Origin of the sequence: Mesorhizobium sp. M1423 (assembly GCF_040317575.1) — a bacterium.
Taxonomy (GTDB): Bacteria; Pseudomonadota; Alphaproteobacteria; order Rhizobiales; family Rhizobiaceae; genus Mesorhizobium.
Genome location: NZ_JAMYKU010000034.1, coordinates 1 through 54352 on the forward strand (window position 1 = coordinate 1; position 54352 = coordinate 54352).

A 54352-nucleotide genomic window follows, 5' to 3' on the forward strand; every position below is an offset into this window, starting at 1 on the left:
CGGTGCGTGGCGTTGGGCGCGCGTGGATCAGGCACCGCGCCAAAGTAGCTCTCAAGGCAGGAAATGGCAGTCGCTCCTTCGCTCACCTGCCTCTCCAAAGAATCCTTTCTCAGCCTAAACTCAACCCCAAAATCGCCATATGCGATTCCCCTGCCTTGAGGGGGAGATGCCAAGTTTTTGCAAAGCCGGCAGGCCAGAGGGGGTCGCCACGCGTGGAGCGCCAGCCTCCATCTGCCGCAGCAGGCCGAGCCCCGTCGGACCAACCCCCTCTGCCCTGCCGTGCATCTCCCCCTCAAGGGGAGAGATTGGCAGCATCAGCGTCGTGCGCTTACCGTCAGCTCCGGCTTCTGGCTGATGGTCTGCAACACGACGCAGTAGCGCTCGGTCAACTTGATCAGCGCATCGATGCGCTCCTGCGGCTCGTCGGTGTCGAGGCCGAATGTCAGCCGGATGGCGCGGAAGCCAACCGGCGCATCCCTCGCCACGCCAAGCGTGCCGCGAAAGTCGAGATCGCCTTCGGCTTCCACCGTGGCGGCCCCAAGCTTGAATTCCAGCGCCGTGACCACCGCCTTCAGCGTGACGCCGGCGCAAGCCACCAGCGCCTCCAGCAGCATGTCGCCGGAGCAGAGTTCAAGCCCGGTGCCGCCGGTCGCCGGATGCAGCCCGGCAATGGCGATCGCCCTGCCTGTCTCGACCTTGCAGGCGATCGATTGGTCGTCGATCGAGCCTTTGGCGCGGAGAGTAATCAGCGCGCGCGAGGCGTCGTCGCGATAGGCCTCCTTCAGCGGCGCCTGCATGGCCTTCAATGCGATCGCGTCCATTTCATTTCGCTCCCATAGTTGCCTGGCTTCGCTGCTTAACGGCGGTGTCGGCTGCCCCAAACGCAAGTCCCCGCTGGCGTAGCGCTTGGCAGGGTTTCGCCCGTATAGCCTGACGATACGGGGAGCATCCAACGCCTTCACACCCTCTCTCGCAACACATTCGTAAGGCCGCCGGACATATGGCCGATAACGCCATCCTGGAAACCCGCGAAAGGGCTTCGCCGGCAGCCTGTTCACCGGGGCTGCCGGTCTGCTGTTTCGATGCACGACGCCTCGATCAAGCTGACACTATGGTGTCAGGACGGGGCAGCGTAGGCTGGTGAAATGACGGAATCGCTGGACATGTCAGGCACAGTGGAAAGCGCCCGCGAACGTACCCTTGGCATCATCCTGGTCTCGGCGTCGGCGGCCGTCTTCGGCCTCACCGGCGTGCTGACCAAATCGATCCATTCCGACCCGCTGACCATCACCTGCTGGCGCGGCTTCGTCGGCTCGATCCTGATCAGCCTCTATGTGCTATGGCGCCGCCAGCGCTCCGGCGGTCGCGACAGCCTGCGGCTCGGCTGGCGCGGCTGGCTGCTGGCGATCGAGGGGGCGCTCGCCAGCATCGCCTTCATCTCGGCGTTCAAGTTCACCTTTGTCGCCAATGTCGCCATCATCTATGCCACCGCCCCCTTCGTCACCGCGCTGCTGGCCCTCCTGTTGGTCCGCGAACCGTTCCGGCTGCAGACGCTTGCTGCCGCTGCCGTGTCACTATGCGGGGTGGCGATCATGGTCTGGTCGGGCTTCGGCACCGGCCATCTGTTCGGCGACGGGCTGGCGCTGCTGATGACGATCGGCAGCGCCCTCTACATGATCATGGTGCGCACCTTCCGCGATACGCCGGTGGTGTGGGCGGGTGCGGTGTCGGCATTCCTTTTGTTCGTGCTCGGCTGGTTCGTCACCGATCCGCTGGCCGTCTCGGCCAGGGACGCATTGCTTCTAGCCACCTTCGGCTCCTCGTTCGCGCTTGCCTCGATCCTGTGGACGGAGGGCGCCCGGCTCATTCCGGCGGCCGAGTCCGGACTGCTGGGTTCGGCCGAAGTGCCATTCGCGATCCTGTTCGCCTTCCTGTTCCTGGCGGAGATCCCGCCGGCGGCCAGCATGGTCGGCGGCGCAATCGTGCTTTGCGCGGTGTTCGCTCACGCCGGCCGTGACTGGCTGATGGCCAGGCAGCGCGCAGCGGATGCATGACCAAAATCCTCGCCACGCCCGAGGGCGAGTTGGAGGTCCGATCACGCGAAATCCGTGCCTGAAAATAAATTTGAAAAGTCATGGAACCATCATCGGGCTCAGGCATTATAGCTGCGACGGGCCATCCCCAAGTCCCCCCAAACCCCTCGGCCCGTCCTACTCAGAAGCCGACCGCAAGGTCGGCTTTTTCTTTGCTGACTCAACTGGCCGAGCCCAGGTTGCCGCTGAACAACGCGGCCAGATCCTGCGCCGGCCGGTCGGCATCCTCACGCAAGCGGATGGCGAATTCGGCGACCGGCACCGGCGGCAGATCAAGATCGCGCGGCGCCTCGACGATGCCGGAATGAGCGAAGCGCGCCGTCCTCAACGTCAAAGCGATGCCAGCGTGTACCGCCGTACGCAGGCCGGCAAGGCTGGCACTGCCGGCAGCAATGCGATAGCGGCGGCCGGCCGCATCCAGTGCACTGGTCGCTGCATCGCGAAACCCGCAATGGGGATCGAGCAGCGCCAAGGGCAATTCCTCTTGGCGGGTGGCCAAGCCGTTTTGTGAGCAAAGCCAGATCATTGGCTCTTTGAGCACGCCGACTTCGTCCCGCGTCGGCGCCTGTCGCATGGCAATGGCCAGATCAAGGGTGCCGGCTTGCAAAGCCTGCGCCAGTTCGGCGGAGCGGCCGACGCGCAATTCGATCCTGACGCGCGGATGGCTGACAGCGAAGGCCCTGAGAAGCTGCGGCAAGCCGCTGTCGGCGAAATCCTGCGTCGTGCCGATGGCGACGCGCCCATCGGCATGCGCCCCTTTGAGGGCCAGCCACGCCTCGCGGTGCGCAGCAAGAATGCGCCGCGCGTGGCCGACCAGATCCTCGCCCGCCGGCGTCAGGCCACGCCCTCGCCCCTGCGGCACCAGCAGCGGTTCGCCGACTACATCCTCCAGCCGCTGCATCTGCGCGGTCACCGCCGACGGCGAGCGGCCGACGATCGACGCAGCCTGCGCCAGCGAGCCGCTATCGACGAAAGCGAGGAAAGTTTTGAGGAGGTCGGGATCGAGCGCCTGCATAGTTCGACAATATCAAAGTATTTATCAAAAACAATTCGATTTTTCTGACGCAAGGACGATGGCATGATTTTCTCGACGGCGAAGAGACGCCGCTTGAAACCGAGGAGAAGAAACATGCCGATCATCAATGTCAGCGTTACCGGCAAGCCCGATGCCGCTTTGTCCGCCGCTATTGCCAAGGAGGTGACCGAACTGACGGCCACGCATCTGCGCAAGGACGCGACGATCACAGCTGTCGCGATTTCCTATCTCGACCCCGAGCACTGGTTCGCCGGCGGCAAGTCGCTGGCCCAGCACGGCGCCAACACGGCTTGGCTCGACATCAAGGTCGTCGACGGCACCAACACCAAGCTCGAACTGGAGGCCTATCTCCAGGCAATCTTTGCCGCATTCGGCCGGCTGCTAGGCAAGATCCATGAGGAAAGCTATGCCCTCGTGCACGAAGTGCCAGCGGCCGCGTATGGCTTTGGCGGCAAGACGCAGGAATTCCGCTTCATAAGCGGGAGGATGAAGGCGGCGTAGCTGCGATTTGTGGAGAAGGCAGCCGAGCCCACTGATAGCAGGAGAGACGGAAAAATGAAGCCGCATTGACGTTGATCCAACTTCGGCTAGGTTCTCACCCGAAGCGGCCACTGAAGAGCCGCGACGTGAGATTGTTGGGAGATGCGGCGATGATCCTGACACTGGCGCTGCTTGCGGGTCTTGTCACGGCCTGGCTGCTGATCGGCGTGGTGGAGAAGTTCCGCCTCGGCCTGCGCTTGAGCCAGGCGCTGCTCTACGTGCCGTTCAAGCTCGCCTACCGCATCAACGACGAGCGCATCAAGATTGCCCGCAAGTCGGCGGCCCCGATCATCTACGTCGTCTGGCATCAGTCGCGCCTCGAGCCGGCGCTGATGCTGTCGCTGCTGCCGGAGGACACGCTGCACATCCTCGACCCGGCTTCGGCCAGATCGCCTTGGCTGGAACCATGGCGCGAGCTTGGCCGCACCATCGCCTTCAACGCCGAGCATGTCTTCGTCAGCCGCAGACTGGTGCGGGTGCTGAAGGGCAAGGGCCGGCTCGCCGTTTACCTGCCGAATGCGGTCGAGCCCGACGTCAAGTCGTTTCGGTTGTTCCGCGCCATCACCCGTATCGCCATGCAGGCCGACGCTCGCATCGTGCCGATCTTCGTTGCCGGCGCGCGCAGCCTGCCGGCGTCGCTGACGCCGGATGACAAGGCGCCGCGCCACTGGTTCCCGCAGCTGTCGATCAGCGCGCTGGAGCCGATGACCATCGCCGAGCTGGTGGCGCGGAACCCCAATCAGGCCTCCAATACCAATGCGCTGTTCGATCGCTTCGCCGAGGCCAGGCTTTTTGGCAGTGATCTCGACCGAGGGCTGTTCCTTGCCATGCGTGACGCCGCCGACCGTGTCGGCGCTTCGCACCCAATTATCGAAGACATCATCGGCGGTGCGCTGAGCTACCGGAAAATGTTTATCGGTGCCAGGGTTTTGGGCCGCCGCTTCGAGGCAATGACAGCGCCGAGCGAAGCGGTTGGGCTGCTCCTGCCCAACGCCAATGGCCTCGTGCTGGCGTTCGTCGGTGTTTTGTCGACTGGGCGAGTGGCAGCAATGATCAACTATACCGCCGGCCCAGCGAGCGTCACCGCCGCCATCCGCACGGCGGTGATCCGCACCGTGGTCTCCTCACGCGCCTTTGTCGAAAAGGCCAACCTCGCCGACATAGTCGAGGCGGTGGAAAAGGGCGGAGCGAAACTGCTGTGGCTGGAGGATGTTCGCGCAAGCGTGACCGTGCTGGACAAGCTCGCTGCCGCCTTGCTGTGGCGATGGCCGTTGCAGCGCCAGGATGCAGCCAAGCCGGCGGTGATCCTGTTCACCTCCGGCTCGGAAGGCACACCCAAGGCAGTTGTGCTGTCGCACCGGAACCTTCTTGCCAATGCCATGCAGGCCGAAGCCCGCATCACCATCTCGCCGGTCGACATCCTGCTCAACGTGCTGCCGGTGTTCCACTCGTTCGGCCTGACCGGTGGCACCATCTTGCCGCTGGTCACCGGCGTAAAACTGTTCCTCTACCCCTCACCGCTCCACTACAAGCTTATTCCGGAGGTGGCGCGCAAGGTCCGGCCAACGGTGATGTTCGGCACCGACACGTTCCTCGCCAACTATGCCCGCACCGCCAAGGACGGCGATTTTTCCAGCCTGCGCTTTGTCGTCGCCGGTGCCGAGGCGGTGAAGCCGGAGACGCGCCGGGTTTATCGCGAACGCTTCCAGGCCGAGATCATCGAAGGTTTTGGCTTGACCGAGGCCGCACCGGTGGTTGCCGTCAACACCGCCATCCACGGTCGCGACGGCACGGTCGGGCGGCTGCTGCCGGCCATGCGCATGAAACTCGAACCGGTCGAAGGCATTAGCGACGCCGGCCGGCTGTGGCTCGACGGGCCGAACCTGATGATGGGCTACATGACCGCCGATCGGCCGGGCGAGCTACAGCCGCTCGAAGGCTGGCACGACACCGGCGATATCGTCTCGGTCGATCGCGAAGGCTTCATCACCATTCGCGGCCGCGCCAAGCGCTTCGCCAAGATCGCCGGCGAGATGGTATCGCTTGGTGCGGTCGAGATGCTGGTGCAGTCGCTGTGGCCGGAAGAGCATCACGCCGTGGTGGCGGTGCCGGACAGACGGCGCGGCGAGCGCCTCGTCCTGGTCACCACCGCCGACAGTGCCAATCCCGACGAATTGCGCGAATTCGGCAAGAAGGCCGGGGCGGCCGAACTGATGGTACCGAACGACATCGTCAAGGTCGAGGAAATCCCGGTGCTGGGCTCGGGCAAGACCGACTATGTCTCGACAAGAAAGCTGGCGCTCGAGAGGCTGGGACTGAGCGCTGCCGCCTGAGGTTTTCCAGACCTTTCCAAAACTCTAGAGGACCACTACCGATAACAGCAGAATGACGCCGACGGCCATCATCAGCAGGCCCGGCCAATTCTGTGACAAGCCGAGAAAACGGAGCCCGCGCCGCCGCGGCTCCAGAGTCGGACCTGGTGTTGCGAGATTGGGCCTCGGGCTATCCGGCGCGGTGGAGACAGCGGCCGGCTCACTGAGCCGCCCGCGCATGATGGCTGCAACCGCCATATATACGAGGCCGGCGACAGTCAGTAATGCGCCAATGAGGATGACAGCCATTTCTCGTATTCCGATGATTCTGGGCCCGATGCGGCAGCTTGCGCGACGTTGACGATCACGAGCAGTCGCTCAAACGGACCTACCGACACAAACGGTCAGGCGCCCAGCAAGTTCCGAAAACGTGGTTTTGAAGGGCGTTCCACAGCGCCGCGTGCGAAATTGGCACCAAATCTGTCAGCCGATGTCCGAGGACGGCACCTTCTCGCCTTCGCGCTTGGCGCGTCTGGAATAGGCGCGCACGCTGAATGGCAAAAACAGCAAATAGCCGGCAACCGAAGCCGTCAGCGTATACCAGGGATAGGTCATCAAAAGCAGGACGTAGAGGACGACTGCGAGGATGATCGGCAGCACTCTGTCGCCCGGTATCCTGACGCTCTTGCCGGAATAGACGGGCAGTCGGCTGACCAGCAGGAACGCCACCAATATTGTAAAGCCGGTGGCAATGAAGGCCGCCAGGCGGCTGGGTTCAAGGCCAAGCCTGAGGAAGAACAGATAGAGCGGCAGCATCACCAGCACCGCACCCGCCGGCGCCGGCACGCCAACGAAATATTCGGTTTGCCACTGCGGACGGTCGAGCTCTTCGTCGAGCACGTTGAAGCGGGCAAGCCTCATCCCACAGGCGATGGTAAACAGCAGCGCCGCGATCCAGCCCGGCGAACCTGCCCTGTCGAGCAGAAAGGCATAAAGCACTAGCGCCGGTGCCACGCCGAAATTGACGATATCGGCCAGCGAATCCATCTGGGCGCCGAATTTGGAGGTCGCCTTCAGCATTCGCGCCAGGCGGCCGTCGATACCATCGAGGAAGGCGGCGAGCAGTACCATCACCACCGCCGGCTCGAAGCGGCCTTCGAAGCCGAAGCGGATGCCGGACAGGCCGGCGCAGATGGCAAGCACGGTGACCAGATTGGGCAGCACCATGCGCATCGGGATTTCACGGATGCGCGGGCCGCCGCCGCCATGCGCCTCGAATTTCTTGAACGGCGGGGCCACCGGTCAGGAGATCCGCACGAGCGGCGTTGCGGCAACGCCGCCGAATTCCGCCAGCACCGTCTCACCGCCTACCGCCGTCTGGCCGACGGCAACGCGCGGCGTCGCCGTCGAGGGCAGGAATACGTCCACGCGCGAGCCAAAGCGGATCAGCCCGAAGCGCTCGCCGGTGCCGATGGCGCCGCCGGTCTCGGCCCAGCAGACGATCCGCCGCGCCACCAGGCCGGCGATCTGCACCGCAGCCACCGTGCCGTTGGGGCTCTCTATGACCAGCCCGTTGCGTTCGTTCTCGGTGCTTGCCTTGTCGAGTTCGGCGTTGAGGAATTTTCCTGGCCGATGCTCGATCCTGGAAATGCGGCCACGCACCGGGGCGCGGTTCACGTGGCAGGAAAAGACATTCATGAATACCGAGATGCGGGTCATTTCGCCGCCGCCGAGGCCAAGCTCGCGCGGCGGCACGGCCGGGCCGACGGCCGAGACGATGCCGTCCGCCGGGCTGACAACCAGCCGGTCGTCGATCGGCGTGACACGCTCGGGATCGCGGAAGAAATAAGCGCACCACGCGGTCAGAATGAGACCGATCCAGAACAGGGTCGAGGAGAAATAGCCAAGAAAAAGCGTCGCCGCGCCGAACGCAGCGATAAAGGGATAACCCTGGCGATGGATCGGAACGAACGCATTTTTGATCGTGTCAACGAGGCTCATGGGATGAGGGCAACCTTGGTTCCAAGTCCGGCCTCAATAGCGGAAACACCCCTTCGCCGCAACGCGACAATCAGGCGGTCGGGTGTTAGCGGTCGTGCCGCCTCAGGGGCGTCCTTGGCAGCATCCGGACTGCCGAAGTGGTCAACCGGAAATATGTTGATTGCGATTGTCGGCACGAAGCCCCCACGCCCGTCCTTGGCAAGACAGCGCCTCTCATCGGCCTTTCGGCCGTGACGATTTGCGCAAACCCGGAGGTTCTCGGCCCATGCAGAAATCGGCAGCCAAGCAAGCGCAAGTGGTGATGAACGGCCTGGCCTTTGGCGAGTCGCCGCGCTGGCATGATGGCCGGCTTTGGTTCTGCAACTGGGGTACAGGCCAGATCATCGCCGTTGACGCCCTAGGCAACAGCGAGATCGCGCTCATTGTGCCGGCCACCCTGCCCTACTCCATCGACTGGCTGCCGGACGGGCGGCTGATTGTCGTGTCCGGCCGCGAAGGGCTGATCCTCAGGCAGGAGGCTGACGGGACATTGGTCACCCATGCCGATCTGAGACATCTGTCGAAGAGTCCCTGGAACGAGATCGTCGTCGACGGGCGCGGCAACATCTACGTCAATGGTGGTGGGCCGGCTCCGGCTCCCGGCCAGCATTTCGGCCCCGGCACCATCGTGCTGGTTGCACCTGACGGCTCGGCTCGGCAGGTGGCTGAGAACCTCGCCTTCGCCAATGGCATGGCGGTGACACCTGACAACAAGACGCTGATCGTTGCCGAGTCCCACGCCAACCGGCTGACCGCCTTCGACATCGCTGCCGATGGCCACCTTTCCAATCGGAGAGTCTGGGCCAATCTTGGCAACGGTTTTCCCGACGGCATCTGCCTCGATGCCGAAGGTGCCGCCTGGTACGCCGACGTTCCGAACAGGCATTGCGTGCGGGTGCGCGAGGGCGGCACAATGCTCGAAAGCGTCGACGTCGATCGCGGCTGTTTTGCCTGCATGCTCGGCGGCAGCGAGGGAAAAACGCTGTTCATCGTGGCCGCCGAATGGCGCGGCTTCGAACATATGATCAGCGATGCCCGTACCGGCCAGGTGCTCAGCATCGAGGCTACCGCGCCGGGAGCAGGCTGGCCATAGAGAGCTTACACCGCGGGAATCCGCTGGTAATTAGCGATATCGGCCCTGACGCCAAGTCGCGCAATGGTCTCCTGAGGATTGAAGCCGATGCGCTCATGCGCGGCCTTGATGATCGGCACGACCTTATCGACAGCGGCCTGCCCTTCCCATTCGACAATGGTCACGAGGTTGAACTCCCCCGGCCCCGAGAATTGCTCGAGCAGGAAATCCTGGACGAACCCTTGCTGCTGGCGCAGCAATTCATGCGTCATCCGGACCTTGGCAAGAATCTCCTCGCGAGCGTTGGCCGGAACGACAAACTTGTCCACCCGGAATACGCTGCCGCCACTAACTGCCTGATTTATCCCATTCATATCGATTGTCTCCGTTTTTGAACCACGCATCTTGCTGCGATCCAAAACGGCCTACGATCTCAACTTAAGTTGAGGTCAAGCACGAATTTCAGCTCACCTCCGAGGTGCGGCGGCGGACGACGACGCCGAACTCGTCGCTTTCGCGGGCAATGCGCAGCCGCTCCTCGGCCTCGCTTGCCTCGCGCTGCCGGTCCCACATCGATGCATAAAGGCCGCGCTTGGCCATCAAGGCGGCATGGGTGCCGCGCTCGGCGATCTGGCCGTCCTGCAGGACGATGATCTCGTCGGCCGAAATCACTGTAGACAGTCGATGGGCGATGACGAGGGTGGTGCGGCCCTGGCTGACCAGGTCCAGTGCCGCCTGGATCTCCTGCTCGGTGTGGCTGTCCAGCGCCGAGGTCGCCTCGTCGAGCATCAGGATCGGCGGTGCCTTCAAGATGGTGCGGGCAATCGCCACCCGCTGCTTCTCACCGCCGGACAGTTTCAGCCCGCGCTCGCCCACCATTGAGCGATAGCCGTCGGGCAGCCGCTCGATGAACGGTCCGATCTGGGCCAGTTCTGCCGCCTTGCGCACATCCTCCTCGCTGGCGCCGATGCGGCCGTAGCGGATGTTGTAGGCGATGGTGTCGTTAAACAGCACCGTGTCCTGCGGCACCATGCCGATGGCGGCGCGCAAGCTCTCCTGCTTGACGTCGCGAATGTCCTGGCCGTCGATCAGAATTGTGCCGCGCTGAATGTCGTAGAAACGAAACAAAAGCCGCGAAATGGTCGACTTTCCGGCTCCGGAGGGGCCGACGATGGCCACCGTCTTGCCGGCCGGCACCTCGAAGCTGATGCCCTTCAGGATCTTGCGGTTGGGGTCGTAGGAAAAATGCACGTCACGGAACTCGACCTTGCCGGCATCGACGAACAGTGGCTTGGCGCCCGGCCGATCGACGATCTCGCGCTTGACGTCGAGCAGATCGAACATGTTTTCGATGTCGGTCAGGCCCTGGCGAATTTCGCGGTAGATCATGCCGATAAAATTCAGCGGCACCGAAAGCTGCATGAGCATGGCGTTGACGAAGACGAAATCGCCGACGCTCTGTGTGCCTGCCTTCACCTCGAGCGCCGACAGCACCATGACGACGGTCATGCCGATGCCGAAGATCACGCCTTGGCCGAAGTTCAGCCAGCCAAGCGAGGTCCAGGTCCTGGTCGCCGCCACCTCATAGCGCGCCGTGGAACGGTCGAAGCGCTCGGCCTCCATGGCTTCGTTGTTGAAATATTTGACTGTTTCGTAGTTAAGCAGCGAATCGATCGCCTTCGTGCTGGCTTCATTATCGCTGTCGTTCATCTCTCGGCGGATCGAAATACGCCAATCGCTCGCCCTGACGGTGAACCACACATAGAGCCAGACCGTGACCGCGATCACCAGCACGTAAAGCCAGCCATAGGTGACGGCGAAGATGCCGGCGGTGAGCGCGAATTCGACGATCGTCGGCGCCGTCGCCAGCATGGTGAAGCGGACGATCGTCTCGATGCCCTTGGTGCCGCGCTCGATGACACGCGACAGGCCGCCGGTGCGCCGTTCGAGGTGGAAGCGCAGTGACAATTCATGCATGTGTACGAAGGTGCGGAAGGCGAGCCGGCGCACGGCATGCTGGCCGACCCGTGCAAACAGGGCGTCGCGCAACTGGTTGAAGCCGAGCTGCACCAGCCGCACGGCATTGTAGGCGACGACCAGCATGACCGGCGCCAGTAGGAAGGCCGGCAGCGGCGGCGGAGATTTGGCGTCGCCGGCCAGTGCGTCGGTCGCCCATTTGAAGAAATAGGGTCCGGCCACCAGGGTCAGCTTGGCGGCAACCAGCAGCACGGTTGCCCACACCACCCGCGCCCTCAGGTCGGCGCGGTCGGCCGGCCACATATAGGGCCAGAGATTGCGCAACGTTCTGAAGGTCGAGCCGGAATCGGCGGAAACGGTTTTCTCGGCCATTCTTGTTTACCTTTTTATATCTTAGCGGCCGGAGCAGCAGGAATCGACCAGCGCGGCCAGCGACGCGGAAACATCGGCGAGCGCAGCACGGTCGAGCTCATAGCGCGAGCGCTGGCGGTCAGGCTCGAAGCGGATAAGCCCGGCTTCGACCAGAATCTTCAAATGCTGGGAAACGGTGGACTGCGCCAGGTCGAGATGCTCGACGACCTCGCGACAGCAGCAGGAACGGCTGGCGGAAAGGTGTTTGAGAATTTCGATCCGCGCCGGATGCGAAAGGGCCGCGAGCCGGACAGCGACAGCGCGGCTATCCGGCGTACAGTTGGCCGGCGTGCAGTTGGCCGGCGCGTGTTCATCTGCCGCGCGGCGTCGGTCCGTTACGAGGGAGGATTCGGTCATCGTCCATCGGCGATAAACGATGACTGGCCCTGCCGCAAGCTATCCTGATGGGCAGAACGGCTACTCAGTCTTGACTGGCGCCGTCGTCATCTGGTCGCCCATTGCCTTGAGATCGGCGGGCTCGCCTTCTTTCGATTTCTCCGGCACCTTGAACACCTGCCCCGGCCAGATGCGGTTCGGATTGCTGATCTGGTCCTGGTTGGCGAGATAGATGGTCGAGTAGCGCATGCCCTGGCCATAGACCCGCCGCGAAATCCGCCACAGCGTGTCGTGGCGGCGGATGATGACTGCGCCATTGGCATGTTCGAGCTTGGGGCCCACGGTCTCGGGAGCTTCGCCCGGAGGCGTCGCGACGGCCATTTCGGCCGGGGCCTCGGTGGCAGGAATGGGGGCAGTTGCGGGCGTTTCGGCGGCTGTCGCCGGTGCGGCTTCGGTGGCCGGAGCGTTCGGCTCGGCTGGTTTTACCTCGGCAGGCTTTGGCTCGGCGGGTGCGACGGCGGCAACCGCCTCGCCCGGCTCGCGTTCGAACGGCACGGCGGCACGAGCCACCACCGTCACCCCGTCGGCGTCGAGCGCGTCGACATGGATGGTGTAGGTGCCGACCGGGACGTCGCGTGTCGCTTCGACCAGGAAGTGGCGGTCGGGCGAGGTCTTCGCGTCGCCGAGCAGGATATCATTGGCATAGGCGCGCACCTTGCGGCCGGGATCGGCGACCCCGGCAACGAAAATCTTGTTGCCGTCGATTTCGACGGCTTCGACGACGACTTTGGGCTCCGCCGTGGAAGTAGCAGGCGCTGCCGGTGTGGCGGGCGCTGCCGGAGCCGGTGCGGCTTCAACAGCGGCCGGCGCGGCAGAAGCAGGCGCTGCTTGAACATCAGCCGCCGGGGCGGCCGGCGCTGCGGCAGCCGGCAATTCGGTGCCGGTGGCGGGTGGCTGAACGGCCGCCTGTTCGCCGGTTGGCGGCGATGCGTCAGATTTTGCCTCAGGGGCAGGAACAGTGAGCAGTTCGGACGGCTTTCCCGGCTCCTCGACCATGGCCAGCACTTGACCGGTGGAATTCTGGGGAATCGAAACGACGGCGGTCTGCGCCGAGGCGGTCACGACATTGTCGGCCGTAGAGCGAAGCGTGATCGTATAGTCGCCGGGCTTCAGCGGATCGTCGAGAATAATGGCAAAGGCGCCGTCGGGACCGGCGACCGTCGAGCCGAGCACAGTCGAACCGTTGAGAATCTCGACCTTGGCGTTGGGCGCTGCATTGCCGGCGACGACGATCGAGCCGTTGCTTTCGACGCGCACGATGTCGAAGGTCGGCACGATCGCACCTGCAGCGGCCGGCGCGGCGGGCGTCGCCGCATCGGTGGACGCGGCGGGCGCAGACGGCAGCCGCCCCTCGGTTGCCGGAGCGACCGGTTTCGAAACCGGCGGCGTCAGCGCCGCGACTTCCGCAGGCGGGGTAGAATTGAGATACGGGTCGAGTGCGCCCGATACATAGGCGGTTCCCGCCGCAGCGACGGAGCCGCCAGCCGCGAACAAAAACGCCTTCAACGGATTAATTGCCATGTTTCCCTGCCCCTTAGCCACCTAATTTCGGTCTAGCCTGTTTTGCCAAAGCCGACAAGAAAAAGCCCGCTCCGGGGCTTGACCATGCCAATAGTCCCTATCACCAATCATAACATGAACACGATTCGATCTGTCTGCGTCTATTGCGGCTCGTCCCCGGGCCGAGATGAAACCTATATCAAGGCCGGACACCTGCTTGGCCGCTCGATCGCCAAGTCCGGCCTGCGTCTGATTTATGGCGGCGGCACTAAAGGTATCATGGGTGCCGTCGCTGAAGGGGCATTAAAGGCCGGCGGCAAGGTAACGGGCATAATTCCACGTTTTCTGATCAACCGGGAGGCGACCGAAACCGCGCTTGACCGGCTCGACGAGCTCGTCATCACCGACAACATGCACGAGCGCAAACACAGGATGTTCGAGAAATCCGACGCCTTTGTGGCGTTGCCCGGCGGCATCGGCACCGTCGAGGAGATCGTCGAGATCATGACTTGGGCGCAGCTCGGACATCATCGTAAGCCGATCGTCTTCGGCAACGTCGGAGGGTTCTGGGATCCGATGCTGGCGCTGCTCGACCACATGGCAACGGAGGGCTTCATCCACACCGCGCAGCGGGTCAAGCCGCTGGTGGTCGAGGACCCGGAAGCGATCGTAGCCGCCATCATGGTGGCGGGATCCTCCGTCGATGCACCGACGGAGGGCGTGCAGTCGGTGATTGATAAAATGTAGAGTGAGTAGGGAGTAGGGAGTAGGGAGTAGGGATAGACACGCGCGCCGGTTCGGAAGGTGTTGTACTTTACTATTCACTATTCGCTATTAACTCCTTCATTAACTCCTTCCCTACTGCCTTCCTTAAGTCCGCGATGACCGCCCGCTTGTCCTGACGTCGCCAGGCGAGATGGATCGAGACGGTGCGTTCGAACCACGGCAGATCGCGAAACACGATCTGAGGCGGCGCGGCACTCCGCAGGCTGGCCTGCACCGTCGCCAGCCCAAGCCCGGCGCTGACCAAGCCCAACGACGTCAACGGATCGGTCGTCTCATAGGCTATGTCGGGCAGGAAACCGGCCTTCGCACAGGCGGCGAGAAATTGGCTGCGGTTGGTGTCGTCAGGCTGGCGCACCACCGTGATCCAGGTGCGTCCGTCCAGTTGCTGCGGCAGTATCTCCGCGATTTCGGCCAATGGATCGCTTTCCGGCATCGCCAGAACCAGAGGCTCGCGCATGATGAGCAAGGCGGCGATGTCGGGATCGTCGGCAGAAGAAGGCGTGTAGACGAGGCCCAGATCGAGCGATCGTTCGCGCAGCGCTTCGATCTGCGCGGCGGAACGCTGGCCCTTCAGTTGAAGATGAAATTCGGGCCGGTCGCGGCGAAACTGGCGCAGCATCCGAGCGACAAGCCCGGCATGGACCGCACCTTCGACATAGCCGATGGCGAGACGGCCGACCGTACCGCTGGCGAGATTGCGGCCGAGCTCCTCCAGCCGTCTTGCATGGGCCAGCAGCGCACGCGCCTCGGTAAGAAAGGCGCGGCCTTCGGGATTGAGATGAACACGCTGCCTCGCCCTCTCGAATAATGTGATGCCCAGTTGCTGCTCCAGCTGCATGATCTGGCGGCTGAGCGGCGACTGCGAGATGTGGAGCAATTCGGCGGCACGCCCGACATTGCCGGTTTCGGCCACCGTGATGAAATAGCGGAGCTGGCGCAGGTCGAACGTTGTTGCTCCGATGCTCAAGTCCCGTGAGGTCTCAACTTTAGCCTAATCAGTCTTGGACTGTCTGGCCAGCCGAAGCGAATATTTTCGCCATTCCAACGGCCAACATCAGGAGATTCCGATGCAGTTCTTTGCCCTTCTTGTGCGCAACACCGAAAAGTTCACCGACGCCGATTTCGCGCCTCTGCTGCCCGGCGAGGCCGAGCAGCGCCGCACGCTCTATGCCGAAGGCGCCGTGCGTCAGGTGTGGAATCGAGGCGACATTCCCGGCAGCGGCATGATGTTCGAGGCCGGCAGCGATGCCGACGTGCGCAGCCATCTCGCAACCTTGCCGCTGGTCAAGGCCGGCATGATGGACATTGCCGCCGTCGTGCCGCTGCAGCCCTATCCAGGCTTCGGGCCGAAGCGCTGAGCGACCGTGAAAGAGGCGGCTGCCGGCATTAGGCCCGCCAGCCGCCTTTCTTCGTTACGCGGATCGAGCGGATGCGGCGACGGTCTTGCGCGCCGAAGAAAACATCGACCAGGAGTACATCGCCAGCGCCGCCCAGATCAGGCCGAAGGCGATGGCCTGAACGCTGCCGAAGGGTTCGCCGAAAATCAGCACCGCGATCAAAAAGACGATTGTCGGCGCGATATATTGCATGATGCCGATGGTGGAGAGGCGCAGCAGCCTGGCGCCGAACGCAAACAACAGCAGCGGCACGGCGGTGACCGGTCCGCAGCCGACCAGCAAGGCGGTGTCGTTCAAGGAGCTGGAGACGAAATGATCCTGTCCTGTGGCGATCAGGAAGACGATGTAGCCGAGCGCCGGCACCGACAGTAGCAGCACTTCGAGCAGGAAGCCCTGGCTTGGACCAATTGGCAGCGTCTTGCGGAAGAAGCCATAGGCGGCAAAGGAAAAGGCCAGCACCAGCGACACCCAGGGCAGCTTGCCAGCGTCGATGGTTAGCACCGCGACGGCGATTGCCGCGAGCACCACCGCCGCGATCTGCAGGCGGTCGAGCCGTTCGCCGAGCAGCAGCGCGCCGACAACGACGCTGACCAGCGGGTTGATGTAATAGCCAAGCGCGGTCTCGATCGTGCGGTCGACCGCGATCGCCCAGACATAGATGCCCCAGTTGACCGAGATCAGCGCCGCCGTCAGCAGCGCCATCGAAATGATGCGCGGCGAACGAACGGCCGCTTTGAAATCGGCAGTGCGGCCCGCCCAGACCAGGATGGCGGCCGCGATCGGCACCGACCAGACGATGCGGTGGGCGATGACTTCGGCCAGCGGCAGATGCGCGACAGCCTTCATGTAGAAGGGCAGCAGCCCCCAAAGCAGGTAGGCGCCGAGCGCCAGCAAGAAGCCGCGACGAGCTTTGGTATCGGCCTCGATTTGAAGTACTTGGGTAGCCATGGCCCAAGGCTATGCGCCAGCGGCCCCGGCAAGACCATCGCAAAGTTCTGATGGATCAATGGAGTCTCGCTGATGGTTCAAGAACCCGGAGTTTTCACCAGTTCATTGAAATGCGCGAAGCCCGCAGTCATTTGGTCTGGCCGGGCGCAGGCACCAATTCCATGAATTCCGCTCCAACGGTGTCGTGACGAAAGCCCGTCACGCATCCTGCCACCTCGATCGGAATATCTGCGATAAAGTCTATGGCGGCAGCACCTGCGTCCTCGCGATCCTGATCTGCGAAGCGCTCGCGGCGGATCTCCTCGAAACAGGATGGAAGGTTTCCTGTCGCTTCCAGGTTGCGCGCACCGTCTGCGCTGGTGTGTCGTATGCTCCAGACTTCGTGCCCGTCGCGCCACTGTTCGGCCCATTGCAGCATGACCGTATCGATATTGTGAACGACGACAATGTCCCTGCCCGTCGAAAGGTTAGCCAGGCGCTTCTCGTCCACCAGGTCCATGTTCACGTCGTTAAAAATGACGACAGACCAATTTTGACCAACCGTCACGCCATTGTAGTCAAAATCAAAAACCTCGTCCGATTGTCCGCTCTGAGCCAGACCGAAAGCCAGCGCTGCCTTCGCGAGTGGCAGACCATTGAATGCGACCCAGCTTATCGTGAAGCCCATTTCCTCACTCCGCCGCGATCAGCCCGGCCATGTCGCGGTTCTTCATCAGCTTGTAGACGATCGAATCCATCAGCGCCTGGAACGAAGCATCGATGATGTTTTCGGAGACGCCGACCGTCCACCAGCGCGCACCGGTGCCGTCATGCGATTCGATCAGCACGCGGGTAATCGCCTCGGTGCCACCATTGAGGATACGCACCTTGAAGTCGGCCAGCTCGAGATCGGCGATCTCGCTCTGGAATTTGCCGAGATCCTTGCGCAGCGCAATGTCGAGCGCGTTGACCGGGCCATGGCCTTCGGCGACCGACATCTTCTCCTCGCCCTCGACCAGCACTTTCACAATCGCCTCCGAGACCGTCTTCAGCTGGCCGTTGGCGTCGAAGCGGCGCTCGACCATGCAGCGGAATGAAGTGACGCGGAAGAATTCCGGCACGCCATGCAGCATCTTGCGCGCCAGAAGCTCGAAGCTGGCGTCGGCGCCTTCGTAAGCGTAGCCCTCCGCCTCACGCTCCTTGACCACGGCGATCAGCGCGTCGAGGCGATGGTCGTCCCGGGGCATGTCGATGCCGCGCCGTTTCAGCTCGGCCATGAAATTCGCCTTGCCGCCTTGGTCCGAAACCATGACGCGGCGGCGGTTGCCGACAGTCTCTGGCGGCACATGCTCGTAGGTCGCCGGCTCCTTGGCCAGCGCCGAGGCATGGATGCCGGCCTTGGTAGCGAATGCGGAGGCGCCGACATAGGGGGCCTGCGCTTCCGGCGCACGGTTCAGCAACTCGTCGAAGGCGCGGGACAGGCGCGATATACCGGTCAACGCCTCCGCTGAAATGCCTGTTGCAAAGCGGCCGGCAAAGGCAGGCTTCAACGACAATGTCGGCACGATCGAGATCAGATTGGCGTTGCCGCAGCGCTCGCCTATGCCATTCAGCGTGCCCTGGATATGGCGCACGCCGGCCTCCACGGCGGCAAGCGAATTCGCCACCGCCTGGCCGGTGTCGTCATGGGCGTGGATGCCGAGATGGTCGCCCGGTATGCCGGCCGCGATCACCTTTTCGACGATGGCGCGCACCTCGGAGGGCTGCGTGCCGCCATTGGTGTCGCATAGAACCACCCAGCGCGCGCCGGCATCGTAGGCCGTCCGGGCGCAGGCCAGCGCATAATCGGGGTTGGCCTTGAAGCCATCGAAGAAATGCTCGCAGTCGACCATCGCCTCCTTGCCGGCACTGAGCGCCGCCTCGACCGAGGCCTTGATCGCCTCGAGGTTCTCCTCATTGGTGCAGCCGAGCGCGACGCGGACATGGTAGTCCCAGCTCTTGGCGACGAAGCAGATGGCATCCGACTTCGACTGGACCAGCGCGGTGAGGCCGGGGTCGTTCGAGGCCGACACTCCTGCCCGCTTGGTCATGCCGAAGGCGACGAACTTGGCATCGGCCGTGCGACGCTCGGCGAAAAAGGCGGTGTCGGTTGGATTGGCGCCAGGGTAACCGCCCTCGACGTAGTCGATGCCGAACTCGTCGAGCAGCTTGGCGATGGCGATCTTGTCCTCGACGGAAAAGTCGATACCCGGCGTCTGCTGACCATCGCGCAGCGTCGTGTCGAACAGATAAAGGCGCTCGCGAGCCATCGTCATTTCCCGGCAAACACGTCCGTTGCGCGGATCAGCCTGTCGAGGATGCCCGGCTCCGAATAGGCGTGGCCGGCACCTTCGATCAGATGGAAATCCGCTTTCGGCCACGCCTTGTGCAGCGCCCAGGCATAGCGCGCCGGGCACGGCATGTCGTAGCGGCCGTGAACGATGCTACCCGGTATATCCTTAAGCTTCCATGCATCACGCAGCAGCTGTCCCTCTTCCAGCCAGCCGGCATGGACGAAATAGTGGTTCTCGATGCGGGCGAAGGCCAGGGCATAATCATCCTGGCCGAAGGGACCGCTGGTTTCCGGTTCCGGCAGCAAAGTGATCGTCTCGCCCTCCCACAGGCTCCAGGCGCGAGCGGCCTCGACCTGCGCCACAGGATCGCTACCGACCAGCCGTTTGCGGTAGGCGGCCATCATGTCGCCGCGCTCAGCCTCCGGAATGGGCGCCAAAAACCGCTCCCATTTGTCGGGGAACATCTCCGAGACGCCGAACTGGTAGTACCATTCGAGTTCGGCGCGGGTCAGCGTGTAGATGCCGCGCACGACCAGTTCGCTGACCCGCTCGGGGTGTGTCTCGGCATAGGCCAGCGCCAGCGTCGAACCCCACGAGCCGCCGAACACCAGCCATTTGTCGAAGCCGCACATGTCGCGCAGCCGCTCTATGTCGGCGACCAGATGCCAGGTGGTGTTGGCTTCGAGCGAGGCATTGGGCGTCGATTTTCCACAGCCACGCTGGTCGAACAGGATGACATCGTACAGCGTCGGATCGAACAGCCGCCGGTGCTTTGGCGAAATGGTGCCGCCCGGTCCGCCATGCAGGAATACCGCCGGCTTGGCACCGCGGGTGCCGGAGCGCTCCCAATAGACCTGATGGCCATCGCCAACGTCTAGCATGCCGGACTCGAAAGCCTCGATCTCGGGATAGAGGGTGCGGAATTCGCTGCTCATAGTTTCAGGCCCTGGTGCGGCCAGTTGGCCGTCTCGTGATCGGGATGCTGGAAGGAGATGATTGACTCCTGTCGCGCGTAGAAATCCGGATCGTCGTGGATTGGCGCGTCGAAGATCGTCTCCACCCAAGGCAGCCTGGCGGCGTAGTTGACCTGGATCTGCGGCGCCAGATCGGAACGGTCGTCGAAGGCGCCGATGGCGATCTCGAGCGCGCCGGGCTGGCGGTAGGTCAGCGGCGTGCCGCAGCGGGCGCAGAAGCCGCGATCGATGTTGACCGACGACTGAAAGTAACTCGGCTCCTCGCGCAGCCATTCGACGCCGTCGCTCGGCACTGTCACAAGCGCACCGAAAAACGAGCCGAACTGTTTCTGGCACATGCGGCAATGACAGATCGAGGGGCGGCCGAGCGCGCCGTGGATGCGGAAGCGCACGGCGCCGCACTGGCAGCCGCCGGTACGAACGGTTTCGGTCATGATCTTTCCTCCGGCGGCCATTGTTCGGTGTCATGGTCGGGATGTTGGTAGGAGACGAGGTCGGCGAGATAGGAGGCAGACGAGACGTCGGCCATCGTTTCCTCACCGGGCAATTCGTGGACATGATCCACATAGGGGAGCTTGGCTTCGACACCCCATTGGATCGTCGGCGCGATCTCCTCGGGGTGGTCGAATGCGGCGATGGCGAGCGCCACGCCGTCGGTCGCTTCGAAGGTCAGCGGCGTGCCGCATTCGGCGCAGAAACCGCGCAACGCCGCATTGGACGAGCGGAAGCGTTTGGGCTCGCCGCGCGTCCAGTCGAGTCCTGCGCCGCGCACCGAGACCAGCGGCAGGTAAAAATTGCCGCTCGCCTTCTGGCACATGCGGCAATGGCAGACGGAGGCATCGCCGAGCGCGCCTTCGACGCGGAAGCGCACTGCGCCGCACTGGCAGCCGCCCGTATACACCGGTCTGTTGTCAAGGCTCATCGCATTTTACTCCGGAGCATGGCAGACCGCCTCGACATTGTTGCCGTCGGGATCGAAGACGAAGGCGCCATAATAGTTCGGATGATAGTGCGGGCGCAGGCCCGGCCCGCCATTGTCCTTGCCGCCGGCGGCGATTGCCGCCGCGTGAAAGGCATCGACCTCGGCACGGCTGCGCGCCGTGAAAGCGACGTGTTGATGATCCTTCGGCTTGTCCTTGCCGGCATGCAGCCAAAACACTGGCCGGTCGCGGCCGTAGCCGCCGACCTTGGCGCCGCCGGTATATTCCTGCGGCACCATGTAGAGCAGCGAGGCACCAAGCGGCGCCATCGCCCTGTCGTAAAAAGCTTTCGACACGTCGAAATCCAAAACGGTGATGCCGAGATGATCGATCATCTTTTTACCTCCCAGGTGGTGATGCGTTCGCCGGTGACAGGGTCCTTGCCGTCCTTCAACTGGATGCCTTGCGCCAGCAACTCGTCGCGGATGCGGTCGGCCTCGGCCCAGTTCTTGGCGGCGATCAGCGCGAGGCGTTTGGCGATCGCTTTGGCAATGGCGTCTTCATCCACCTTGGCTGTTGCGACGTCGAAGCCGAGGAACAGCAGCGATGCCTTCAGCAAAGTGGCAGCATCGTTGTCTTCGGCGGCTGCGTTGCTGCTACCAGCGTCGAAATCAACAGCATCGCCAGCCAACTGGGTCAGCAACTGGAATGCGGGATAGGTGGCGAGGTCATCCGACAGCACTTCGATCACATCCGCCGGCACCGATTTTGCCGTTGGCGGCGCCAGATCGGCCGCTCGCTTCCATTTGCGCAGCGTATTCTCCGCCTCTTCCAGCTTGCGTACGGAAAAGTCGATCGGCTCGCGATAATGCGTCATCAGCATCGCCAGCCTGAGCACCTCGCCCGGCCATTTGCGGCCGCCAAAAGTCTCCGTCTCCAGCAGTTCGGTGATCGAATAGAAATTGCCCAGGCTCTTGGACATCTTCTGGCCCTCGACCTGCAGGAAACCGTTGTGCATCCACACCTTGGCCATCGTTTCGGTGCCGTGGGCGCAACGTGACTGGGCGATCTCGTTCTCGTGGTGTGGAAAGATCAGGTCGAGACCACCGCCATGGATGTCGAACACCTCGCCGAGATAGGCGGCCGACATCGCCGAGCACTCGATGTGCCAGCCCGGCCGACCCCTGCCCCACGGACTCTCCCAGCCCGGTTCCTCGGGCGAAGACAATTTCCACAGCACGAAATCCTGCGGGTTCTTCTTGTGCGCATCGACGGCGACGCGGGCGCCTGCCTGCTGCTCGTCGAGATTGCGCTTCGACAACTGTCCGTAGTCCGGCATGGAAGCGGTGTCGAACAGGACTTCTCCAGCCGCGACATAGGCATGGCCGCGTTCGATCAAGCGTTGAATCAAGAGGATCATGTCGACCTTGCCGTCGGGCCTAGGCTCGACGAACTCGGTGGCGCGCGGCTCGACCGTCGGTTCCAGGCAACCGAGCGCCGCCACGTCCTTGTGGAACTGATCGGCGGTCTTTTCGGTGACCCGCCTGATCGCTTCGTTCAGCGACAGCTTGCCCAAGGCAATCTCGCCGCCGAAATCGCGCAGCGCGCGAGCGTTGATCTTGTCGTCGACGTCGGTGATGTTGCGGACGTAAGTGACATGCGCTTGCCCGTAGAGATGGCGCAGCAAACGGAACAGCACGTCGAAGACGATCACCGGCCGCGCATTGCCGATATGGGCGAAGTCGTAGACCGTCGGGCCGCAGACATACATGCGCACGTTGCGCGGATCGATCGGGAAGAAATCCTCCTTGCTCCGCGTTAGCGTGTTGTAGAGGCGCAGGCTCTTCGATGCGTCAGACATACGTGCGTTCCGGTGCGTTACTTTGTTTGAGCATGATCTTTTGGGATCGTGCTCTGGATGGAGTCGGTCACGCCGAGGCGCAAAATCGAGCTCCAGCCTGCTGGCCGGGGCGTTTGTCCAATCTGGGAGGAGATGAGGCGAAAACGTCCAGGACCAGCGCGAGGCTAGTCGATAATGCAAATGCCACAAATGGCGAAAGACGTTTTCATGGCCGGCTTTATCGCCTTGCCCGGTGTTGCCGTCAAGTCGCTACCTTCGCCAAAAATATCGTTGGCTCACAGGAAATGAGCCACTGAAACATTTTATTAAACAGATCGGCACTGTCATGAAACATTCGCCGGCTAGATCAGCAAGCGTCACGATTTGGTCGGATTCGGCCAGCAAACGCAGACACGAAGACGTTACCAGGGAAGAGAATAATGCCTAAGCAAGAATCCAACCGCGCCAAGCAACCGGCGCTCGCCAGCCATTACCGGGCGATCGGCCCGGCAGCAATCGTCGCAGCTCTTCTGCACACCGCGAAGAAGAAGAAGCCGGCACAGAAGATCGTGTCGCCACGCGCTGCCTGAGAATGCCGTCGGGTGAAGATTGAGGCGCTCACGGTGTCCTGGAAATAGTAGCTTTCGCTAAAATAATGTCATTTGACTGTCGTTCGCGCCGGACTTCTGGCGCTTGACCTTCTCGGGCTCAGGCTCGACGACGCCCTTCTCCTGAATCTCCGGCCCGGTATTGGCGACCTTGTTGACGAGGTCGGAAACCGGGATCGCTTCGAAGAAATCGGGCCGGGTGGGTCTCAGCAGATCGGCCACATCACGCGGCTCGAGCGTGCGGCAATCCAGCCAGCGCGCGAAATCCTCGGGATGGATCACCACCGGCATGCGGTCGTGGATATGGGCAGTATCGGCATTGGCGTGGGCGGTCAGAATGGCGCCGGTGTCCATTTCCGAGCCACCCGGCTCGGCATACGTCTCAATCAGCCCGGCGAAGGCGACAAGCCCTCCATGCTTTGGCCGCACCCAATAGGGCTGCCCTCTTCTGCCAGCGGTTTGGTGCCATTCGTAGAATCCCGAAGCCGGTACCAGGGCGCGGCGATGGCGCATGGCAGCGCGAAACGACGGCTTTTCCGAAGCCCCCTCAGAACGCGCGTTGAACAGCAGCGGGAAGTTACGCGTATCCTTGACCCAGGCCGGGATCAGGCCCCAGCGCACCAGCATCGAGCGGCGGTCGGGCAGGTTCGAGCCCGGCGCCTGCGGCAATCCGGCGAGCGCCATCAGCACCGGCTGCGTCGGCGCGATATTGTAGCGGGGCGGAAACTCCTCCAACTCCGCCAGACCGAGAAGGGCGGCGGTCTGGTCCGGAGTGGCGGTCAAGGCAAAGCGTCCGCACATGAATTCAGCTCTCGAATGGGTGACATGTGAAAGTGACCATGGAACCTGCCTTTCGCAACCGCTAAAGCTGTTCGCCGACGGCCGGTCCACAACGGGCTATGCCAATCGAGCGATCGGGAACCCATGGAAGCACGTAAGATCATTCCGGCAGTCTCGGTCTGCGTCGTGCGCGAGAACACGGTGCTGCTGGTCAAGCGGGCCAGACCGCCCTCGCAGGGCCTTTATGCCTTTCCCGGTGGCAAGGTCGAAGCCGGCGAGACGCTGGAACAGGCAGCAAGGCGCGAATTGCTGGAAGAGACCGGATTGCAGGCGCGCAACTACCGGCCGCTGCGGGAAATCCACATCGACGGCAGCGGCGACGGGCATCCGGTCGACTACCGGCTGACGGTGTTTGGGGCCAACTATGCCGGCGGCGAGGCGGTGGCCAGTGACGACGCCGAAACCGCCGCCTTCTATACACTGGCCGAAATGACAGCGATGCAGCTTGCCGATGCAGTGTTTGATATCGCCGACGACCTGCTGGCCACCAGCAAGGGCGGCGCGAACTGAGCTTGAGAATCGCCTTGCAGGCAACAAATTGTTTCAGCACAAGGGCTCATGAACCGCACATCACCGTTTCTCGCCGCCTGCCTCGCCGTTAGTGTGGTTGTCGGCTTGCGTCCTGCCATTGCCGCCGAGGCGCCGTTCGAGCCCGGGCTGTTGCGGCTGGCGGAAGTGCTCGGCTCGTTGCATTTCCTGCGCAATCTATGCGGCGAGAAGGGCGACCGGTGGCGGGCCGAGATGGAAAAACTGATCGCATCAGAAAATCCGAACCCTGAGCGGCGCGCCCGCTTCATCGCCAGCTTCAACCGCGGCTACCGATCCTTCGGCGGCAGTTATACGCAATGCACCGCCTCGGCGACGGAAGCCATCAGCCGCTACATGAAGGAAGGCGAGACACTGTCTCGCGACATCGCCTCGCGCTACGGGAACTGACGGCGGCAGCTGCCGTTCCGGCAAAGCGGAATCAAGCGTCGGCGCTGTTGGCGGCGGACGCGTTCGACACTTCTCCGCTTGCCTCGGGTGAGGTCTTGGTGCAAACCTGATGTTGCACTTTTGCAACTATGTTAACGAAACGTTAGCGCGCAGATGTGAAATTAACTCAAACTGAAGGTTTCCGTCCCCTTGGCCGGCCTAATCGGCTAAGTTTGAAACGGATCGGACGCAGGTTTGCTTAATGCGACGGGTTTTGTAGAAAACGACCAAAAAAATGTCGCATTTACAAGTACTTACTTCGCCTGCGTGTAAAAGGGACAACTCAAGCTTGATCCCTATCCAACGGATCACCGCTTGAAAGGGTGGACATCGGAATGGAACATGGCGTCAACGACATCGACGCGCTGGTCAGGGAAGAAAAGCGCCTGACCGCCGTGGAAAGCCACAGCGAAGCCTGGGCAGAAGGATTGTCGGCGGGGATCGAGCCGGAAATCATCGCCGAGGCAGCCCTCGAAACGGCATTCGGCGAGATGCTGCGAACCAATGGCGAGACCTCGGCGCTTGCCCTGCTCGATCGCATGCGTGAAAAGGTGATTGCCGGGGCCTTCGAGCCCGAAAGGCTGCGGCACTGACCCCGGTTCTTTGACGACGGCGCGCCACCGGACATCATGTCCGGGCACATCATGTCCGGGCACATGAGTGGGCCTGGCACCAGGGAGTAGCAGGCGGTGAATTTTTCGATATCAGGCAAGCCGCGCGGCCTGGTCCTCAGCATTTGGCTTATTGCTTCCTGCGCCACGATTCCCCTTGCACTGTTTCTTGCGAGCAGTCCCGCTCACGCCCTCAGCGAGATCAAGCGCGAAGACCTGCCTTCGCCGGTCACGCCGCCGCCCGACGGCGACATGTCGCCGCCCGGAAGTACCGTGCCGATGCCCGGCCCGCTCGGCACGACGCCACCTGCAGCCAGCCAGCCGACTCCGTCCGACGAGCCAAGGCAAACCGAACCGAAAGGGCCAGCGGACGATGGCGGCATGGCCAATCCGCATGTCGATCCGGACGCGCCTGTGCCCGAAGTCGTTTACGACCTTGCCAAGTTGCCGGAACCGGTCAGGCGCATGCACGATCTGATCGTCGAGGCGTGCAAAAGCGGCGACATCGAAAGACTGCGGCCGCTGATCGGCACGGGCGACATGATGACCCAATTGTCGCTGGGCGACATGGAGGGCGACCCGATCGCCTTCCTGAAAGGGCTTTCGGGCGACACGGAAGGCCAGGAAATCCTCGCCATCCTGGAAGAGGTGCTCAATGCCGGCTATGTCCATGTCGATGCAGGCACGCCGCAGGATCTCTACGTCTGGCCGTATTTTTTCGCCCTGCCGTTGGACAAGCTCGATGCCAGGCAGCGGGTCGAGTTATTCAAGATCGTCACTGCCAGCGACTATGACAACATGAAGCAGTTCGGCGCCTACATCTTCTACCGCGTCGGCATCACGCCGACCGGGCAATGGACGTTCTTCGTCGCTGGGGATTGAGTGGTCAGGCCTGGCCCTTATTGAGGAGGGAGCTTAGCCCGCCAACGCCTCGGAAAACTCCACCGCCCTGCCTTGGCCTGGCGTGGCAATCTCGCCTTCCCACATCACGCGCCGGCCCCGAACGATAGTGCCGACCGGCCAGCCGGTCACCTGCCTGCCGTCATAAGGCGTCCAACCGGCCTTGGAGCCTTGCTGGGCGTTGGCGATGATCTCGCGGCGCTTCAGGTCGACGATGGTCAGATCGGCATCGTAGCCGGCGGCAATACGGCCTTTCCTGGCGATGCCGAAAATGCGCTGTGGGCCATGGCTGGTCAGGTCGACAAAGCGCTGCAACGTCAGCCGGCCGGCGTTGACATGATCCAGCATGATCGGCACCAAAGTCTGCACGCCGGTCATGCCTGACGGCGACGCCGGATAAGGTTTTGCCTTCTCGGCCAGCGTGTGCGGCGCATGGTCGGAGCCGAGCACATCGACAACGCCTTGCGCAATGCCCTGCCAGATGCCGTCGCGATGGCGCGCGGCGCGCACCGGCGGGTTCATCTGGATCAGCGTGCCCAACTGCGCATAATCATCGGCGCTCAGCGTCAGATGATGCGGCGTCGCCTCGCAGGTCGCGACATCCTTGTGCTGTTCGAGGAAGCCTATCTCTTCGGCGGTCGAGATGTGCAGCACATGGATGCGGGCGCGGACCTGGCGCGCGATGCGCACCAGGCGCTCGGTGCAGCGCAATGCGGCGATCTCGTCGCGCCACACCGGATGTGAGGACGGATTGCCATCGATGCGCTCGCCGAGCCGCTCGCGCAGCCGGAACTCGTCCTCGGAGTGAAAGGCGGCGCGGCGGCGTGTGTTCCTCAGGATCGAGGCAACGCCTTCGTCGTCCTCGACCAGCAGGTCGCCGGTGGACGAGCCCATGAACACTTTTATGCCGGCCGCACCCGGCAGCCGCTCGAGATCGCCGGCGTCTTTTGCATTGTCGCGGGTCCCGCCGACCCAGAAGGCAAAGTCGCAATGCATGCGGCCGGTGGCCCGCCGCACCTTGTCGGCAAGAGTCGCCTCGCTGGTGGTCAGCGGATTGGTGTTCGGCATCTCGAAGACGGCGGTGACGCCGCCAAGCACCGCTGCCCGCGAGCCCGTCCCCAAATCTTCCTTGTGCTCCAGTCCCGGCTCGCGGAAATGCACCTGGCTATCGACGACGCCCGGCAGGATATGCAATCCGCGGCAGTCGATTGTCTCGCCGGCCGACGCCTGGCGGAGATCGCCGATGGCAGCGACGCGCCCACCATTGATGCCGACGTCGCGAAAACCCTCGCCATCGTGGTTGACCACGGTGCCACCTGTCAGGATGAGATCGTAGATGGGGGCCATGCGGATCAGGTCTCTTGCGGGGGAAGTGCCAGCGGCTTACGTAATGGCCGACAGTTTTGCAAGATCAGGCTCGTTTTCCCACCATGCCCTTTGCCTCGCTCAGAGATCGCGCACTCCTTTCCGTGTCCGGGCCGGATGCCGAGCACTTCTTGCAGAACATCCTGACTACCGACCTCGACGTGCTCGGCAGCAGCGAAGCAAAGCCCGGCGCCCTGCTGACGCCGCAAGGCAAGGTCCTTTTCGACTTCCTGATCTCGCGCGCCGGCGAAAATGCTTTCCGCCTCGAGTGCCGTGCCGAGACCGCCGACGATTTCATGCGCCGGCTGACGCTCTACAAGTTGCGCGCTAAAGTCCAAATTTCCAAGCTGGATCAGCCGGTTGTGACCGTCCTATGGGAAAGCGCTTCAACTGCCTCGCAATTTGAATCAGCACCGTTTGCCGATGCGCGGTTCGTCGATGCTATCGTCAAGCGCTCCTATGATGGCACCGCAGAAGGCGGCGACCTTGCCGCATGGCAAGCCTTTCGCATCGCCCATGGCATTGCCGAAAGCGGCAGCGACTATCAGCTCGGCGATGCGTTTCCGCATGACGTGCTGCTCGACGAGATCGGCGGCGTCGGCTTCAAGAAGGGCTGCTATGTCGGCCAGGAGGTCGTCTCGCGCATGCAGCATCGCGGCACTGCCAGACGCCGGGTGTTGATCGTCTCGGCCGAACGCTCCCTGCCCGCCTCGGGCGCAGAGTTGACCGTGGAGGGGCGGCCGGTCGGCACGCTTGGCTCGACCGCCGGCACGACAGGCCTCGCCATTGCCCGCATCGACCGGGTCAAGGCAGCGTTCGACGCCGGCCTGCCGATCCTGGCTGACGATGTCGCCGTGTCGCTCACCATCCCGCCCTGGGCGAAATTCAGCTTTCCGCAGGAAGCCGTCGGCGCGGAGGAGGCCTGATGGCGGCCGATCGCGCCGGGGCGCCGCCGCGCGCCTGGCAGCGCATGCTGTCCGGGCGACGGCTCGATCTCCTCGACCCCTCGCCGCTCGACATCGAGATCTCGGATATCGCTCACGGCCTTGCCCGCGTCGCGCGCTGGAACGGCCAGACCAGAGGCGAGCACGCCTTTTCGGTCGCCCAGCATTCGCTGCTCGTCGAAACGCTTGTCGGCGAGCTGGTGCCGGATGCCGACGCCGATGCGCGGTTGGCGGCGCTGCTGCACGACGCGCCGGAATATGTCATCGGCGACATGATCTCGCCGTTCAAGTCCGTGATGGGCGGCAGCTACAGGGACTGCGAGATCAGGCTGCAGCGCGCCATCCATCTGCGCTTTTCGCTGCCAGCGGAACTCGACGCGGGACTGCGCAAGGAGATCAAGCGAGCGGATCAGATCGCCGCTTATTTCGAAGCGACGCTGCTTGCGGGTTTTTCAACGGCAGAGGCGACGGAGTTCTTCGGCCGGCCGCGCGGCTTCAATGCCGAGCGCTTCGATGTCACGCCGCGCTCGGTGACCTGGGCGCAGAATGCCTTTCTCAAACGGTTTGCGGCGATCGAGAAGTCGCGACGCCAGACTGCCGTTCCAGCCGGCTGAAAACGGTAAATTAACCGGCAAGGACAAGAGTGCCGTGGTTAACCACGGTCCATAGGCGCGCTACATGCCCGTTGCCGGTATCAAGGCAGGTTCGTCCGTCCGCCGACGACGGGTCAAAGGCGTTGGTCTGCCGCAACGGATTGAAGACGAACTGCGCGAACAGAACGAGCGTTTTTCGGCAGCGGTCGAGAACATGTCGCATGGCCTGTGCATGTTCGATGCCGATGAACGGATGATCATCTGCAATAGGAACTACATCAGCATCTTTCGCCTCGACGCCGAAGTGGTACGGCCCGGCATCCGGTTTTTCGACATCCTCCAGCACAGCGTGGACATCGGCATCGCCTCGCAAAGCGCTGAGCAACTCTATGCCATTCGCAAGCCCTATATCGACCAGGCAAAACCTTCCACCTATGAGGAAACGCTTGCAGACGGGCGTATCGTCAACATTTCGCACCGGCCGCTGGCGTCGGGCGGTTGGGTATCGATCTACGAGGATATCACCGAGCAACGGCGCGCCGAGCAGGAGTTGAAGGAGCAGCACCGCCGTTTCGACGCGGCACTTGCCAACATGTCGCAAGGACTTTTGATGTACGACGCGGACGGCAAGCTGATCGTGCGCAACGAACGTTTTCTGGAACTTTACCATGTCAGGCCGGCCGACCTCCCGCTTGGCATGAGCCACCGCGATGCCTTTAAGCGGCTGCTGGAACTGGGCATTTACACAAAGCTCGACCCCGACAGCGAAATTTCGCAAATCGAAGCCTGCCTGCGGGCGGGCAAAACACACGTAACGCATCGCCATCTTGCCGATGGCAGAACGCTGCTGGTTGCACGCCGGCCGATGAGCGGCGGCGGCTGGGTCGCGACATTCGACGACGTGACCGAGCGCAGGCGCGTGGAAGAGCGCATGACCCACCTTGCGCATCACGACACACTGACCAACCTGCCCAATCGCTCGATGCTTCGCGAACGGCTCGACCAAGCCCTTAGCGAGACGAAAGACGGATCGCTGGCGATATTCTCGCTCGACCTCGATCACTTCAAGGCGGTCAACGATACTTGGGGCCACCCTTCCGGCGACTGGCTGCTGAAATGCGTGGCCGAACGGCTGCAACGGTGCCTGCGCAATGAAACGGACGTTGTCGCTCGCTTCGGCGGCGACGAATTCGTCATAATCCAGTTCAATCTCAAAAGCCCGGGCGATGCGGAAAAACTGGCCAAACGCATCGTCGAGATCATCGGAAAGCCGTTTCGCGACAAGCGACACGACATGCGCGTCGGCATCAGTGTTGGCATCGCGCTGTTTCCGAATGACGGCAAGGACACCGACACTTTGCTGAAAAACGCCGATATGGCGCTCTATCGGGCAAAGAGCGAAGGGCGCAACCTCTACCGTTTCTTCGAACCAGCCATGGATGCGATGGTGCGCGCGCGCCGGGCGCTCGAAATCGATCTCAGGGCGGCGCTGTCGCGCCGGGAATTCGAGCTGGATTTCCAGCCGATCATGAACATCGCCTCCGGCGAAATCGTCGGTGCCGAAGCCTTGATGCGCTGGCGTTCGCCAGTGCGCGGCCTGGTGCGTCCGGACGACTTCATTCCGGCCGCCGAGGAGACCGGGCTGATCGTGCCGCTTGGAGAATGGGCGCTGCGGAAAGCCTGCACGACCGCGGCAGGCTGGGCGCCTTTGCGCATTGCAGTCAATGTCTCCGCCGTGCAGATCAAAAGCGGCACCTTTGCCCGCAGCGTCATCTCGGCGCTGGCGTTCTCGGGCGTGCCGGCCAACCGGCTTGAACTGGAAATCACCGAAACGGTGCTGATGGACGAGAGCGATCTGGTGCTCAAGACACTGAGGCAGCTGCGCGATCTGGGTGTCCGCATAGCGCTGGACGATTTCGGCACCGGCTATTCCTCGCTCGGCTACCTCAGGCGCTTTCCCGTCGACAAGATCAAGATCGATCGCTCTTTCACCCGTGACATCGACAGTCGCGATACCGCGGCGATCGTGCGCACCATCATCGGGCTTGGCGCACAGCTGGGCATCACCGTCACCGCCGAGGGTGTCGAGACCGAAGCGCAGCTTGAATTCCTGCAAAAGGAGGGCTGCGTCGAGGCCCAGGGCTATTTGATCGGCGTGCCATCGAAAGCGTCGGACATCAACCGGCTGCTGAAGTCGAACGCGACGATCAGGCAATCCGGCTAAGTGCGACAGCCGGGCGAGCCAGTCATCGGCTCAGCCTGGACATCTGCCATCAATACAATGTCTGAATATACCTCGTCGAAGCGCGCGCAGGTCAGAGATGTCCGCTCAACGCCTCCACCATATCCTTGTTCGTCGCCACGGGAACGATCTCGAATTCGACCAGATCCGCCCATTCGATGACCCACCGCTGCAGGAGTGTGACGTCATCGGCCTCCACCAGCAGGAAGCAGCGGCTCATATCCGCTGCGATCCAGGTGTGGTGCACGAGCAGCGCGTCCGGCTTCAGGCGGCCCTGGTCGCGGAAACGGCGGTAGATCTCCTTACGGTCGCAGCCGCGAAAATCCTCGGTTACGAAGAACAGCATCTTTTTCCCCTCAATTCGGATGTCATCGGCCCGGCCGGTCCAATCGCTCCAGGAACCACTGCGTCAGCCGCACCCAGACCTCGTCTTTTTCGCCGGAGTCTTCCCAGCCGTGGTCGAGGTTGGGGTTATCGTTGACCTCGATGACGAAGACGCCGTCCCTGGTCTCCTTGAGGTCGACCCCGTAGAGGCCGTCGCCGATGCAGCGCGCCGCGCTCACCGCCGTCTCGACGACATGGGCCGGCGCTTCCTTCAGGGTGAAGGTCTTGATGCCGCCCTGGTCGGGCTTGCCGTTGGCCTTATGATTGACGATCTGCCAATGCTTCTTGGCCATCAGATAATGGACGGCAAACAAGGGTTGGCCGCCGAGGACACCGACGCGCCAATCATATTCCGTCGGAATGAATTTTTGCGCGATCAGGAGGTCGGAATCCTCCAGCCATTCGGTTGCGAGCGTCTTTAACTCTTCGAAGGTGCCGCATTTCTTGACGCCGCGCGAAAACGAGGAGTCCGGGATCTTCAGCACCAGGGGGAAGCCCAGCGTCTGCGCCGCAACTTCCAGATCCGAGATGCCGGCTATCATCACCGTCGGCGGCACCGGTACCTTGTTGTAGGTCATCAGCTCGTTGAGATAGACCTTATTGGTGCAGCGGATCATCGACAGCGGATCGTCGATGACCGGCATACCTTCCTGCTGGGCGCGGCGGGCAAAGCGGTAGGTGTGGTTGGAGATCGAGGTGGTCTCGCGGATGAACAGCGCGTCGTAGTTGGCGAGCTTGGCCAGATCCCGCTTGGTGATCGGCTCGATTTCGACGCCCATCTTTTCAGCGATCTTGGCCCAGTGGCGCAGCGACGAAATCTCCGACGGCGGCAGTTCCTCATGCGGATCGACCAGCGTGGCGAAAGTGTAGCGCGCCGGCGTGCGGCCCTTGGTGTCACGCCACTCGCGGTTGGTGTAGGTCTCCAGGCACTGGAGAAAGTGCGTTTCCTCGTCCTCGGTCATCCTGGCCAGGGGATGGAAGCCAATCTTGCGGATCGAGGCCCATTCGGCGCTGTCCCTGATGTGGACCTCAAGCGCCGGGGCACGGAACCAGTCGAACAGCAGTTTGGCGAAGCGGTCCCAGATCCTGGACGGTCCGATGCCGAAGAAGATGCAGACCTTCTGCGGGAAAGCGCCGCCCAGGTCCTTGCGGCACTTGTTGAGTGCGAGTTCGAGTTCCGGCAACGCGTGCTCATAGAGCTTGCGCTCCGACAGGTCGATCATCGTTTCGACCGTCGGGATGACCTTATGGCCGCGCGAACCGGCGAGCAGCGAGGCGTAATAGCCGCGGCTCTGGTAGCCGTAATTGTTCGACAGGTTGATGACCTTCGGCCGCTGCCCGCGAAACAGTGCCGGATGGGCAAGGTAGTCGCGATTGGTGATGATCTTGTGCGGCGTCGCCACTTGGTCGAGATCGTTCTGCCGGCCGGTAAGGATGACCCAGGTCATTGGCTGTCGCGCTTTCCGAGAGTGATGGCGGCGCGCAATCCGTCGCGGCCGAATTGCGCCATGTTCATGAAGATGCCGTAAGGCACGGGAATGTTGGCAGCATCGAGGATCGTCTCCTGCCGCTCGTCCTCGACCCAAGGGTCGTGGATCAGGATATGATCGCCGTCGTCACCGATGGCCAATACCCAGTGCGGAACCTTCTTGCCGAACATCAGGAAGCCGCTGATCAGGACCAGCACCAGTTTTCCCTCTGCGATCGCGGTGCGAATGTCGTCAAGCCCGAATGAACGGTAATTCACCGGGATGCCGTAAAGTTCCGCGCGGCGTCGAAAGTCGACCTGCGCCAGTTCCATCACCCGGCGCTTGTCTTCACTGCGCACCGACTGCAGGAACAGCGCGCCGTAGAAGGAGACATAGATCTCAGCAGCAAGCCCGCTCTCATAGCCGGCGACGGCCAGCCCGAACGGCTCACAGCCGCCGGGGCCGGACATCATGAAAACGGTCGTCGCCTCACGCCACAGCCGGATTTCCATCACCGGGTCCGGCACGAAGCCGGGGCCGAAGTAAGCCATCGCCATCATCAGGCAGCATGGTCCGCAAGTGAATTCGCAAGTCTGCTGATAAAACGGCACTTCGGTGGCGACCGGAATGTCGCCACGCAAGGTCTTTTCATAGCGCAGCGCCGTGGCGCCATCCTCGTAATAGTCCGGTTCGCGGCCGATCTTGCGGTAGCCGCTCCGCTCGTAGATCTGGATCGCGCGCGGGTTGTCCTCGCGGACTTCCAAACGAAGCATCATGCGGCCGTGCTCGAAAGCAGCGGTCTCGGCCTCTTCCAGCAGAAGGCGGCCAACGCCACGGCCGCCGAAAAATGGACCGACGGCGATCGAATAGAGCCGCGCGACGCCGCTGCCCTTGCGAAACAGCACGACTGCATAGCCGGCGACGCGGCCATCGCTTTCGCCAACCAGCAGTTCGGCGGTGTCGCGTTCGATCAGTTGGCGAAAGGAACGGCGAGAAATGCGGTCGCTCGAGAAAACAGCTTTTTCGATGGCGGCGAGGTCATCGACGTCGGACGCGCGGGCCTTGCGAATCTCGGCAGGCATGCGGGCTCAGAAAACCTCGATTGGGTTGTGGAAACGACCCTAGTCTAAACATCGGTCACACCAGCCGAAGTGCCAGCATTAAGCAAGCGCTATCGCACCTCGATTAGGGCCGAATTGTGACAGTTTTGACAGCAGGCAGGTCGCGCAAAGGCTTTGAGCGACCTCCGTGTTTCGGCATCGGCGCGGCTCCGGAAAAATGAGATCCTGCTCAGCTTTGCAAGGCCGCCAGAAGCTGGCCATAGGCGCTCTTGGCCACCGCGGCCAGCCGCTCGCGCGGCAGCGAGCCGACGACGGCGCAGCCATAACCCTTGTCCAGCCAGTACACAGCCGCAGGACCATCTTCTTCCGACCCATAGGTGCCCTTGGCCTTGGCAGCCGATTCGGCGGTGACGAAGAGCGAAATGCGCGCGCCCTTGTCGTCCTCGTAAAGCAGCATCGCGGCCTTGCCCTGGCCGGCAGGCAGCAGCCGGCCACCGACCAGTTGGAATCCCTGCGCTGCCAGATCCGGCGCGACGAGCTTCAAACCCACCTGGTTCGACAACCAGCTCTGCAAATGATCCTTGTCGCTTGCCGGCACTTCCACCGCATGTCGCTTTTCGGCGGCATAGATGACGTGGGCGGCGATCGCTTCTTCGGCAAGCTGGTCCTCGGCCGTATTTTCCAGGCCGAGGCCGCCGATGCCGGCAAGATAGCCGCCAGCACCGCCAATCACCAGCATGGCGGCAGCGGCGACCGCAAGCCACCAACGCGAGCGCGACGGCGCCGCTCTGACCACCGACGCCTCGCCAAGCACCACCTTGTTCAGCCGCACCGGTACGGGTTCGTCCAGCACGCCGTTAAAAGCTGCGCGCAATGCTGCCCGGTCGGCGGCGTAGCGTGCACTCTTGGCCTTCATCTCGGCATTGGCCTCGAGCCATGCCTCATAGGCCGTTCGCTCGTCGCCCGGCAACTCGCCATCGAGAGCCATGTGGATGTCGCGTTCGGAGAAATCGCGCCGGCTCATTTCTCGACGATCCTTATCGAGCGGCGGCGCGCGGTATCATCCAGCAGCGCTCGCAGTTCCTCACGCCCGCGCGCGATGCGCGACATCAAAGTGCCGGCGGGGACTCCAAGGATGTTGGCTGCTTCGGCATAGGAAAACCCTTCGATGGCGACCATCACAAGTGCCGCGCGCCGGTCCGGGCTGATCGCCTGCAGCGCGTCGACGATCTCGCGCGAGGCGATGCTCTCGACCTGCTCGGCGGGTGCTGCCTGCGCCTCGCTCGCCTCGAGCGGCAGCATCGCCGCCTCGCCGCGCCGGTTCACCTTGCGCATCTGGTCGATGAACAAATGATGCATGATCGTAAACAGCCACCTCCTGGGGCTTTCTCCTGTCTGCCAATTGTCGAGCCGCACAAGCGCCCGCTCGAGACAATCCTGGACGAGATCGTCGGCGGAATCGCGGTCGCGCAACAGCGAGCGTGCATAGCGGCGCAAACGCGGTATTTCACCAAGGATTGCTGCCTTCTTTTCGTCCATGACCGCTGGTTCTGGAGCCCCTGTCCGTGGTGATTGAACGCGCCTTTGCGGCGCGGCGCAAGCGGCCAGCGCGAAGCGGTCCGCCGCCCCGGTCACCCAAGCAACTGAATAACGCTGCCGATGCCAGCTTTATTCCCGGCCAAATTGAAATCGTCAGCTATTGCTCGTCTCGAGCTTTTCTTTCGCCGCCCTAGTCAGCAGCCGCTGATAAAACAAGCCGATGCCGATGAGCACCGCGCCGAGGCCGATGAAGGACAGCGCCCGCAACACGCCTTCCAGCTCCGACATATCGAAGACGAAGACCTTGAGCACGGCGACCGCGATCAGCGCCGCAGACGCTATGCGCAGCACCTGCGACTTCAGCCAGACACCGGCGGTGAGCAGCACCACGCCGATGGCCAACCAGAGCGCCGAATAGGTATAGGTCTCGACCTGGCCGAGGCCGCTCCACAGGCCGATGAACTCGCCCTTGAACAGCCTCCTGACCGACAGCGTGGCATAGACGAAGGCGAGCACCGCCGCCACAACCGCAAGCATGGCCGCATACCATTTCGGCCGCTTGTCGCGGGTATAGAGCGCCAGTGCGCCTGTCGCGACTGCCGGCAACAGATAGGCGAGGAACAGAAGGTTGAACACCGGAATGCCGCCGGTCGATTCATCCGTCAGCAGCGGGTTCAGCACCACAAAATGCCGGATGACGATGAAGGCGACCGAGAGCACCCCGGCAGCCATCGAGCCGTAACGCAGCACAGAGCTTGGCGAGCGCATGTCGATGGCGACCAGGATTGCACCGGCGCCGATGGCGATCAGCGTATAAATCGCCTGTTCGGCAAGTGTCATCGAGCCGCTGTCGATGACGCCACCATGCATGGCATGACGCACCAGCATGGCAACGGCGAGCAGAGCAAACAGCGCGGCGCCGGCCTCCATGGCGAGGCGCGGCCGGCCATTGGTTGTGCGGGCGAGTTGCCAGGCGGCAAAGCCGAAGGCGAGCGCCGGCACGCCATATCCGAGCAGCAGCCAGTTGAACACGGGTGTTTTCGACAGGAACTCGGCACCGACGATGGTCGGGTCGAAGGCGGCACGGCCGAGCACTGCGATCACCGCACCGACCGAAATCCAGCCAAGCACCGGATAGCTACGCCAGCGCGTCGCCAGTGCCGGCACAACGGCGGCTGCTCCGAGCAGGACGGTTGTCCAGCCGGAACCAAAGGCCATATGCAACATCAGCAGGCCGGCAATCGCCGCGCCGGCGAGCGCGAAGGAGACGGCAGCGCCGCCGGTCAGCGGCGGCGCTTCGCCGCGCGCTATCCATTCGCCGCCGGCGACGAAGATCCCGACCAAAACGGCCGCTGCGGCCGCATAAGCAAGGTCACGGTCGAGATTGCCGAAGGTGAACCAGAGCGCCAGCAGGATGACCAGTGGCGCGACAGCGCTCCATGCCGCCCATGTGGCGGCGCGCAGCCAGCCAGGAGCCGCAAAACGGCGCGCTGCCCAAAAGCCGGCGCCGATGAAGACCAGGCCCAGCGCGATGCCGATCCTGAGCATCAAGGCATCAGACGCCACAACCGGCACGCCATCGACACCGAGAGCGCCGCCCGAAAAATCGGCGGCGACCGTGGTCGGCGGAATGATGCCGAGATAGACCAGCACCGTCGCCAGCCCGGCGGCGTGCAGCAGTGCAAGCGCTCGCGGACGGTAGAGCGCTACCGCCACCAGGGCTACGATAAGGGCCGCGCCCTGCAGGGCATCGCCGGCGGCGGCAAAGACCGGATCGACGAACAGGGCCAGCGCTGAAAGAGCGACGAAGAACCCCGGCGCGATCGACGGCCAGTCGAAGCCGGTGCCGGCGACCGCTTCGCTGCGACGGCCAAGCCACACGAAGGCGAGCACGGCCAGTGTCACCACGTCGATAAAGAGGATGACGGAAAGGTTCGTCCCCGGCGCTTCGGTCATGTAGAAGATGGTCCAGATGCCGGTGGCGACGAAGGCTGCGGCCATCAAGAGCCTCCAGTCGCGGATGCGGGCAATGACGCCGGTGGCGGCGAGCACGATCGCCAGATAGCCAAACAGCGCCCACGGATTGGGCGCCTGCGAGGCGACGAGTAGCGGCGTCACCATGGCGCCGAGCAGGCCGACGCCGGCCAGCGCCTGACCGTGGACCAGGCTTGCCGCGATCGTCGCCACCCCGATGGCGCCGAGCAGCGTGAAAGCGAGCGCCGGGCCGATGAAACCGTAAATGCTGTACGCGGCGTAGACGGTGCCGAAGAGGATGAAAGCGCCGGCCGCCGTCAGGATCGCCGGGATATAGGCACCGGCGGCACCTTGCACCGGCACCCTGAAGCCGGTGCGCCGGATGAACTCGCCGCCGGCGACCAGCACCAGCCCAAGTGCCGCCGCCATGGCAAGCCGCACGCGTGGCCCGAAAATGCCGGCCTCAATGGTGTAGCGGATGAGGAACAGGCCGCCCAGCGCCAACGCGATGCCACCAACCCATACCGCCCAGCGGGTACCGAGCGCCGTTTCGACGTCGGATTGGCGGGCGGCTTTCGCCGCTGCCGCCGGTTGCGCCGGCTCGGGTGCGGACGGCGCCGCGGTATCGGCTTCTGCCTCTGTGGCTGATGCGACCGCTGCGGTCTCGGCCCCTGGCGATGCGGCCATGTCGGCTGCCGCCGCCGGCGGGATTGCGCCATCCGCCGGTTTGCTGTCGTTTGCAGCCGGTTCCTTGGCTTGCGGCGGCAGGACAGGCGCGCCCGAAAGCACGAGGCTGCGCAACGCGCCAAGCTCGCGCTCGATCAGGCCGATACGGCTCTGCTGGCGTGAAATGATGACGAACAGCGCGATGATGGCGACGAGGCCAATCAGGCTTTCAAACATGGCGGTTCCCCCAAACCAGGCCAGTCGTCACTGACATTCAATGTTCAGTGACATTCAAATGCGGCGGCCAGACGGCCGGTCCATTCAACGTGCCGCCAGATTGGCCGCCGGAAAGATCGAGCACGTTTCGGTGCCGAAAGCCAGCAGCTTGCCATTGGCATCCTTCAGCGCCGCTTCCGAAACCGCCAGCGTGCGGCCCTTGTGCACCACTTTGCCCTCGCACACCACCTCGCCGGTCCCTGGTGTGATCGGCCGCAAATAATGTCGAGGCCAAGCGGCGAAACCCGGCCGGGGTAGAGTTCCACTTCGCTCACCTGATGGCTTCGCCGACGGCGGTTTCCCCGGCGATTGCCTTGCCGCCCGCATAATGCTTGCGCAAGGCGGCGAGGAAGCCGGCGCGGGCGCCGGGTGGTTCGATACCGCGCGGCTCGTAGACATGGCGGGTCAAAAAGAAGCCGGTCAGCCGGAAGGCGTCGTCGATCGCCGCCGGATCGGCGCGCAGGCCCGAACCGCGCTGCAGGAAGGCAGGCAGCGCCAGCATCTTGTCGCGCCACGGCGCGCCCGCCGCTCGCGACACGGCGCGGCCGGATTTCGGCGAGACGTAGGCAAGATCCTGCCTGGTGCCGGTCGCCGCACACTGGCTGAGATCGAGGCCGAAACCGAGTTCGTCGAGAACCAGCAGCTCGAAGCGGGCCACCAGCTCGCCGGCGGCATCGGCATCGTCGAGATGGGCGATCATGACCGCGAGCGTCTCATAGAGACCGCGATGGGCATCGCGCTCCGGCAGAAGACGCAAATGCGCGGCCATCGTCTGCAAGCCGTAAACGGCAACGGCGCTGTCCATCAGCCGGGCGGCGTTCATTTCGATGGCCTCGGCCTGGAAGGTGCCGAGATGTTCGTCGAGCCGCGCCCGCCACAACAGGTCGACGCGGTTGCCGGGCTGCAAGACCGGCTGCTGCTTGCGCGAACGGCCGCCGCGCACGAGACCGAGATGGCGGCCATGCGCACGTGTCATCACCTCGAGAATGGCGCTGGTTTCGCCATGCTTGCGGGTGCCGAGAATGATTCCCTCGTCGCGCCATTCCATGACCAGAGCTTGTCACCGGTTCGATGGCGAAATCAAGATGAGCGACTTATCCGCCGCCAAACCAAAACAGCCCGTAGCGTATCGCTACGGGCCGTTTTTGCGAGATCGTCGTTTGATCAGAACGAGCGCTGGAAGCGGAAGATGCCGCCGATTGCGTCGGCATCGTCGGCATCGAAATTGTCGTAATAATCGACTTCGGCGGTGATCGTGTAACCAGGAACGATGGTGTAGGCGACGTTGGCCGCAACGGCGAAGTCTTTGTCGTCGGTATAGGAGACCTGGGCGTTCAAAGAGGTCTTCTTGTTGACGGCATAGCTGCCGCCGCCCCAGACGGCAAAGTTGCCAGTCCACGGCTTGTAGAAGTTCTTTGCGACGTTGTCGTCGCTGCCGTAGCCCGCCATCACGAACAGGGTCAGGTCAGTAATCGGCTTGACGTCGAGGCGAGCTTTGCCGGCCCATTCTTCCGACGTGCTGTTATAGGCGCCGACGGCGGTGATCGCACCCCAGTCACCCTTGTATTTCACGCCGCCGACGACAAACGGAACGTAGCTGTCAATCGACTGGTCAGCGCCGGAGCCTGTTTCGACCGAGGCGACTGCCGTAAAGCCGTTACCGCCGTCGAAATAGTAACTGATCAGGTTGGTGTCCTTGGTGCCGTACGGGATGATGGTGTCCTGGACGACGTTGCCGGCGTAGCCGATGAACGAATCATAGACAGTTTCATCCTTGCCGACGCGGAAACCTCCAAGCTGGATCCAGGCGAAGTTCAGGGTAACCGCCTTGTTGTCCTGCACGCTGAAATCAACACCGCTCACGGTGTGTTTGGTATTGCCGAAGTTGAAACGGGTCTCGGTGTAGGTCTTCAACGTGCCGAGCTCGGTTTCCTGGCCGGTCCACGTCTTCAAATTGAAGCGGGCATTCTTGTTCCAGGTCTGCTGTTCGTCACCGTCCATAAGGTCGTGGGTCGTCGCGCCGTCGAAAACGCGGCCACCGTCGCCGAAGCTGGCGTCATAGCGGACATAGCCGCCGATGCGCAGGCAGGTTTCGGTGCCGGGGATATAGAAGTAGCCGGCGCCGTAGACGTCGCAGATCTTGACGTATTCAGCGGGTTCCGGCTCGGCGACCACAACAGCGTCGGCGGCGCGCGCGCCGGAGACCGCGACGAATGCCGCGGCTGAGCCGAGAAGAAGGCTCTTGATATTCATTTTCTGACCTCTCCAGTCAAAGTTAAAAATGGCTTTGGATTCATGGGTTGAACGGCTGAACGCCTCACCCACGTCGAAAAAGGCGCGCACCGCACCCCCTCTTCAGGCGGCGAACATACTCATCCGCATTCCAGTCTCAATGACGATTCAAAAAATAATCAATGTTTGCATAAACAGAAGAAATCCATGTTGCACAAATATCACTTCATATTTTCTTCACGTTTGCTCCCGGCACAAACGAGACATTGTCACAATTGTACGAAACTATACTTATTCCATTAGCCGGCAAACCGGTCATAGTCCGGTTAACATTCCTTTTACGTGTTATTTTTTGGGAATAGACTTCTAACGTTGGCGGCGAAAATCAAGCCAACTTCGCCATCGCTGCGTTCTGTGCGGCAAGAACGACTTCCGCCACCAGATCCTGTTTGAGCATTTCAATGGGAATACGTCCGGCAAGGCCGGGCGCGGGGCCGACCAGCCACGACCAGGCACGCCGCGGATCGGGCATCGCGGATAACACTTCGTTGATACCCGGAGCCGGCCTGCCGTCGACGAACTGCGCCAGAGGAAATACATGTTTGCGGCCACCGGTGCGCAACGCAACGACCGTGCCGCTCCGCTGCCAGCGATGCAGGGTCGAGCGCGATATGCCGAGATTTTCCTGCAGGAAGGTCGACCCGGCGACCCGACCGGCCCAGTCCTCGACCCGCATCGCGTCGAGGTCGCCCGTTCCGGCCAGGGGTTGGATGTCTGCCCCTTGGCCTTCGTGCGCCGTCGACAGAGGCGTCCGGGTACGGCGTTCCGTCGCTTCGGCCGCCAATATCCGCACGAACCGCGACGCCATGCCGGGCAATCTTTCCTGCATGGTGTCGATCGCCCTGATGTCGGTCGGCGCAAGCAGGGCGACGGCGGCGGCAACGGCCCCGGCGACCCTGCCCGCTGCGACGACCGCATCGCTGTTCGTCACCTTGCCTTGCCGCGCCAGCACGCGCTCGATCTCAACAGCGACGGCGTTTGCAAACTCGATCTGACGGATGGGGTCGATGCGATTCCAAGTCCCGGTCATGTCCTAATCTGGCTGTTTGCCCGCCTGTTCCGGTTTGCTCGGAAGCGGGTCTTTCGCACAGCCTATAGGCAGGGTGTATGACGGAGAGACGACAAACGGGAACCACGCACGGTCGCAGTGTCGGCAGGTGCTCCAGCCGATCTAACTGACCGATTTTGCATGAAATATCGGAAATTTCTCAGAACCCGCTCAGGATTTCGGGTCGCGCCGGTGCCAATAAGAAACGGGTCGACCGACGTGGTCCACGCATAGCCTTCCCGGAATGATTCGGCCGGCTGTTCAAGATGCAAGTCGACCGATTGGGCAGCCCGGCGACCTCTCATTGTGATCTGCCCGTGAGAGGACCGACATGACTTCTTTCCTGCACCTGGTGCGACAGCATCAGTTGGCTGCCTTCTTTTCGTTGGCGCTTGCCCTGAGCTGGTTTGCCTTCATCCCGTTCTACCTGTCGAATGGCGATACCATTCCCTGGTTTACCTTCGGCCCGATGGTCTCCGGATTCGTTGTCGCAGCCCTTTCCGGAGGCTGGGCTTCGGTCAAGGCCATTCTCGCTTCCGTGGTGAAGTGGCGGGTATCTCCGCTGTGGTATCTGGTGGCATTCGGCCTGCCATTCGGCACGCAGCTTGCCTCGATCCTGGTCAATCCGCTGTTCGGCTCGGCGACGCCGGTCTGGAGCAACATTCCTGCTGTCACTGAGATACTGCCGATCATCGCGCTGTATGCGGTCTTCAGCGGCCCGCTTGGCGAAGAGCCGGGATGGCGCGGCTTTGCGACACCGCGTCTGCTAGCCAGCCATTCGGCGCTGGCCGGAAGCCTGATCCTCGGCGCGATCTGGGCAATCTGGCATTTTCCGCTCGGCCTGGTCGGCGATCTCAGCGTCTACGGCACGATCAACGTCGTGCTGGCGGCAGTGGTGTTCACCTGGCTCTATCAGAACACCGGCAGTGTGCTTCTCGCCATTCTCATGCATGTCACTCATCAGAACAGCGTACGCTTCCTGGGCAAGGTGTTCATCGACGCCGACTATGTCCAGCAGCAATGGATCGGTGTTGCGATCTGGGCGGTGGCTGCGATCGCCATCGTTGCCCTCTACGGCACCGAGAGCTTCGTCCGCAGGTCGGCAACGCAGCCCGCCCTCGCTGGCACCGTCTAATTTGCGGCGCGCAAATCCAAAGCGCCGCTTTCGGCGGCGACAGACCTTGACCCAGCCCTCCAGCCGTAGGCCAATAAAGGCACGGCTTCAGGGAGCGGGCCGTCTCGATGGCGGGTTCGGCCACTGACCAGGTTTTTCAGTTTGGCGGTTTCACGCTCGATCTGGGCAAAGGTACGCTCGGCCGGGCCGAACAGCCGGCCTTCCTGCGGCCGAAAGCCTACGCATTGCTGACGCATCTCGCCCGCCATATCGGCCGTGTGGTGCCGAAGTCGGAACTGATGGATGCGGTCTGGCCGGGTGTTTTCGTCACCGAGGATTCGCTGACGCAGTCGATTCGCGAGATCCGCAAGGTGCTCGGCGAGGAAACGATACGGACCGTATCGAAGCGCGGCTACATGCTGATCCCTGAAATCGAACCGGTGCCCGAACCCGGCGCACAGCCGATCGTGGCGGTGCTCAGGTTCCGCAATGACAGCGCCGATCCGGCCGACGAAGCGATCGTCGACGGTATTGCCGAAGACATTATCAACGGCCTCGCCCGCTTCGACACGCTGACGGTCCTGGCGCGCAATTCGAGCTTCTCGTTTGCCTCATATTCGCCCAGTGAATGGCCTGTCGTGCGTTCGCGCATCGGCGCCGATTATCTCATCGAGGGTTCGGTGCGCCGGCACGCAGACAGCATCGTCTGTGCGGTCAATCTCGTTGACGCAGCCAGCGCTTCCCAGCTCTGGGGGGATCGCTACCAGGCCGATTACGCCGGGCTGTCCGCCATCCAGCAGGAGATCGTCGAAAAGATCGTCGGCCGGCTGGTGGTTCGGGTGAACAATGCCGGCCTGCAACGTGCCTCGCGGCAGCCGGTAGCCAGCCTCGCCGCCCATGAACTGGTGCTGCGCGGCGTCGCTTTGCTGCGCGATCCGGCGCAAAGCGAACTGAAAGAAGCGGCAGCGTTTTTCGAAGCGGCGATCGTCAGAGACCCGGCCTATGGCCTCGCTTACACCTATCTGGCGCTGTCGCATGTGCTTAACAGCGAATTCGGACCCACCAGCGACGCCGTTCTGACGAAGGCCCGCGACCTGGCCGACCGGGGCATCGCATTGTCGCCGGACCAGGCAACGGCACACCGCATCCAGTCGCTGGTACGGCTCAATATGCGTGAGCACGAGGCGGCCGAGCATCATTTGCGCATCGCGCTCGAGCTCAATCCGGGCGACACGGACTGTATCGAGCAGATGGGGCATCTGTTGACGATGCGCGGCCGGCCGCTCGACGCGCTCGCCTGGCTGGCACGCGCCATCCGCATCAACCCGCTGCACCCTCATTGGTACCAGTACGATCGCGCGCTCGCGCTATACATGCTGGGCGAATACCGCACGGCTGCCGAGGCGCTGGAGCTGGCGACGCGACCCAGGCCATGGATCCGCACCCGGCTTGCCGCCTGTTACGCTCAGCTGGGCGAGATGCAGGCGGCAAGGCGCCAGGCTGCGCTGATCAGCGCCAACGGCTCCAATTTCTCGCCGCTCGACTATGCAAGAGCGGGCATCCCCTTCGAAAACGCCTCCGATGCCGAACATCTTGCCGACGGCGTGTCGCTGGCACTTGGGTAATCCTGAGGCGGCCAACAGGCCGCTCGGCGGATCGCCCAAACAGGCTCAGTGCGGAAATTCGAGCCCCATTTCACGGTAGCGCTCGGGATCGTCGCCCCAGTTCTCGCGCACCTTGACGAACAGGAAGAGGTGCACCTTCTGCTCGAGTATGCCTGATATTTCCATGCGCGCGGCCTGGCCGATGGCGCGGATCGTCTCGCCCTTATGACCGAGCACGATCTTCTTCTGGCTGTCGCGCTCGACATAGATGGTCTGGTCGATGCGCACCGAGCCGTCCTTCTTCTCTTCCCATTTTTCGGTCTCGATGTGGGAGGAATAGGGCAGTTCCTGATGCAGCCTGAGATAGAGCTTTTCGCGGGTGATCTCGGCCGCGAGCTGGCGCATCGGCAGGTCGGAGATCTGGTCTTCCGGGTAGTACCAGGGTCCGGCCGGCAAGGCCTCGGCGAGATAGTCGAGCAGGTCCTTGCAGCCGGACCCGGTCAGCGCCGAAACCATGAAGGTGCGCTTGAACGGCACCCTTTCGTTGGCTGCCGCCGACAATGCCAGCAACGTCTCGTGCTTGACCCGATCGACCTTGTTGAGGATCAACACCATCGGCTGCCGGACATCCTTCAGCCGCTCGAGGATGGCGTCGGCATCGCCCCGGATGCCGCGCTCGGCATCGATCAAGAGCAGCACGATATCGGCGTCCTTGGCACCGCCCCAGGCTGTGGTCACCATCGCAGTGTCCAGCCGGCGCTTCGGCTTGAATATGCCCGGCGTGTCGACGAAGACGATCTGCGCGTTGTTGTGGGTGGCAATGCCGCGCACGATGGCGCGCGTGGTCTGCACCTTGTGCGTCACGATCGATACCTTGGCGCCGACCAATTGGTTGACCAGCGTCGATTTCCCCGCATTGGGCGCGCCGATCAGCGCGACGAAGCCGGAGCGGGTAGCGGGAGCTTCTGTTGCCGGCGCTTCGGTGGCGGTCATGCGGCACTCCCTTGATTGAGCCAGACGCCTTCCCGCTGCAGAAGTGCCGCGGCTGCAGCTTGCTCCGCCTCGCGCTTGGAGCGCCCGCTGCCGGTCGCTGGCGGATAGGCGCCGACCTTGACGCTGACGGTGAACAGCGGATCGTGGTCCGGTCCCTCGCGGCTGTCGATTATGTAAACCGGCACCGCGCCTGCCGCCTGATGCGCCCATTCCTGAAGTTCGGTCTTCGCATCGCGGCGGGCGGCGTCGATGGCTTGTGAGCGCGGTTGCCAGTACCTGTGGATGAAGGCACGGGCCGCTTCCAACCCGCCGTCGAGATAGAGCACGGCGATGAGCGATTCCAGTGCGTCGGCGCGCAGATTGACGCGCTTGCGCCCATCGAGGCCGCGTACGTCCGAACCGGCGCGAATGAGTTCCGGCAGGCCGATCTCCTCGGCGATTCCCGCCAGGGCCTCGGCGTTGACCAGGGCGTTCAATCTGAGCGACAGCTCACCCTCGGCAGCGTCGGGAAATGCCGCCAGCAGCATATCGGCAACGACAAGGCCGAGAACGCGGTCGCCCAGGAATTCGAAGCGTTCGTAGTCGATGCCGGCATGACTGCCGCGAGCGCTGGCATGGGTCAGCGCCCGCTGCAGGCGTTGGTGGTCGCCAAAACTGTGGCCGGTGCGCTCCTTGAGCGCCTCGGCGAGCGCATCGGCGGTCAGCCGTTTTGTCGCCGCCATGGTCCTAATTGACGAAATGGAACAGGCGCGAGGCGCGCATCTGCGACGGCCATTTCCAGATTTCGAGCGGGCTGGCGCTGCCGCCGATCGAGAAGAAGATGAGGTTGGCGCGGCCGACCAAATTCTCTTCCGGCACGAAGCCGACGGTGAAGCGGCTGTCGGACGAGTTGTCGCGATTGTCGCCCATCATGAAATAGTGACCGGGCGGCACCTTGAACTCTTTGGTGTTGTCGCCGATCGAAGCCTGTGTCAGGTCGAGCGTGTCGTAGGTGACGCCGTTCGGCAGCGTCTCGCGATAGACATCGACCGGCCCGTTCTCCTCGGTGATGTCGTGGTTGTCGATCTGCCCGACCTTGACGCGTGGCACAGCGACGTCGTTGATGAAGAGCTGGCCATCCTTGACCTGGATCTTGTCGCCCGGCAGGCCGACGACGCGCTTGATATAGTCGACGGAAGGGTCCGGCGGAAACTTGAACACCACCACGTCGCCGCGCTTCGGCTCGGAGCCCCAGATGCGGCCCGAAAAGATGTTCGGCCCGAACGGCAGCGAGTAGCGGGAGAAGCCGTAAGACCATTTGGTGACGAAGAGATAGTCGCCTTCGAGCAAAGTCGGCCGCATCGAACCGGACGGGATCGAGAACGGCTGGAACAGGAGCGTGCGGATGACCAGCGCAAGCAGCAGGGCCTGGACGATGACGCTGACGGTTTCGCCAAGTCCGCCGGATTTCTTCTGGGTTTTTTCAGCCACGCTCATGTCGTCCTCGATTGTGCGTTGGATGGTATAGAGTCTCGGCGCGCGCTGGGCAACGTCATGCCGGTCGTCAGATGCAATCAATGTGGCGCTTCTTCGACCGGCAACGCTTCAATGATCACAAAGGCTTGAGCGAGCGGAAAATCATCGGTGATGGTGAGGTGGATCACGGCGCGGTGCCCTTCAGGCAGGATTTCGTCCAGCCGCGCTGCCGCCCCGTTGGTCAGCGCCATGGTCGGCTTGCCGCTGGCCAGGTTGACGACGCCCATGTCGCGCCAGAACACACCCTGCGCCAGACCGGTGCCCAATGCCTTGGCGCAGGCCTCCTTGGCAGCGAAACGCTTGGCATAGGAGGCCGCACGCGCCGCGCGGTTTTCGGAGCGCGCCTGTTCGATCTCGGTGTAGATGCGTTGGATGAAGCGCTGGCCATGACGTTCCAGCGACTTCTCAATTCGTCTGATGTCGATGAGGTCGCTGCCGATACCGATAATCATTCGGCAGGAACTTCCGGCCCGGTTTTTCCAGCCTTTGCGGCTCTTTCGGCCAGACGCTTGCGGCGCTGCTCGTGGAAAGTGACCATACCCCAGCGGGTAATGCCGTAAAACAGCAGGCCGAAAACCAAGCCAAGCGGTATTGCGCCAATGGTCATCGGCTTAAGCACCGGTCCCCACAACTGCGCAAAGGAAAGATTATGCAGCATGTCGCCGAGATGCGCGGGTGGGCCATGCGCCGGCAGGTGTTCATGCAGGATCAGCTTGCCGACCTCCCAGGAGGCGGCCCATAGCAGCGGAAAGGTCAGGGGATTGCCGAAGACCGTGCCGAGTGCTGCCGCGACCAGATTGCCGGCGATCAGCCAGCACAGGATGGCGGCAATGATGAAATGGAAGCCAAGCGGGAAAAACGACGCGAATACGCCCGCCGCAACACCGGCGGCCACGGCATGCGGCGTGGCCCTAAGCCGCAGGATGCGCTTGGAAAAATACCGCAGCGAGCGCGAGAACGAGCGGCGCGGCCACAGATAAGTACGCACCCGCTCGAAAAAACCATCAGGCTTGCGCCGTCGAAAAAGCACTCTGTTCCTGTTCCTAGTTCCATCAATGGCTTCGCGCCGGCTTTTCCCAGCCGGGGCCCGACAGCCCTATGCTGCGCTTTGCGGTCACCGAAAGGCAACTACGACTTTGATATAGCGATGTGCTAGCCGAAGAACAACGAGGCCGACGGCATCCGCTCGGTCGCCACTTGCGGCAGCCTTGGGTATCGCCATTCTGAACAGGGCATGATCGCGGCGAATTTGAGGAGCGCCACTCAGGAACGATACTCGCTGACCTCGACGAGGTTGCCGTCCGGGTCACGGAAATAGACCGACATCATCGGGCCACGGGCGCCGATACGCTCGACCGGGCCGACCTCTATGGCTACGCCGTTGGCCGCGAGGCTGGCGCATATCTCGGTGAGCGGCCGGGCGGCAACGAGACAGAAATCCCCAGAGCCGGGAGTCGGCGCCTTGGCCTTCGGCTCGAAGGTGCGCCCGACCTCATGCACATTGATCTTTTGCGTTCCAAACAGCAGCGCCGTTGGTCGGTCCGGCTCGTCGAGGCGCTTGAAGCCAAGCACGCGCTGATAGAAGGCGCAGCTATCGTCTACCGAACGAACTGTCAGCACGAAATGATCGATGCCGGTGATCACGGCGGCGGCTCCGTTATAAATTGCGGCTGCCCGGCTTGATCGCCGGTATGGCGGCAAGCTCGGGCGGCAGCCTGTCGGCCGGATAGGCCGGAACCTCGTATTCGGCGAGCGCGATCAGCGGCACGCCGACATCGGTCTTGCCGGCCGAGCGGTCGATAATGCATGCAGCGGCAACGACTTCGGCGCCAAGGCCGCGCAGGCAGTCGATGGTCTCGCGGATCGACAGGCCGGTGGTGACGATATCCTCGACAATGACAACGCGCGACCCCTTGGCGATTTCGAAACGGCGGAGCCTGAATTCGCCCCCTTCCCGCTCGACCCAGATCGCCGGCGCACCAAGATGGCGCGAGGTCTCATAGGCCGGGATCAGCCCGCCGATCGCCGGGCCGACGACATAGTCGATCCTGCCGGGAACGCCAGCGCGGATCTTTTCGGCCAGCGCCTTGCACAAGCGCTCGGTCTTGTCGGCATGCATGAAAACGCGCGCCTTTTGCAAAAAGACCGGGCTGCGCAGGCCGGACGTCAGGATGAAATGCCCTTCGAGAACGGCGCCGGCCTCGCGGAAAATGCCCAGCACTTCGTCGGTATTCATCGTTCGCTCCATGTCATGGTGAATAGTGAATGGTGAATAGTGAATGGTGAATAGTAGTGAGAGCACCCTCTTTCACTATTCACTATTCACTATTCACTATTCACCCATTCACGCGTCGCGCGTCGCTGACGCTCGAATTGTCCTTTAGCTGCGACAGCAGCCGGTTCAAGTGCTTAAGATCCCACACTTCGAGATCGATCAGCATTTCGGTGAAATCGGGCGCGGTGCGCACCATCGATAAAGTGTGGATGTTGGCATCGTTGGATGCGACGACCTGCGCAATGTCGGCCAGCGAACCCGGTGCGTTGATGGCGGTGACCGAGACACGCGCCGGGAACCGCTCCTTGGTGCGCTCGTCAATATCCCAGCGCACGTCGATCCAGCGCTCGGGCTGGTCGTCAAAGGCCTGCAACGCCGGCGACTGGATCGGATAGATGGTGATGCCGGTTCCCGGCTGCACGATGCCGACGATGCGGTCGCCGGGCACCGCCCCCTCCGGCGCGAAGCGCACCGGCAGATCGCCGCGCACACCGCGGATCGGCACCGCATCGTCACGCGGCTGGTTCTTGTCCTTGCGTGCGGCGCGGCCCGGAATCTGGAACAGCATGCCGGCGGCGTTGCGGATCTTCGACCAGCCCTCCTCGCGCTGCTTGGGCGCGACCAGCGTGACGCGCTCGTCCTTGTAGTCGGGAAACACCGCCTTCATGACATCGGTAGAGGCAAGTTCGCCACGCCCGACCGAGGCCAGTACATCCTCGATGTCCTTGCGTGCCAGCCGGTGCAGCACCGGCTTCAGGTTTTCCTTGGTGAAGGTCTTGCCGGACCGTTCGAAGGCGCGCTCCAGAATGCGGATACCGAGACCCGAATATTGCTTGCGGATAGCGTTCTTGGTGGCACGGCGGATGGCCGAGCGCGCCTTGCCGGTAACGACCACCGATTCCCACGCCGCCGGCGGCACCTGCGCCTTCGAGCGGATGATCTCGACCTCGTCGCCGTTCTTCAGCTCCGTCATCAGCGGCATGATGCGGCCATTGACCTTGGCGCCGACGCAAGTGTCGCCAACGTCGGTGTGGACGGCATAGGCAAAGTCGATCGGCGTGGCGCCGCGCGGCAGCGCGATCAGCATGCCTTTCGGCGTAAAGCAGAACACCTGGTCCTGGAACAGTTCCAGCTTGGTGTTTTCGAGAAAGTCCTCGGGATTGTCGCCTTCGGCAAGCTGCTCGATGGTGCGCCGCAGCCAGGCATAGGCATTGGTCTCCTTCGAGATCGCATGGGCGGCACCATTCATCTTGCCGCCGGTATCTTTATAGATCGAATGAGCGGCGACGCCGTATTCGGCGATCTTGTTCATCTGGTAGGTGCGGATCTGCAATTCGACGCGCTGGCGCGACGGGCCGACGATGGTGGTGTGGATCGAGCGGTAGTCGTTCTGCTTCGGTGTCGAGATATAGTCCTTGAAGCGTCCGGGCACCATCGACCAGGTGGTGTGGATGGCGCCGAGCGCGCGGTAGCAGTCCTCGACCGTCTCGACAACGACACGGAAACCGAAAATGTCGGACAGCTGTTCGAACGACAGCGCCTTGGCTTCCATCTTGCGGAACACCGACCACGGCTTCTTCTGCCGGCTCTTGACCTCGGCCTTGATCGAATATTTGTCGAACAGCGTGGACAGTGCCTTCTCGATCTCGGACAGCACGCCCTTGTTGCGCTCGAAAATTTCGGCGAGCCGCGCGGTGACGGCGCGGTAGGCTTCGGGATTGATGAAGCGGAAGGCGATCTCCTCCAGCTCCTCGCGCATGCCTTGCATGCCCATGCGGCCGGCCAGCGGCGCGTAGATGTCCATCGTCTCTTCGGCAATGCGCAGGCGCTTGGCTTCCGGCACATGGTCGAGGGTGCGCATATTGTGCAGGCGGTCGGCGAGCTTGACCAGAAGCACACGCACATCTTCCGAGATCGCCAGCAACAGCTTGCGCAGGTTCTCCGCCTGCTCGGCCTTCTTCGAGACGAGGTCGAGCTTCTTCAGCTTGGTCAGGCCTTCGACCAGCTTGCCCATTTCCGGACCGAACAATTCGTCGATCTCGGCCCTGGTCGCCGTGGTGTCCTCGATCGTGTCGTGCAGCAAGGCAACGGCAATCGTCGCCTCGTCCATGTGCATTTCGGTGAGGATGGCGGCGACTTCGAGCGGATGCGAGAAATAGGGATCGCCGGAGGCGCGCTTCTGGTGGCCATGCTTCTGCATGGCGTAGACATAGGCCTTGTTGAGCAGCGCCTCGTTGACGTCAGGCTTGTAGCGCTGGACGCGCTCGACAAGCTCATACTGACGCATCATGGCGGGATCTCGCAATGCTGAAATGAATCATGCGCCGCACTGGCGTACGGCGCATGTCATAGATAGCCACGAAACTGCCGACGCGAAAGTGTCGGCAGTTGTTGCTAAGATCAATAATCGTCGCTTTTTTCCGGCGGTACCAGCCCTTCGATGCCGGCCAACAGGTCTTCTTCGGTCATGCGATCGAAGGTGACGTTGTCCTCGGCGTCGTCGGCATCGGTGGCCGCAACAGTGCTGCCGGTCTGGTCGGCAATCGCCTCGCCATCGGCTTCCGGCTCGTCGACCTCGACATGCTTCTGCAGCGAATGGATGAGATCTTCCTTGAGGTCGTCCGGCGATAGCGTCTCGTCGGCGATTTCGCGGAGCGCAACGACCGGATTCTTGTCGTTGTCGCGAGGTACGGTAATCTGCGCGCCCTGGCTGATTTGACGGGCGCGGTGGCCGGCCAGGAGCACCAGCTCGAAGCGGTTGTCGACCTTGTCGATGCAATCTTCAACGGTTACGCGGGCCATGAGTTGCCCCTTTCATGCCTGGATTTGATGGAAAACAGGCGCGGTCCATAACCCGAACGCCGCCAAAATACAAGCTTTTATGGCGGTGCCCAGCTCTGACGCGGGCCGCCTGCGACGACGCAGCGCCGATCACAATTGCTTGCGGTGCCGCATGGTGCCTTGGATTGCCGTAAAACTGGCGTTATCTCGAACGATGAAGGCCAACAGGTCTATTATCAGACCGGCCGATAGTCGCCACGCATTTAGACGACCGCTTATTTCGAAAAAGGACATTTTTCCATGTTCGATCCTCGTGAAAAAATCGCTCTCTTTATCGACGGTGCCAATCTCTACGCCACCTCGCGCGCGCTGGGCTTTGACATCGACTACCGCAAACTTCTGTCGAGCTTCCAGAAACGCGGCTATCTGCTGCGCGCTTATTACTACACCGCGCTGGTCGAGGATCAGGAATACTCCTCGATTCGGCCGCTGATCGACTGGCTCGATTATAACGGCTTCAAGGTGGTGACCAAGCCAGCCAAGGAATTCACCGACTCGACCGGCCGGCGCAAGATCAAGGGCAATATGGATATCGAGCTGACCGTCGATGCGCTCGAGCTCGCCGACGTCGTCGACCATTATGTCATCTTTTCGGGCGACGGCGATTTCCGCACGCTGGTCGAGGCGCTGCAGCGGCGCGGGCGCAAGGTCTCGATCGTCTCGACCATGGCATCGCAGCCGCCGATGATCTCCGACGATCTGCGCCGCCAGGCCGACCATTTCATCGACTTGATGGCGCTCAAGAATGAAGTCGGCCGCGATCCGTCGGAGCGGCCGGTACGCCGGCCCGAGCCGGCCGAAGTCGACGAGGAAGACTATTGACGGTCGTTGCCTTGACCGCGCCCCTGGCCGTCTCTCCCGAACCCGATCGCGACTGCCCGCTTTGTCCGCGGCTGCACGACTTCATCGCCGAGTGGCGGCAGCGCGAGCCGTCCTGGTTCAACGCGCCAGTGCCGACCTTTATGCCGCCGGAAGGCGAGGATGCGGTGCGCTTGCTGATCGTCGGGCTGGCGCCTGGCCTGCGCGGCGCGAACCGCACGGGGCGCCCCTTCACCGGCGATTTTGCCGGTGATCTGCTCTACAATACGCTGATCGCGCACGGCTTTGCGCGCGGCGAATTCAAAGCGCGACCAGATGACGGGCTGGAGCTTGTCGGTACGGCGATTACCAATGCGGTGCGCTGCGTGCCGCCGGAGAACAAGCCGGTTGGGGCCGAGATAGCGACCTGCCGGACGTTCCTGGTGCCGACGATCGCGCGGTTTCCAAACCTGCGCGCCGTGCTGGCGCTGGGCTCGATCGCGCACCAGTCGACCGTGCGGGCGCTCGGCCAGCGCGTCGCGGCCTATCCGTTCCGACATGGTGGGCAGCAGCAGGCCAATGGCATCGCGCTGTTTTCCAGCTATCATTGCTCGCGCTACAACACCAACACGGGCGTACTGACGGAAGCGATGTTCGTCAACGTTTTCAGTCAGATAGAAGCTTTTCTGAAGACAGAGAGCTGGACGAGGCCCGCCGGCGCACAAACCCTAGATTCGGGTGATCGCGAACAACCAGGCCAGGAGATCCAGCAACCATAGAAACAATGCAAGCTGCAGCGCGACGCGCAGGCGTTGGATGATCCGCCAATTGCTGGCCATGTCGGATTTGATACGCAGCGCAAGCGCTCGGT

The 54352-nt window shown here is 62.7% G+C and carries 58 protein-coding genes (1 of these 58 cut by a window edge); 18 read left to right on the plus strand and 40 right to left on the minus strand.

What is annotated here, in order from left to right; genetic code table 11:
* Positions 1-314: 314 nt before the first annotated feature.
* Entirely contained in the window at positions 315-821 is a 507-nt protein-coding gene (locus NKG95_RS29530) for an OsmC family protein (protein WP_353043263.1), read from the minus strand.
* Between the two features lie 324 nt (positions 822-1145).
* On the opposite strand from NKG95_RS29530, the gene NKG95_RS29535 reads away from it, so the two are divergent.
* Positions 1146-2054 carry a DMT family transporter gene (locus NKG95_RS29535; RefSeq protein ID WP_023719842.1) on the plus strand — a complete coding sequence of 303 codons (909 nt, stop codon included), beginning with the start codon at positions 1146-1148 and terminating at the stop codon, positions 2052-2054.
* 199 nt (positions 2055-2253) lie between these two features.
* Here NKG95_RS29535 and NKG95_RS29540 read toward each other — a convergent pair whose 3' ends face one another.
* Positions 2254-3108, minus strand: coding sequence for a LysR substrate-binding domain-containing protein (locus NKG95_RS29540; RefSeq protein ID WP_353043264.1), 855 nt, complete (start codon positions 3106-3108; stop codon positions 2254-2256).
* Between the two features lie 114 nt (positions 3109-3222).
* Here NKG95_RS29540 and NKG95_RS29545 point away from each other — a divergent pair, with 114 nt between their 5' ends.
* Both NKG95_RS29545 and NKG95_RS29550 read left to right on the plus strand, forming a co-directional pair.
* On the plus strand, positions 3223-3630 hold the full coding sequence (locus NKG95_RS29545) for a tautomerase family protein (RefSeq protein ID WP_352481829.1): 408 nt from the start codon (positions 3223-3225) through the stop codon (positions 3628-3630).
* 149 nt (positions 3631-3779) lie between these two features.
* Positions 3780-6002 (plus strand): AMP-binding protein, encoded by a 2223-nt coding sequence (locus NKG95_RS29550; RefSeq protein ID WP_353043265.1) that lies wholly within the window; start codon positions 3780-3782, stop codon positions 6000-6002.
* Positions 6003-6026: 24 nt separating this feature from the next.
* On the opposite strand, the gene NKG95_RS29555 is transcribed toward NKG95_RS29550, so the two are convergent.
* The 3 genes from NKG95_RS29555 to NKG95_RS29565 form a co-directional block, all read right to left on the minus strand.
* Positions 6027-6290: a hypothetical protein gene (locus NKG95_RS29555; RefSeq protein ID WP_023719845.1), complete on the minus strand. Its 264-nt coding sequence runs from the start codon at positions 6288-6290 to the stop codon at positions 6027-6029.
* A gap of 174 nt (positions 6291-6464) precedes the next feature.
* Positions 6465-7280: a CDP-alcohol phosphatidyltransferase family protein gene (locus tag NKG95_RS29560; RefSeq protein ID WP_023719846.1), complete on the minus strand. Its 816-nt coding sequence runs from the start codon at positions 7278-7280 to the stop codon at positions 6465-6467.
* Between the two features lie 3 nt (positions 7281-7283).
* Complete coding sequence (locus NKG95_RS29565; protein WP_353043266.1) at positions 7284-7982, minus strand: phosphatidylserine decarboxylase; 699 nt, start codon at positions 7980-7982, stop codon at positions 7284-7286.
* 265 nt (positions 7983-8247) lie between these two features.
* Here NKG95_RS29565 and NKG95_RS29570 point away from each other — a divergent pair, with 265 nt between their 5' ends.
* Positions 8248-9114: an SMP-30/gluconolactonase/LRE family protein gene (locus NKG95_RS29570; protein ID WP_353043267.1), complete on the plus strand. Its 867-nt coding sequence runs from the start codon at positions 8248-8250 to the stop codon at positions 9112-9114.
* 5 nt (positions 9115-9119) lie between these two features.
* Here NKG95_RS29570 and NKG95_RS29575 read toward each other — a convergent pair whose 3' ends face one another.
* The 4 genes from NKG95_RS29575 to NKG95_RS29590 form a co-directional block, all read right to left on the minus strand.
* Positions 9120-9467 (minus strand): hypothetical protein, encoded by a 348-nt coding sequence (locus NKG95_RS29575; RefSeq protein WP_023719849.1) that lies wholly within the window; start codon positions 9465-9467, stop codon positions 9120-9122.
* A gap of 88 nt (positions 9468-9555) precedes the next feature.
* A complete protein-coding gene (locus NKG95_RS29580) occupies positions 9556-11442 on the minus strand; it encodes an ABCB family ABC transporter ATP-binding protein/permease (protein WP_353043268.1) in 1887 nt (628 codons plus the stop codon).
* A 21-nt stretch (positions 11443-11463) separates the two neighbouring features.
* Positions 11464-11838, minus strand: coding sequence for an ArsR/SmtB family transcription factor (locus NKG95_RS29585; RefSeq protein ID WP_353043269.1), 375 nt, complete (start codon positions 11836-11838; stop codon positions 11464-11466).
* Between the two features lie 60 nt (positions 11839-11898).
* On the minus strand, positions 11899-13398 hold the full coding sequence (locus tag NKG95_RS29590; protein WP_353043270.1) for a LysM peptidoglycan-binding domain-containing protein: 1500 nt from the start codon (positions 13396-13398) through the stop codon (positions 11899-11901).
* A 114-nt stretch (positions 13399-13512) separates the two neighbouring features.
* On the opposite strand from NKG95_RS29590, the gene NKG95_RS29595 reads away from it, so the two are divergent.
* Entirely contained in the window at positions 13513-14124 is a 612-nt protein-coding gene (locus NKG95_RS29595) for an LOG family protein (RefSeq protein ID WP_023719853.1), read from the plus strand.
* A gap of 70 nt (positions 14125-14194) precedes the next feature.
* Here the strand turns inward: NKG95_RS29595 and NKG95_RS29600 are convergent, their stop codons facing one another.
* Positions 14195-15130 carry a LysR family transcriptional regulator gene (locus NKG95_RS29600; protein WP_353043271.1) on the minus strand — a complete coding sequence of 312 codons (936 nt, stop codon included), beginning with the start codon at positions 15128-15130 and terminating at the stop codon, positions 14195-14197.
* Between the two features lie 100 nt (positions 15131-15230).
* On the opposite strand from NKG95_RS29600, the gene NKG95_RS29605 reads away from it, so the two are divergent.
* Positions 15231-15521 (plus strand): muconolactone Delta-isomerase family protein, encoded by a 291-nt coding sequence (locus NKG95_RS29605; RefSeq protein ID WP_023719855.1) that lies wholly within the window; start codon positions 15231-15233, stop codon positions 15519-15521.
* A 54-nt stretch (positions 15522-15575) separates the two neighbouring features.
* On the opposite strand, the gene rarD is transcribed toward NKG95_RS29605, so the two are convergent.
* The 8 genes from rarD to cysS form a co-directional block, all read right to left on the minus strand.
* The gene (rarD, locus tag NKG95_RS29610) at positions 15576-16508 is read right to left on the minus strand and encodes an EamA family transporter RarD (RefSeq protein WP_353043272.1); all 933 of its coding nucleotides are present in this window, start codon (positions 16506-16508) and stop codon (positions 15576-15578) included.
* Positions 16509-16635: 127 nt separating this feature from the next.
* On the minus strand, positions 16636-17175 hold the full coding sequence (locus NKG95_RS29615; RefSeq protein WP_353043273.1) for a hypothetical protein: 540 nt from the start codon (positions 17173-17175) through the stop codon (positions 16636-16638).
* A gap of 4 nt (positions 17176-17179) precedes the next feature.
* Entirely contained in the window at positions 17180-18802 is a 1623-nt protein-coding gene (cimA, locus tag NKG95_RS29620; RefSeq protein WP_198030508.1) for a citramalate synthase, read from the minus strand.
* Entirely contained in the window at positions 18799-19755 is a 957-nt protein-coding gene (gene pip / locus NKG95_RS29625; protein WP_023719859.1) for a prolyl aminopeptidase, read from the minus strand. Before pip ends, cimA begins: the two co-directional genes overlap by 4 nt.
* A complete protein-coding gene (locus NKG95_RS29630) occupies positions 19752-20228 on the minus strand; it encodes a GFA family protein (RefSeq protein WP_023719860.1) in 477 nt (158 codons plus the stop codon). The genes pip and NKG95_RS29630 overlap by 4 nt, the downstream gene beginning before the upstream one ends.
* Positions 20225-20716: a GFA family protein gene (locus tag NKG95_RS29635; RefSeq protein WP_023719861.1), complete on the minus strand. Its 492-nt coding sequence runs from the start codon at positions 20714-20716 to the stop codon at positions 20225-20227. The genes NKG95_RS29630 and NKG95_RS29635 overlap by 4 nt, the downstream gene beginning before the upstream one ends.
* 6 nt (positions 20717-20722) lie before the next feature.
* Positions 20723-21109: a VOC family protein gene (locus NKG95_RS29640; protein WP_352856679.1), complete on the minus strand. Its 387-nt coding sequence runs from the start codon at positions 21107-21109 to the stop codon at positions 20723-20725.
* The gene (gene cysS / locus NKG95_RS29645) at positions 21106-22575 is read right to left on the minus strand and encodes a cysteine--tRNA ligase (RefSeq protein WP_023719862.1); all 1470 of its coding nucleotides are present in this window, start codon (positions 22573-22575) and stop codon (positions 21106-21108) included. The genes NKG95_RS29640 and cysS overlap by 4 nt, the downstream gene beginning before the upstream one ends.
* Positions 22576-22994: 419 nt before the next feature.
* On the opposite strand from cysS, the gene NKG95_RS29650 reads away from it, so the two are divergent.
* A complete protein-coding gene (locus tag NKG95_RS29650; RefSeq protein ID WP_023677745.1) occupies positions 22995-23144 on the plus strand; it encodes a hypothetical protein in 150 nt (49 codons plus the stop codon).
* Positions 23145-23201: 57 nt separating this feature from the next.
* Here the strand turns inward: NKG95_RS29650 and NKG95_RS29655 are convergent, their stop codons facing one another.
* Positions 23202-23963, minus strand: coding sequence for an SOS response-associated peptidase (locus NKG95_RS29655; RefSeq protein WP_352848731.1), 762 nt, complete (start codon positions 23961-23963; stop codon positions 23202-23204).
* Between the two features lie 123 nt (positions 23964-24086).
* Here NKG95_RS29655 and NKG95_RS29660 point away from each other — a divergent pair, with 123 nt between their 5' ends.
* The 4 genes from NKG95_RS29660 to NKG95_RS29675 all read left to right on the plus strand — a co-directional run bounded on the left by NKG95_RS29660 (position 24087) and on the right by NKG95_RS29675 (position 26470).
* On the plus strand, positions 24087-24512 hold the full coding sequence (locus tag NKG95_RS29660; RefSeq protein ID WP_352481843.1) for an NUDIX hydrolase: 426 nt from the start codon (positions 24087-24089) through the stop codon (positions 24510-24512).
* Positions 24513-24560: 48 nt separating this feature from the next.
* Positions 24561-24938, plus strand: a complete 378-nt coding sequence (locus tag NKG95_RS29665; protein ID WP_023719865.1) for a TIGR02301 family protein — start codon at positions 24561-24563, stop codon at positions 24936-24938.
* Positions 24939-25312: 374 nt separating this feature from the next.
* Entirely contained in the window at positions 25313-25570 is a 258-nt protein-coding gene (locus NKG95_RS29670; RefSeq protein WP_023677749.1) for a hypothetical protein, read from the plus strand.
* A 96-nt stretch (positions 25571-25666) separates the two neighbouring features.
* Positions 25667-26470, plus strand: coding sequence for a hypothetical protein (locus NKG95_RS29675; protein ID WP_023719867.1), 804 nt, complete (start codon positions 25667-25669; stop codon positions 26468-26470).
* 33 nt (positions 26471-26503) lie between these two features.
* On the opposite strand, the gene NKG95_RS29680 is transcribed toward NKG95_RS29675, so the two are convergent.
* On the minus strand, positions 26504-27835 hold the full coding sequence (locus tag NKG95_RS29680) for a dihydroorotase (protein ID WP_353043274.1): 1332 nt from the start codon (positions 27833-27835) through the stop codon (positions 26504-26506).
* Between the two features lie 83 nt (positions 27836-27918).
* Here NKG95_RS29680 and ygfZ point away from each other — a divergent pair, with 83 nt between their 5' ends.
* From ygfZ to NKG95_RS29695, 3 genes are all read left to right on the plus strand, one after another.
* Positions 27919-28779 (plus strand): CAF17-like 4Fe-4S cluster assembly/insertion protein YgfZ, encoded by an 861-nt coding sequence (ygfZ, locus tag NKG95_RS29685; RefSeq protein WP_352494853.1) that lies wholly within the window; start codon positions 27919-27921, stop codon positions 28777-28779.
* Positions 28779-29411 carry a YfbR-like 5'-deoxynucleotidase gene (locus NKG95_RS29690; RefSeq protein WP_352588668.1) on the plus strand — a complete coding sequence of 211 codons (633 nt, stop codon included), beginning with the start codon at positions 28779-28781 and terminating at the stop codon, positions 29409-29411. The genes ygfZ and NKG95_RS29690 overlap by 1 nt, the downstream gene beginning before the upstream one ends.
* A 64-nt stretch (positions 29412-29475) precedes the next feature.
* Positions 29476-31614: a putative bifunctional diguanylate cyclase/phosphodiesterase gene (locus NKG95_RS29695; protein ID WP_352481847.1), complete on the plus strand. Its 2139-nt coding sequence runs from the start codon at positions 29476-29478 to the stop codon at positions 31612-31614.
* A 91-nt stretch (positions 31615-31705) separates the two neighbouring features.
* Here NKG95_RS29695 and NKG95_RS29700 read toward each other — a convergent pair whose 3' ends face one another.
* The 10 genes from NKG95_RS29700 to NKG95_RS29745 form a co-directional block, all read right to left on the minus strand.
* Positions 31706-31978: a DUF3303 domain-containing protein gene (locus NKG95_RS29700; protein WP_353043275.1), complete on the minus strand. Its 273-nt coding sequence runs from the start codon at positions 31976-31978 to the stop codon at positions 31706-31708.
* A 22-nt stretch (positions 31979-32000) separates the two neighbouring features.
* Complete coding sequence (locus NKG95_RS29705) at positions 32001-33464, minus strand: RimK family ATP-grasp domain-containing protein (protein WP_023719872.1); 1464 nt, start codon at positions 33462-33464, stop codon at positions 32001-32003.
* Complete coding sequence (locus tag NKG95_RS29710; protein WP_023719873.1) at positions 33461-34567, minus strand: peptidase C39 family protein; 1107 nt, start codon at positions 34565-34567, stop codon at positions 33461-33463. Before NKG95_RS29710 ends, NKG95_RS29705 begins: the two co-directional genes overlap by 4 nt.
* A gap of 208 nt (positions 34568-34775) precedes the next feature.
* A complete protein-coding gene (locus tag NKG95_RS29715; RefSeq protein ID WP_352481851.1) occupies positions 34776-35570 on the minus strand; it encodes an anti-sigma factor family protein in 795 nt (264 codons plus the stop codon).
* Entirely contained in the window at positions 35567-36085 is a 519-nt protein-coding gene (locus tag NKG95_RS29720) for a sigma-70 family RNA polymerase sigma factor (protein ID WP_023719875.1), read from the minus strand. The genes NKG95_RS29715 and NKG95_RS29720 overlap by 4 nt, the downstream gene beginning before the upstream one ends.
* Positions 36086-36238: 153 nt before the next feature.
* Positions 36239-38962 carry a DUF2339 domain-containing protein gene (locus NKG95_RS29725; protein WP_353043276.1) on the minus strand — a complete coding sequence of 908 codons (2724 nt, stop codon included), beginning with the start codon at positions 38960-38962 and terminating at the stop codon, positions 36239-36241.
* An 84-nt stretch (positions 38963-39046) separates the two neighbouring features.
* On the minus strand, positions 39047-39220 hold the full coding sequence (locus tag NKG95_RS29730; protein WP_353043277.1) for a PaaI family thioesterase: 174 nt from the start codon (positions 39218-39220) through the stop codon (positions 39047-39049).
* Positions 39221-39272: 52 nt separating this feature from the next.
* On the minus strand, positions 39273-40049 hold the full coding sequence (gene recO, locus NKG95_RS29735; RefSeq protein WP_023719878.1) for a DNA repair protein RecO: 777 nt from the start codon (positions 40047-40049) through the stop codon (positions 39273-39275).
* A gap of 116 nt (positions 40050-40165) precedes the next feature.
* Positions 40166-41254 carry a porin gene (locus NKG95_RS29740; RefSeq protein WP_352481853.1) on the minus strand — a complete coding sequence of 363 codons (1089 nt, stop codon included), beginning with the start codon at positions 41252-41254 and terminating at the stop codon, positions 40166-40168.
* Positions 41255-41618: 364 nt separating this feature from the next.
* Entirely contained in the window at positions 41619-42323 is a 705-nt protein-coding gene (locus NKG95_RS29745; protein ID WP_352494848.1) for an antitoxin Xre/MbcA/ParS-like domain-containing protein, read from the minus strand.
* A 349-nt stretch (positions 42324-42672) separates the two neighbouring features.
* Here NKG95_RS29745 and NKG95_RS29750 point away from each other — a divergent pair, with 349 nt between their 5' ends.
* Positions 42673-43476, plus strand: a complete 804-nt coding sequence (locus tag NKG95_RS29750; protein ID WP_352481856.1) for a CPBP family intramembrane glutamic endopeptidase — start codon at positions 42673-42675, stop codon at positions 43474-43476.
* A gap of 107 nt (positions 43477-43583) precedes the next feature.
* Complete coding sequence (locus NKG95_RS29755; RefSeq protein WP_353043278.1) at positions 43584-45080, plus strand: winged helix-turn-helix domain-containing tetratricopeptide repeat protein; 1497 nt, start codon at positions 43584-43586, stop codon at positions 45078-45080.
* Between the two features lie 45 nt (positions 45081-45125).
* On the opposite strand, the gene era is transcribed toward NKG95_RS29755, so the two are convergent.
* From era to rpoZ, 9 genes are all read right to left on the minus strand, one after another.
* Entirely contained in the window at positions 45126-46052 is a 927-nt protein-coding gene (era, locus tag NKG95_RS29760; protein ID WP_352814812.1) for a GTPase Era, read from the minus strand.
* On the minus strand, positions 46049-46774 hold the full coding sequence (gene rnc / locus NKG95_RS29765; RefSeq protein WP_353043279.1) for a ribonuclease III: 726 nt from the start codon (positions 46772-46774) through the stop codon (positions 46049-46051). Before rnc ends, era begins: the two co-directional genes overlap by 4 nt.
* 4 nt (positions 46775-46778) lie before the next feature.
* Positions 46779-47528, minus strand: a complete 750-nt coding sequence (gene lepB, locus NKG95_RS29770) for a signal peptidase I (RefSeq protein WP_023719884.1) — start codon at positions 47526-47528, stop codon at positions 46779-46781.
* Positions 47529-47605: 77 nt separating this feature from the next.
* On the minus strand, positions 47606-48019 hold the full coding sequence (gene acpS, locus NKG95_RS29775) for a holo-ACP synthase (RefSeq protein ID WP_023719885.1): 414 nt from the start codon (positions 48017-48019) through the stop codon (positions 47606-47608).
* Positions 48016-48597 (minus strand): DUF2062 domain-containing protein, encoded by a 582-nt coding sequence (locus tag NKG95_RS29780; protein WP_023677769.1) that lies wholly within the window; start codon positions 48595-48597, stop codon positions 48016-48018. The genes acpS and NKG95_RS29780 overlap by 4 nt, the downstream gene beginning before the upstream one ends.
* A gap of 233 nt (positions 48598-48830) precedes the next feature.
* Positions 48831-49211: a VOC family protein gene (locus NKG95_RS29785; RefSeq protein ID WP_352481860.1), complete on the minus strand. Its 381-nt coding sequence runs from the start codon at positions 49209-49211 to the stop codon at positions 48831-48833.
* A 13-nt stretch (positions 49212-49224) separates the two neighbouring features.
* A complete protein-coding gene (gene pyrE, locus NKG95_RS29790; protein ID WP_023719888.1) occupies positions 49225-49803 on the minus strand; it encodes an orotate phosphoribosyltransferase in 579 nt (192 codons plus the stop codon).
* A gap of 100 nt (positions 49804-49903) precedes the next feature.
* Positions 49904-52132, minus strand: a complete 2229-nt coding sequence (locus NKG95_RS29795; protein WP_023719889.1) for a RelA/SpoT family protein — start codon at positions 52130-52132, stop codon at positions 49904-49906.
* 110 nt (positions 52133-52242) lie between these two features.
* A complete protein-coding gene (gene rpoZ / locus NKG95_RS29800; RefSeq protein ID WP_352481861.1) occupies positions 52243-52644 on the minus strand; it encodes a DNA-directed RNA polymerase subunit omega in 402 nt (133 codons plus the stop codon).
* A 279-nt stretch (positions 52645-52923) separates the two neighbouring features.
* Between rpoZ and NKG95_RS29805 the strand changes: the two genes are divergently transcribed.
* Both NKG95_RS29805 and NKG95_RS29810 read left to right on the plus strand, forming a co-directional pair.
* Positions 52924-53505, plus strand: a complete 582-nt coding sequence (locus NKG95_RS29805) for a LabA-like NYN domain-containing protein (protein WP_352848761.1) — start codon at positions 52924-52926, stop codon at positions 53503-53505.
* Entirely contained in the window at positions 53502-54260 is a 759-nt protein-coding gene (locus NKG95_RS29810) for a uracil-DNA glycosylase (RefSeq protein ID WP_353043280.1), read from the plus strand. The genes NKG95_RS29805 and NKG95_RS29810 overlap by 4 nt, the downstream gene beginning before the upstream one ends.
* Here NKG95_RS29810 and NKG95_RS29815 read toward each other — a convergent pair.
* Positions 54210-54352 carry the final stretch of a hypothetical protein gene (locus NKG95_RS29815; RefSeq protein ID WP_353043281.1) on the minus strand. It continues 379 nt past the right edge of the window, so the window shows 143 of its 522 coding nt (coding positions 380-522); the start codon falls outside the window, past its right edge — the gene reads right to left on this strand; its stop codon occupies positions 54210-54212. The genes NKG95_RS29810 and NKG95_RS29815 overlap by 51 nt on opposite strands.

What these genes read in the sequence shown, in the direction of transcription:
- lepB (WP_023719884.1), bottom strand. Translation starts at nt 47,528, where the DNA reads ATGAGCGTGGCTGAAAAAACCCAGAAGAAATCCGGCGGACTTGGCGAA.
- NKG95_RS29755 (WP_353043278.1), top strand. Translation starts at nt 43,584, where the DNA reads ATGGCGGGTTCGGCCACTGACCAGGTTTTTCAGTTTGGCGGTTTCACG.
- NKG95_RS29670 (WP_023677749.1), top strand. Translation starts at nt 25,313, where the DNA reads ATGGAACATGGCGTCAACGACATCGACGCGCTGGTCAGGGAAGAAAAG.
- acpS (WP_023719885.1), bottom strand. Translation starts at nt 48,019, where the DNA reads ATGATTATCGGTATCGGCAGCGACCTCATCGACATCAGACGAATTGAG.
- NKG95_RS29565 (WP_353043266.1), bottom strand. Translation starts at nt 7,982, where the DNA reads ATGAGCCTCGTTGACACGATCAAAAATGCGTTCGTTCCGATCCATCGC.
- NKG95_RS29605 (WP_023719855.1), top strand. Translation starts at nt 15,231, where the DNA reads ATGCAGTTCTTTGCCCTTCTTGTGCGCAACACCGAAAAGTTCACCGAC.
- NKG95_RS29655 (WP_352848731.1), bottom strand. Translation starts at nt 23,963, where the DNA reads ATGTGCGGACGCTTTGCCTTGACCGCCACTCCGGACCAGACCGCCGCC.
- NKG95_RS29650 (WP_023677745.1), top strand. Translation starts at nt 22,995, where the DNA reads ATGCCTAAGCAAGAATCCAACCGCGCCAAGCAACCGGCGCTCGCCAGC.
- NKG95_RS29805 (WP_352848761.1), top strand. Translation starts at nt 52,924, where the DNA reads ATGTTCGATCCTCGTGAAAAAATCGCTCTCTTTATCGACGGTGCCAAT.
- NKG95_RS29530 (WP_353043263.1), bottom strand. Translation starts at nt 821, where the DNA reads ATGGACGCGATCGCATTGAAGGCCATGCAGGCGCCGCTGAAGGAGGCC.
- NKG95_RS29700 (WP_353043275.1), bottom strand. Translation starts at nt 31,978, where the DNA reads ATGCTGTTCTTCGTAACCGAGGATTTTCGCGGCTGCGACCGTAAGGAG.
- NKG95_RS29640 (WP_352856679.1), bottom strand. Translation starts at nt 21,109, where the DNA reads ATGATCGATCATCTCGGCATCACCGTTTTGGATTTCGACGTGTCGAAA.
- NKG95_RS29555 (WP_023719845.1), bottom strand. Translation starts at nt 6,290, where the DNA reads ATGGCTGTCATCCTCATTGGCGCATTACTGACTGTCGCCGGCCTCGTA.
- NKG95_RS29550 (WP_353043265.1), top strand. Translation starts at nt 3,780, where the DNA reads ATGATCCTGACACTGGCGCTGCTTGCGGGTCTTGTCACGGCCTGGCTG.
- NKG95_RS29680 (WP_353043274.1), bottom strand. Translation starts at nt 27,835, where the DNA reads ATGGCCCCCATCTACGATCTCATCCTGACAGGTGGCACCGTGGTCAAC.
- NKG95_RS29665 (WP_023719865.1), top strand. Translation starts at nt 24,561, where the DNA reads ATGAACCGCACATCACCGTTTCTCGCCGCCTGCCTCGCCGTTAGTGTG.
- NKG95_RS29740 (WP_352481853.1), bottom strand. Translation starts at nt 41,254, where the DNA reads ATGAATATCAAGAGCCTTCTTCTCGGCTCAGCCGCGGCATTCGTCGCG.
- NKG95_RS29595 (WP_023719853.1), top strand. Translation starts at nt 13,513, where the DNA reads ATGAACACGATTCGATCTGTCTGCGTCTATTGCGGCTCGTCCCCGGGC.
- NKG95_RS29705 (WP_023719872.1), bottom strand. Translation starts at nt 33,464, where the DNA reads ATGACCTGGGTCATCCTTACCGGCCGGCAGAACGATCTCGACCAAGTG.
- NKG95_RS29630 (WP_023719860.1), bottom strand. Translation starts at nt 20,228, where the DNA reads ATGACCGAAACCGTTCGTACCGGCGGCTGCCAGTGCGGCGCCGTGCGC.
- NKG95_RS29615 (WP_353043273.1), bottom strand. Translation starts at nt 17,175, where the DNA reads ATGGGCTTCACGATAAGCTGGGTCGCATTCAATGGTCTGCCACTCGCG.
- NKG95_RS29745 (WP_352494848.1), bottom strand. Translation starts at nt 42,323, where the DNA reads ATGACCGGGACTTGGAATCGCATCGACCCCATCCGTCAGATCGAGTTT.
- NKG95_RS29635 (WP_023719861.1), bottom strand. Translation starts at nt 20,716, where the DNA reads ATGAGCCTTGACAACAGACCGGTGTATACGGGCGGCTGCCAGTGCGGC.
- NKG95_RS29715 (WP_352481851.1), bottom strand. Translation starts at nt 35,570, where the DNA reads ATGAGCCGGCGCGATTTCTCCGAACGCGACATCCACATGGCTCTCGAT.
- pip (WP_023719859.1), bottom strand. Translation starts at nt 19,755, where the DNA reads ATGAGCAGCGAATTCCGCACCCTCTATCCCGAGATCGAGGCTTTCGAG.
- NKG95_RS29710 (WP_023719873.1), bottom strand. Translation starts at nt 34,567, where the DNA reads ATGCCTGCCGAGATTCGCAAGGCCCGCGCGTCCGACGTCGATGACCTC.
- rarD (WP_353043272.1), bottom strand. Translation starts at nt 16,508, where the DNA reads ATGGCTACCCAAGTACTTCAAATCGAGGCCGATACCAAAGCTCGTCGC.
- NKG95_RS29720 (WP_023719875.1), bottom strand. Translation starts at nt 36,085, where the DNA reads ATGGACGAAAAGAAGGCAGCAATCCTTGGTGAAATACCGCGTTTGCGC.
- NKG95_RS29690 (WP_352588668.1), top strand. Translation starts at nt 28,779, where the DNA reads ATGGCGGCCGATCGCGCCGGGGCGCCGCCGCGCGCCTGGCAGCGCATG.
- cimA (WP_198030508.1), bottom strand. Translation starts at nt 18,802, where the DNA reads ATGACGATGGCTCGCGAGCGCCTTTATCTGTTCGACACGACGCTGCGC.
- pyrE (WP_023719888.1), bottom strand. Translation starts at nt 49,803, where the DNA reads ATGAATACCGACGAAGTGCTGGGCATTTTCCGCGAGGCCGGCGCCGTT.
- cysS (WP_023719862.1), bottom strand. Translation starts at nt 22,575, where the DNA reads ATGTCTGACGCATCGAAGAGCCTGCGCCTCTACAACACGCTAACGCGG.
- era (WP_352814812.1), bottom strand. Translation starts at nt 46,052, where the DNA reads ATGACCGCCACCGAAGCGCCGGCAACAGAAGCTCCCGCTACCCGCTCC.
- ygfZ (WP_352494853.1), top strand. Translation starts at nt 27,919, where the DNA reads ATGCCCTTTGCCTCGCTCAGAGATCGCGCACTCCTTTCCGTGTCCGGG.
- NKG95_RS29570 (WP_353043267.1), top strand. Translation starts at nt 8,248, where the DNA reads ATGCAGAAATCGGCAGCCAAGCAAGCGCAAGTGGTGATGAACGGCCTG.
- NKG95_RS29575 (WP_023719849.1), bottom strand. Translation starts at nt 9,467, where the DNA reads ATGAATGGGATAAATCAGGCAGTTAGTGGCGGCAGCGTATTCCGGGTG.
- NKG95_RS29695 (WP_352481847.1), top strand. Translation starts at nt 29,476, where the DNA reads ATGCCCGTTGCCGGTATCAAGGCAGGTTCGTCCGTCCGCCGACGACGG.
- rpoZ (WP_352481861.1), bottom strand. Translation starts at nt 52,644, where the DNA reads ATGGCCCGCGTAACCGTTGAAGATTGCATCGACAAGGTCGACAACCGC.
- NKG95_RS29540 (WP_353043264.1), bottom strand. Translation starts at nt 3,108, where the DNA reads ATGCAGGCGCTCGATCCCGACCTCCTCAAAACTTTCCTCGCTTTCGTC.
- NKG95_RS29660 (WP_352481843.1), top strand. Translation starts at nt 24,087, where the DNA reads ATGGAAGCACGTAAGATCATTCCGGCAGTCTCGGTCTGCGTCGTGCGC.
- recO (WP_023719878.1), bottom strand. Translation starts at nt 40,049, where the DNA reads ATGGAATGGCGCGACGAGGGAATCATTCTCGGCACCCGCAAGCATGGC.
- NKG95_RS29545 (WP_352481829.1), top strand. Translation starts at nt 3,223, where the DNA reads ATGCCGATCATCAATGTCAGCGTTACCGGCAAGCCCGATGCCGCTTTG.
- NKG95_RS29590 (WP_353043270.1), bottom strand. Translation starts at nt 13,398, where the DNA reads ATGGCAATTAATCCGTTGAAGGCGTTTTTGTTCGCGGCTGGCGGCTCC.
- NKG95_RS29585 (WP_353043269.1), bottom strand. Translation starts at nt 11,838, where the DNA reads ATGACCGAATCCTCCCTCGTAACGGACCGACGCCGCGCGGCAGATGAA.
- NKG95_RS29580 (WP_353043268.1), bottom strand. Translation starts at nt 11,442, where the DNA reads ATGGCCGAGAAAACCGTTTCCGCCGATTCCGGCTCGACCTTCAGAACG.
- rnc (WP_353043279.1), bottom strand. Translation starts at nt 46,774, where the DNA reads ATGGCGGCGACAAAACGGCTGACCGCCGATGCGCTCGCCGAGGCGCTC.
- NKG95_RS29535 (WP_023719842.1), top strand. Translation starts at nt 1,146, where the DNA reads ATGACGGAATCGCTGGACATGTCAGGCACAGTGGAAAGCGCCCGCGAA.
- NKG95_RS29750 (WP_352481856.1), top strand. Translation starts at nt 42,673, where the DNA reads ATGACTTCTTTCCTGCACCTGGTGCGACAGCATCAGTTGGCTGCCTTC.
- NKG95_RS29725 (WP_353043276.1), bottom strand. Translation starts at nt 38,962, where the DNA reads ATGTTTGAAAGCCTGATTGGCCTCGTCGCCATCATCGCGCTGTTCGTC.
- NKG95_RS29795 (WP_023719889.1), bottom strand. Translation starts at nt 52,132, where the DNA reads ATGATGCGTCAGTATGAGCTTGTCGAGCGCGTCCAGCGCTACAAGCCT.